We start from the raw sequence: 40,665 nt of genomic DNA, 5'->3' as shown, positions 1-40,665 counted from the left end.
CCTTGTTGGTTACCTTGTTGGTTACCTTGTTGGTTACCTTGTTGGTTACCTTGTTGGTTACCTTGTTGGTTACCTTGTTGGTTACCTTGTTGGTTACCTTGTTGGTTACCTTGTTGGTTACCTTGTTGGTTACCTTGTTGGTTCTTCTTTTTCGCCTCCTCTTCAGCTTGCTTCCTAGCCTGTTCTTCTAGCTGCTTCTGTAGGTTTTCGGCAGCATCCCTAATTCGCTTTCTTCTTTCTAATTCTAAACGTCTCTTTTCTGCATCAGCCTTTGCCTTTGCTTTAGCTTTAGCAGCTTGTTCGTCAGCTTGACGCTTTGCTTCTTCAATCTTTTTCTGCATAGCGTTATCTGCTTGAACTTTTTCTTCTTGAGTAGGAGGAATATTTTGAATAATAATATTCGGCTTACGCTTTACCTTAGGAGCTATACGAATAACAGGAGCAGTGATCTTCTGCAGTTCCTTCTGGCTTTCTTCAGCCTTCTGCTTTTCCTGTGCATTCGCTGTAGTATCTGTAGATGCTGCAGAAAGCTTATCAATCATTGCAGAAGTCACTCCACGAATACGCTGAGCATTGTCAGAATACCATTGAGTTGCAGCTATAGCTTGAGCTCCCTGAGACCCTAACTCTTCTGGAGAATTAGCATTGCATACAACTGTTTCTGGCAAACGCTGCTTCAAAAGCTTAGCAAGTAATTTGCCATTTTCTGAGTTATCTTGAGCAAAAGAGATAAGAAGAGAATTTTTAGTAAGTTTTTTCCATGACTGGCTTGCTTTGCTAACTTGTGCAACCTTAATTTCGCACTGTTTTCTAGCTTCTTTCATACGAGATGAGTGCTGAATGCTCCAGCAAATACCACCAACGCCTAATACTAAAGCTAATACAATGACGCCAGCAATGAGAATTATCATCTTCTTTTTATGGCCATTATTTGTGGCTTCGGAGATGTTTTCTAACATGTATCATCCTCTGTTTTTATCAATCTTCGCCAAGAATTGCTTTTTGCAAAACAACACTTATAGTTTACGCCAAACTAAGTACGTGACCCTTGTAGTTTGTAGCATTTTTGATGGTTTGCAGGACAAGCAATATTACTTGCGATTCATTAGAATACAATATTCAAATAAATTCAAAACAAAAAACCACCAGGTTCGCTGGTGGTTTTCTTGGCTCCTGCGGCTGGGCTTGAACCAGCGACCATTCGATTAACAGTCGAACGCTCTGCCAACTGAGCTACGCAGGAATATCCTCTGTGCTTGGCTGTGTGCCGTGCACAAGACATTTATATTACACGGAATTTTATGATATGCAAATATAGCGTGTTTGGGCGTGTCGAAAACCCATAATCGTTGGAATACCAATGATTTACATGCTTTAACCACATTGATAAAAAAGTGTTCCTAAAAAAAGAATTTTGTGAAAAACTTTCGAATATAAGAAAAAACCTTTAAATAATGCAGATTTTCGCTGTTGAAGCATAAAACAAATTTGATTTATGAAAGGAGAAAAATAAAATATCATGAGAAAAATATTTGATTTAAAAATGATTAAGCCCAGAATCTTAAAAGCCAAAAAATTTATATTAAAACAAAAATCACAGTTTGTTAGAATACTGATTTTTATGATTCTGATTGTAATCATGTTGATTATTCATAGTTGCATAAAGCCTACAATAAACAAAAGTATTGAGTATGAATATTTGCAATCGAATCAAACTGATTATAGTGTGTCTTCATTTGACTCTGGTTGCATAGAAAAATCTTTTGTAGGTAAAAATCAAAAAATAGTCGCGAATACAGTTAGTCAGGCTTCAACAGCTTCAACACTAAAAGAAACTACAAATTGTAAATCAAGGATGGTATGGCCAGTAAAAAATGTAAATATTATTAAAGATTTTGATGCTCCAGCAAAACCATGGCTCGCGGGTCATAGAGGAGTAGACTTGCAAGCAGAGGAAGGAACTGAGCTATACGCTCCATCAGACGGAATAATAAATTTTGCTGGACTAGTTGCTGGAAAATCTGTTGTAACAATCAAACATGGAGTTTTATCTTCTACATTTGAGCCAGCATATACAGATTTACCAGTTGGAACAGTTGTTAGAAAAGGTCAATTTTTTGGTTACGTAACAGTTGGATCAGATCATTGCGACAATTTGTGTATTCAATGGGGGTTAAAACGAAGAAACAGGACTTATGCAAATCCGAGGAAAATGGTAGCGAAAAAACGAATAATTTTAAAACCCAAAGAAGAAACAAAAGAATAAAAAAATAGTCTGTAAAATGTGTGTCGTATAGTGTAATAAGAGTCTTGGGCTTAAGACATTAACCTAAGATTATTACATAAGATTTTCTTAAACATATTTAGGGAGCGAATATGCAAAAGTATTCTCGTAATCTCGATGAGAAAATTGATTACAATGCAAACATTTTTTCGCTTCTTGAAAGTCGCGTAGAACGTAAGCCGAACGATTCATTGGTTGAGTATGTAGGAGGCGACGGAAAATGGAATTCCTACAGTGCGAAAGACTTTAAAGATTTGGTTATATCGGTAGCAAAAGGATTCATAGCACACGGTGTGATGCCAGGAGATACTATATCGATAATAGCGCATACTTCATGGCAGTGGACTGTACTTGATATGGCAATAATGTCTATAGGCGCGTTAACAGTGCCAATTTATGAAACAAGTTCTGCAGTGCAAATAGAAAATATTATTAACGATTCTAAAGTAAGCATGATTTTTGTTGAAGATGAAAATATGCGTGAAACTGTGGAAATATCAAAGAAGTCATGCCCAAGTCTTAACGATGTATATGTATTAAGCAGAGACGCAATAGATGCGTTAATTGAGTATGGGAAAACAGTTACAGACTCAGAATTTTATGAAAGAGAAAAAGCTGTTAAAGGCGATGATCTAGCTACAATCGTTTACACATCTGGATCTACAGGAGACCCGAAAGGTATAGAACTTTCGCACGGAAATTTTGTGTTTATAGCAAAATCTGGAATGCTTTCCATGCCAGATATAGCATTAAAAGGCAAACCAAGACTTCTTTTATTCCTTCCTTTAGCACATGTATTTGCGCGATTTATGCAGTTCTTCTGTTTTGCAGGAAATGTAACACTTGGATTGTCAAGCAACCTTAAAACAATACTAAGTGATTTTAAAAGTTTTAAACCGACTTTCATACTTGGTGTACCTAGAATATTTGAAAAAATCTACAATGCTGCCTCTCAAAAAGCTGGTAGAGGAGTAAAAGGATTTATATTTGCTCAAAGCGTAAAAGTAGCAAAAGAATGGTCAAAAGCTCAACAATCGGGGAGAATGATTTCGCCAATGTTAGCTATAGGCCACTCATTATGTAAAAAGCTCGTTTACAACTCAATTTTGCAAGTTTTTGGAGGAGACGTTGAATATGGTGTTTCAGGAGGAGCACCATTAGACAAATCGATTTCGCATTTCTTCAATGGCATGGGATTGCCAATTCTCGAAGGGTACGGAATGACAGAAACATGTGCTCCGTCAATGGTAAATCCAACAAAAGGTTATAAAATCGGAACAGTTGGTTTGCCAGTGCAGGGAGTGTCTGTAGCAATAGATGATGAGGGAGAGCTTTGTATTAAAAGTCCTGCTGTTTGCAAAGGATATCATAATCATCCAGAGATAACTGAAAAGCAAATAGTAAATGGATGGTTGCATACAGGAGATTTTGGATCTTTAGATTCCGACGGTTTTGTAAAAATTACTGGTCGCAAAAAAGATCTGATAATCACAGCTGGCGGAAAAAACGTTTCACCAAGCATACTCGAAGCATCAGTTATGACTTCTTCAATTATTTCTCAATGCGTTGTTATTGGAGACAGAAAACCTTTTATCTCTGCAATTATTGCGTTAGATCTTGCAGAAGTGAATTCTTGGCTTAAATCTCGAGGAGCAAGCCCAGTGCGCTCGCTGGAAGAGGCAAGAAAAAATTCAATCGTCATAAGTTCCGTAGAACAAAGCATAGTTAAAGCAAATTCTAATGTTTCTAGAGCAGAATCAATTAGAAAATTTGAGATTGTTCCAGATGCTTTTACTCAAGAAAATGGTTTAGTTACACCAAGCCTTAAAGCAAAGCGCAATGCGGTTATAGAACGTTATAACGATCTTATCGAAAATAAGATTTATGCTCCAAGACTGAGAAAATAACGCAATTTACAGTCCTGCATCTGCAAGAGTTACGTATCCAGGGTCAATCAAAAGAGCTTTAAGATTAGTTGCGCTTACAGCGAGAATTGGTTCTGTTATTACAGGTATATCTTTTTCTAATCCACTGTTATTTACAAAAATAGAAATATCTTCGAGTTGAGATAATTTTCCATTAACATTTAGAGAACTGCATTCTTGAGCAACATCAGTAGAAATTTTCTGAATGTTTTCTATAGAAGTCATCCATTGCTTTCCATTTACAAGATTTGGTAAGGCATCTTTGTAAGCGCCGTAGCCAGTAATAACAGGCCATTTTGAGTCGTTCAACAATTCATTAGCTGAATCTTTAAGCTCGGAATCTTCAGCATTTTTATTCTCTTTATTGGATTCAGATGAATTCAAATCATTATTTTTTGCGCTAGATTTTTGTGATTCATTATTTTTAGCAGTAGAAGCAGGCGTTGGAACCTTTTTCTTAGTTAAATTTCGTTTTCCTATAAAGTTTCCAATTATATCTGGAAGAGTAAAGGAAGGGTTAATATCTGCAGAGCTTCCCTTATATCCAAGGTCTTCAAGAGCTTTTTCTACTTGCATAACAACTTGATCATCTAAAGCAATAATGCCGTCTACGTGTTTTGTGGAAGTTGTTTCGTTATCATTCTTTATTACTAATCTCGACTTAAGTTCTGCCTTAACAGAGTCGGAATTATCTGCGTCGAAAGCAGCATTTTCCCAGTCATTCTCCGTTGAATCCTTATTAAGTTTTCCAGAAGGCGAAATCATTAATCCAGATGTGAAATAAGGTTTTAGAATTTTCCAGATTCCAGCGAAAGCAAGTCGTGCAAATTCATCATCAAATTCTTGAAGTTTGGAACTTGAATTATCCGAATCTGAATTACCATGAGTATTTACTCCAACATGCATATGAACATTTTGTTTTTGATTGTGACAAGGCAAAAGTACTTCTACACTTTTTGGATTATCTTTAGAAGCCTGATTTAATGCTAATTTTTGCACAAGAGTATATGCTTGAATTTCTCCAATGCTCTGAGCAGAAGAAAGTTTGAAGAATGCATCTGGCTTAAAATCTCTAGTAAGCCTAGATAACATAACGACATGCATGCCAGATTTTTTAGCCAAATCTAATGACGATGTGAGTCTATTTTCTGCTTCCTCTTGTGATTTTAGATCTTCTTCTTTTAGTTGCTCTTTAGGTGTTGTGGGTTGAGTTACGTAATCACCGTAATTATTATTACCGTTTTTATTACTCCAAGGAGCAACAACAATAGTCGTATTAGAAAGTTGCTTTTTTACGCTGCTATGAACATCTCTGATACTTGTTTTCTTGTTTTTATTTTTAGAAGAATTTTTTGTTTTTAAAGATGTGATCATGCTTACAACGTAATCTTGAATATCTTGACTTTGATCGTATAAGCTGCTGGACGATTTAGTAGTAATAGAATTTTCTGAAAATCCTTGTTTTTTTAGCGATTTAATAATCTCTGGTACAAGAGTATCCCACGTGCTTAAAGGAGTTTTCCTACTTAGATTAAGACCGTCTGACGGCGTAAAAATAATAACACTACCATGATTTACGCGAGTTTTAATAGAATTAGACGCTGTGTTTTGGGTAGTAGTTCCGCATGCACAAACAGCAAAAAGCATCATGCTAAATACTGTTATAGCAGCAATAGCTTTGCTTAAAAAGCGTTTTCGCACGCGAACCATATTTATAACCTTTCGTAAATATTTTAGTTATAGAATTTACTTGTATTATTAATTCTTTATATTCTTTATGTATTATCTATATGTGATTTAACGGTTGAGTAAATCAAAGCACATATCGCGGTATTCGCTAACATAGCCTCCACCAAAGAAGACGCAATGTCCAGCAATAGGGTAGAGTTGCCAAATTGTCATGCGATTTTCAAAACCAGATTTTAATGGATGAACAGATTGATAGACATCTAAAATTTGCTTAAAATAGCTGATCCCAAACAGTTGCAGCATTGCTAAGTCTTCCTCACGATGACCTCCGTGAGCTGCTGGATCAATTAAAACAGCCTCTGTGTGTTCGCCATCTTCGCTTTTAGTCCAAAGCACATTTCCACTCCACAAGTCTCCATGGACTCGCGCTGGTTTATCTTCAGCGGCTTTTCCCAGCAAATCTGGCAGAGCATCAATAACTTTATTTGTAAGATCTAAATCGCTTTTTGTAAGGCTTCCTCTAGAAATACCAAGGTTTACCATTGGTAAAAGTCTTCCTTCAGCCAAATAGTCAATAACGTTACTCCAATTGCCACAATCCATTTTTACTGGGTCACTTAAAGGTCCAAAATAGCATGTGCCATTATAATCTGCAGGTGGCTCCCCAAAATATTTTGCACCGAAATCGTGCATATGTGCCAAAGATGCACCAAATTCAAACGCTGCTAAAGGAGTGGGGCTTGTGGTTTCAATGCGTTCAATATTTAAATAGTCGTTTCCCCAATCAAAAACTTTAGCTACTTTAGGTCCGCCATTGTCGTAAGCTTCTCGAAGCCAGTTAAGTCCACGACCTTCGCATTCAAAGAATCGTTCTGGTGCGTATGATCTACTCTTTTTATACACGTTATTACTCATAGCAACCTCTGCGCTTGTATTTATACCAATCACATTATTTTACTTAAGACTTTGCACAATAATTATCTTTGTGTCTGATTCTTTATTTTTGGCTTTTAACTGGGCAAAATGTTTTAGCAAATTGATACCCAAAAAGCAATCCAGCTAAAGTAAGAGCAGAACCTAATCCAGTATAAAATACGGCTATAAATTGTTCTGGAGCAATATTGCTCGCGCGTAGAAGAATGCCAAAAGTCATCATGAATGCCATTATTATAAAGGATTTAATATCGAAGAAATTAAGGAAAAATTGCTTGTTTTCCTTGTATGCGTTAATCCTAGCAGTATGTTTTTTAACAAGTTTTCCGAAAATAAACACTTGGAATATTGCAAAAACAGCTAAAGATAAAGCGAAATTAATAGGGGATAAAAAGTTTGAGTATGCAATAATACCAATCTTAAGAATGTTGAATCCAGCAAAACACCATACAAGGCATGCAATTAATAAAAGTGTGTTCTTTGATACCTTCATAACTAACCTCGTTAAATCACATTATTCTTAATAAATTCTTATGTTAAACGTTTAAAACAATTGTAGTAATGATTTTTATGAAAAACGCTAAATAAGAGTATTTTGTGAATTGTGCATTAAAACTTTCAAAAAAGATAAGAAAATATGGATAAAAGTTGAAAAAAGTGTTGCAAATTGACGATATGAGTCGCTATAGTGCTTGTTTATGGAAGACAACGATCAACAGTATTCAACAGCTGACAATAAAGCTACTATTGCTGAGCCAGCTTTTCGTTACAATGCGCAGCTCGCACAAGATATTGAGCAGCGCTGGCAAAAGACTTGGGACGAGCAAGGCACGTTCTGGGCTGCTAATGTTAAGGGCGATTTGAAGGATGGCGAAGGCAGATTGGCTTGTGGTCGTCCTTCTTTCTTTGCAATGGACATGTTCCCTTATCCTTCTGGAAAGGGCTTACACGTTGGACATCCTCTTGGATATTTGGCAACGGATGTTGTAAGTCGATATCACCGTATGAAGGGTGAGAATGTTCTTCACGCAATGGGCTACGACGCTTTTGGACTTCCTGCAGAACAATATGCTGTTCAAACTGGTCAGCATCCGCGCATTACTACTGAGGCAAATATTGCAAATATGCGCAGGCAGTTGCATCGCATGGGATTGAGCTTTGATGATCGTAGATCTTTTGCAACTATTGATACAAACTACGTTCGTTGGACTCAATGGATTTTCTCGAAGCTTTATGACGCTTGGTATGACCCTGATTTTGTACGCAAAGATGGCGGTAAAGGTTCTGCTAGACCAATTGCTGAGTTAGTTGACGAATTTAAGAGCGGCAAGCGCGAAATTCCTGGTTTTTCTGGCAAAAAGTGGGAAGAGCTTAATAAAGTAGAGCAAGCAGATGTGTTAAACGATTTCCGTATTGCTTATATTTCTAAATCTCCTGTAAATTGGTGCCCAGGATTGGGAACTGTTCTTGCAAACGAGGAAGTTACTGCAGAAGGCAAGTCTGAGCGCGGAAACTTCCCAGTATTCCAGCGCAATCTTCGTCAGTGGTCCATGCGAATTACAGCTTACGCGCACCGTTTGGTTGAAGATTTGAATACTATTGACTGGCCGGAAAAAGTTAAGCTTATGCAGCGAAACTGGATCGGCGAATCTCACGGCGCTTCAGTGCATTTTGAAGTGCCGTGTGCTGACGGCGAAACTCGCGATTTGGAAGTGTACACGACTCGTCCAGACACGCTTTTTGGCACAACTTTTGCGGTTGTTTCTGTTGATCACCCAATTCTTGAACACGTTCCAGAAGCTTGGGGCGCGGATGTTCCAGAAAGCTGGAAGGGCGGTTACGCAAATCTTAAAGACGGTTTAGCTGAGTATCAAGCTCAAGCTCGCGCTAAAACCGCTAAAGATCGCACGGAAGATGCTGGAGCAAAAACTGGCCTGTTTACGGGTCTTTACGCAATTAATCCTGTAACTGGAGCGAAACTTCCACTGTTTACTGCTGACTACGTGCTTATGGGCTACGGTACGGGCGCAATTATGGCAGTTCCTGGCGGCGATCAGCGCGATTACGATTTTGCTAAAGCCTTCGATTTGCCAGTAATCTACACGGTTGAGCCTTTGCCTGATTCCGAAGAAAAGTTGGAAGATTATGAGGGTAAAGCTCCATTCGTTTCTCACGACGGAATTGTTATTAATTCAGCAGTAGAGCATACTCATAAGCTCGGTGACGCTTTGTCTATTAACGGTTTGCGCGTAGACGAAGCTATCAAAAAGGTGACGACTTGGCTTGAAACAGCTTGTGTTGGTAAAGGTAGAGTTTCTTACCGACTCCGCGACTGGCTGTTCTCTAGGCAGCGCTACTGGGGTGAGCCTTTCCCAATCGTTTACGATGAGGACGGTGTTGCTCACTTAGTTCCAGATTCTGAGCTTCCAATTGCATTGCCAGACGTTCCAGACTATCAGCCGAAAACTTACGCGCCAGACGACGCGAATTCGGAGCCAGAAGCTCCTTTGAGTAGAAACGAGGATTGGGTAAAAGTTCAGCTCGACCTTGGCGATGGTGTAAAAACCTATTATCGTGACACCAACACTATGCCAAACTGGGCTGGTTCCTGCTGGTATTACATGCGTTACTTGGATCCGAACGATGCTGATCACATGGTTGACAACGATGAATACGACTACTGGATGGGAACGAATAGACCAGGCAAAGAGCATGTTTCTGGAGGCGTTGACCTTTATGTTGGTGGCGTAGAGCATGCAGTTTTGCACTTGCTTTACTCCAGATTCTGGCATAAGGCACTTTACGACTTGGGTTACGTTGATTCTGCTGAGCCTTTCCATCGCTTGTTTAACCAGGGCATGATTCAGGCTTATGCGTACACGGATGAGCGTGGACAGTACGTTCCAGCCGACGAGGTTGAAGAAGGTGCTAATAACGGTGCTGGCGAGCCAACATTTACGTGGCACGGCGAAACCGTGAATCGTGAGTTTGGCAAGATGGGCAAGAGTTTAAAGAATATTGTGACTCCAGACTACATGTACGAAAACTATGGCGCAGATACGTTCCGTTTGTATGAAATGAGTATGGGTCCACTTTCTGAGTCTCGCCCGTGGAATACGCGTAACGTTGTTGGCGGTATGAGATTCTTGCAGCGCTTGTGGCGTAACGTTGTTAACGAAGAAACTGGAGCTTGTGTAGTAACTGACGAAGCTTTGGATGAAAAGACGCTTAAGCTTCTTAACAACACGATTGCAGAAGTTACTGTAGAGATGGAAGCAATGCGTCCAAACACTGCGATTGCTAAGCTGATTGTGTTGAATAATCACTTAACTTCTCTACCTCACGTGCCTCGCGCAGCAGTTGAGCCGCTTGTTCTTATGCTTTCTCCAATTGCACCGCATATTTGCGAAGAAATGTGGAGCAAGCTTGGACATACTAAGTCTATTGCTCACGCAGATTGGCCAGTTGCAGATTCTCACTACGTTGGTGCGGATACTGTTACAGCTGTTGTGCAAATCAAGGGCAAGGTTCGCGCAAAGCTTGAAGTTGACCCTAATATTGAGGCTAACGAGCTTGAAAAACTTGCTTTAGATGCAGTAGCTGATCGCTTGGGTGGAAAGAAGCCGCGCAAGGTGATCGTGAAAGCACCAAAGATTGTGTCTATTGTGCCGGACGAAAGCTGAAAAAACAAATGTTTTCTAGGCAAAATAGCCTTTAACCACATTGGTTAATTTTACTTGAAAGATGCGTATCTTCATTTAATAGTGGAGATACGCATCTTTTTTATTTAACAATCAAAAATAAATAAGCTGAAACGAAGGAGGTGGTTAAATGAACAAAAACAATAGTAACGTTCTAGAAAGATTGGCAGCTATTGATGCTTTAAATAATAATTATGAAAATACAAATTATTTGCAAAATACTTTGAATGATGATTCTAAAAACCGCATATTGGCACAAGAGAAAAACAATTCTATAGATTATCATCTTGCTGATTTTTCCATAAGCTCAAAAGATTCTGCTTCAAATATTGATAATCTTAATAAACGAAATAATTTTGAAAAAAGAAATCTCGTCAGATTACGAATAAAACCAGTACATGCTTTGTCTATTATGCTAATTCTCGTAGTATTCTTAGCATCAAGTTTAACCATGCTCATATGTCAATCTAGAACTTATAACAAGATTTATTCTTATCAAGCACAGAGAGAATCTAAAGTTAAATCTTTAAGTAAAAAATTTGAATCAAATAATAAAGATGATGATGAATATAGCAATGATTCTAAAGAGGATTCTAAAAAAGACTTACATACAAATGAGACTAAAGATTTAACTGTTAAAAATAAAAATGAAGATTTTAGTGATAGCACGCACAAAATTAATGAAAATGATATAAGCAAAAATAATAGTGTCAACAAAGATAAAAGCGGTTGCATAAATATAAACACAGCAGGGTTGGAAGAATTACAAACTCTAAAAAGTATAGGGCCAAAAATGGCTCAAAGAATATTAGATATGCGTAAAAAGTTGCGTGTTTTTAAGCGGGTTGAAGATCTTATGCAAGTTAAAGGAATTGGGCAAAAGACTTTTTTAAAACTTAAATCAGCGACCTGCGTTGGGTAAAATTATGTGATTTTTAAGGTTGGAAAATGAAAGAATTATATTGGGATCTTGAAAATGGAAACAAGGATTTTAGGCTTGTTCCTATTGCGTTTAGCGTATGGTTTGGTTGCTTATTCGCTCGATTTATAGTTGATTCACAACAAGATTTTTTCTGTATGATAATCGCAATATTATCATTTGCTCTTTTGTGCTTTTATACTATTTTTTCAATGGGAAATTGCATTTTTACGTGCCGCTTAAAGAATACAACTGATTACAAAAGTCGCATAAAATTAAAGTTTTATGAGTTAATTAAAAAATTAAAAATAATAGGATACAAGCATGCTTTTTTAACAAGTCTTTGTGCGTTTCTAGCAGCTTTTATAATGTGTTCAATTATTCTAAACATAGAACATATGGACCCTGTTTTTAATGCTATTAAAGATCTAAAGCAAAGTGATACAGAATATAAATTTAATAGAAAAAACGATGTTCAATCCATCAGATTGCTTATGGATATAACGTCTCCTCCAAGAGTATCGCAATCCTTTAAGGGGGATTGCGTATTAAACGTGAATGTAAAACAGATTGAAATTATGGATAAAGAAAAAGTTATTAGTAGGAGTAAAAGCTTTGTGTCTGCTAAACTTTACGCTTTTAATCCAGATTGCAAAATAATGAACTACGGATACAAGATAAGTAGTTTTGGAAAAATTTCGATTTCAAAATTTGACTCTCATGCGATAGAAATTCAAGTTCCTAAAGCAAACAAAACAGATAAAACGAAATTATATAAAGTAGAAGTTATTGAAAAAGCTAATCTTTTTAAGACATTACTAAATACATTGTGGAAAGAATTTTACAATGTGACTAGTTCTTTAGATGAACAGGGTCAAATGCTTGTTCCTGGTCTTACTGTAGGACTTTTGGGGCAAGAGCATTTAAGTGATGTAGAAGATTTACGAAAAGATAGTATCGATAGCACTTATGCGAACACTATGAAACAAAGATTCAAAATAGCTGGAATAATGCACCTTATGGCGGTTTCTGGAGGACATTTTTTGCTTTTATCTTGCGTTATTCGTAAGACATGTGCTTTTTTGCTTTTGCCAAGAGTAGTGAGCGCAATATTTGAAGCTTGTGGTCATATTTTTTTATCGTGTATTGTGTATCCGTCGGCATCTGTTCTTAGAGCGCTTATAATGGGTTTAATTTCTGCTGGAGCATTAATGTTTTCTAGACAATACCAGTCTGCTAGTGCCTTAAGTATAACTGTTATAAGTGTTCTTTTTATTTGTCCAAAATATGCGTGGGATTATTCGTTTGCTCTTTCTGTTTGCGCAACTTTTGGAATAATAATTATGGGCATTCCATTGAAGAAAATATTTTTAAGGTATATGTCATCAAGTCTTGCAAGCGCATTAAGCATAACGTTGTGTGCACAGTGTTTTACGCTTCCTGTACAAATATTAATGCAACCACAAGTATCTTTCATATCTGTTATAGCAAATTTAATTGTTGCACCTTTTGTTGATTTTGCAACAATATTTGGTCTGCTTTCTCTTGTATGCGCTCATTGGAGTTATTCTATTTCTCTGATTTTTGCCACAATTTCATCTTTTGGAACAAAAATTATGGCAAATTGCGCATGGTATTTGGGAGATTTACAAATTGGAACAATACCTTGGGTTAATGGTTCTTTAGGTGCGTGGCTAATCGCGTGCGCTGAATTCACCATCTTTTTATTAGCACTTCTCATAAATAAATATTTTAGAAAAAGTGAATCATATAATAGTTTAAGGATATTTTTACAAGTTAAGTCGAATCGTTTTAAGCAGCTTATAAATGATTCAACAAAACTTTTTGAATGATTAAGTGTTTTAAGTTTTATATGGTTTGTACAATTGATAAGCGTGCAAAATTAAGCGGATTAAATAAAAACAAGGATAGTCCCATTAGTTAAATCGTGAGAATATAAATATTCTTAAGGAGTACGTATGCAAGCGTTAAAAAAATTTGCGCCATTTACAGTTGTGGTTGGCGGTGATGCGTATTTAAATGATTTAAACGCTCGCGACTTAAAAACTCGCATATTGAGCTCCTATCCAGATGCTGATGTAGTAAATTTAGACGCTTTAAATACCGATAAATATGCTTTTATAACTGCTGCAGGACCATCTTTGTTTTCTAGTGGAACAATTGTTGTTATTAACAATCTTGAACAAGCTAATGAAGATTTAGTCGAAGCAATAATAGGGTTTTGTGCTAGAGAATCTAAATCTAATAACAATGATTGCTGGGTTATTGCGCGCCACGAAGGAGGTGTTAAAGGAAAGTCAATTGTTACAAAACTTGAAAAAGCTGGAGCAAGTAAAATAACTGTACCAGATCTTAAAAAAGATGATGCAAGATTGAATTTTGTGCTAAGTCTTTTTGAAAGGAAAAATCGTAGTATAGAGCCTGCAGCAGCTGGACGCATAACAGAAGTCTTAGGCGGGAAAACCGACCAGTTGGCGGCTCTTTGTTCTCAATTGTGCTTTGATTTTGACGATAATCCAATTACTTTAAAAATAGTTGATCAATATTTAATATCAGACCCTCAGATTACTGGGTTTTTTGTAGCTGATAAAGCTGCAGAAGGTAACTATGGTCAAGCTGTTCTTGCGGCAAGAACAGCGATTTTGCAAGGTGTTGATGCTATAGCATTGATTGGGGCTTTGGCTGCAAAAATGCGAATAATTACAAAGGCTATAGCTGTTAAAAATGGGGAAATTTCTAATGCTCAAGCAAAAGTTAACCCTTGGGCTTTAAAAATGGCTATGAGATCTTTAGGCGGATGGAATGATAATGGGATTCGTAAGTGTTTTAAATGTTTAGCATGGGCAGATGAGCAGTGCAAAGGTGGAACTAGTGATGCTGATTATGCTTTAGAAAAGTGTATTAGCATAATCGCTTGCCGTGGGCGTTAATGTGAAAATTTTAAAAGCATAAAGTGTTAAAACATAAAGCGTTAAAAGTCTAATATGAAAGTGTGTGATTTTGGAAAATCAAAATATCAAAAAGCTTGTAATTCCAACTGATTCGTGTATGCGAGATCTTGGAAAAACTATTGCAAAAATAGTGCATGAAACAGACGTTATTTTGCTTTCTGGCCCACTTGGCGCTGGGAAAACAACGTTCGCGCAAGGTTTTGGACAGGGCTTGGGAATAAAAGATCCGATAGTTTCCCCAACTTTTACTATTGCTAGAGAGCTAAAAGGCACATTTTCTGATGGAAAAGTTGCGAATCTTATTCATGTAGATGCTTATAGGCTTGGTGGAAAAGATTACGCTCCAGGACAAGATGTTGTTTCTAGGCTTTTAGATGAGCTTGAATCTTTAGGTTTAGACGAAGCCTTGGAAGAACCAGGTGATGGAACTGTTGTTCTTATGGAGTGGGGAGAACAGATGGCTGGTGTTCTTGCTGATGTTCGTCTTGAAGTTCATATTGATAGGCCAATTGATAAAACTGAGTCGAATGAGTTTACAAGTGAAGGAAAGCGCGTTGTAACTCTTATCCCGGTTGGAGGAGATTGGTGCAATCGCTTAAAAATTCTTGATTAAGAGTAAGCTAAATTGGTTGGTCAATTTAAGGAAAGAAAATGAGCAATACGCTAATTATAGACACGTCATATGGTTCTACCGTTGGTATTGTGGGGCATGATCCGATAGTAGAAACAGATTCTCGCACGCATGTTGAAAGATTGCAAGTAAACATTGATTCTGCTGTAAAAAATTCTGGATTAGATCTTAAACAAATAGACGAGATTGTAGTTGGAGTAGGTCCTGCTCCTTTTACAGGTTTAAGAGCTGGGTTGGTTGCAGCTAAAGCGATTGCTTTTGCGAATAACGCAAAGATTCTAGGATGTAACAGTTTGCTTCCACAAAGTTTAATGATTCGTTCTGGCGCTTTTGAAGAATCTCTTAAAAATGGCGTTATCTCTAATAATGCAATAGTCGAAAATAATGAATCTTGCGTAGCTAAACACACGTATGTTCTTTCGTTAAATGATGCTAGAAGACGTCAAGTTTATATGAGTTTATATGACGATAGTGGTTGTGCAGTAATAGAAATGGACATTGATTATCCTGCAAATATTGTTGATAGAGTAAATCAATATTTTGAATCAAATAAGATTTGCGACTACTGTGTTTGCGTTGCAGGTCATGGTGCTAAAAAATACGCTGAAGATTGGAAGAAAATCGAAAATATACGCCTAATTACAGAAGTGAGCGCTCTTGATTTAGGTGTAAAAGGATTAGAAATATTTAAGCTGTGTGCAAGTCAAAAAGACGTTATTGAACCGCTTTATTTAAGAAGACCAGATGTATCCGTTCCAAACCCGTTGAAGCACGTTTTAGGATCTGGTGCTGCTACAAAAGTGTCGGAAAAATAGGATTCAAGCAGAAGTGCGCATATGATTGTAGACATAACTTGTTCAAAATATCCAGCTTGTGTATCAAATAGTCAAAGCTGTGCAATAGAGAAAAATGATTGTGCAAAATATGAAGCAATGGTTTCTCAAATTGCAAAAATCGAAGCAGACTTGTTTGGATCAGGATGCTGGAACAAGAACATGATTTTGCAAGAGTTACAAGCACCAATGCGCGCGTATTATGCTTATATTGACGAAAATGCAAATACTGATACAAATACAGATACGGTAGCTGGGTATGCGGGATTTTGGTTTGATGGCGACGACGCTCAAATAATGACAATAGGCGTTGCAAAAGAATATCAAAAGCAAGGAATTGCAAGCAATCTTCTAAAAACTATGATTGAAAATGCAAAATCAATAGGCGCAAAACGAATGCTTTTAGAAGTTAAAGTAAACAATAATCCAGCATTAAAACTGTATAAAAAATTCGGTTTTACAAAAATGGGATTAAGAAAAAGATACTACATGCCAGAGGGAATAGACGCATATACAATGTGCGCACAAATAGAAGACTTAGACGATTTAGAAGACTTAGACGATTTAGAAAATTTAGAAAGCTCAAAAAGCTTAGAAGAATCTAGCGAAGCTTATAACAGTGCTAAAAGTGAGGAAAACAATGAGTGAAACAAGCGAGCCAATAGTTTTAGGTATTGAATCAACTTGCGACGAAACAGCAGCCGCAATCGTTAAAGGAAGAACATTAGTTTCTAACGTTGTAGCATCCTCAATGCAAGAACACGCACGCTACGGCGGTGTTATACCAGAAATCGCATCGCGTGCGCATGCGGAAGCATTCGTGCCAGTGGTATCAAAAGCATTAGCGGATGCAAATATGGATTTGAGTGATATTGATGCTATAGCAGTAAGCGCGGGTCCAGGATTAGCAGGATGCTTAGCTGTTGGCGTTTCGGGTGCTAAAGCACTAGCTAGTGCCGCAAAAAAGCCGATTTATGGAATAAACCACGTTATTGGACACATTGCAGTAACGCAATTGCAATTCGGTGACGTACCTAAAGACGTTCTAGCGCTTATAGTTTCGGGAGGTCACACTTCTCTTTTGCATGTTAATAACATTGCGCGCAGCATAGATGTTGTTGGAACAACATTAGACGATGCAGCTGGCGAGTGCTTTGATAAAGTAGCTAGATTGCTGGGATTCCCTTATCCAGGAGGTCCGCATATTGATAGGCATGGGCGTCTTGGGAATCCAAATACGTTGAAAGTTCCGCAAGGACTTACGCAAGGTCGTTCTGGCAAAGAACATCCTTACGACTTTAGTTTTTCGGGTGTCAAAACAGCTGTTGCGCGTTGGGTGGAAGCTCGACAAGCACAAGGCTTAGAAATACCAGTAGACGATGTTTGTGCGTCTTTAGCAAACTCTGTTGCGGATGTTCTTTCGCGCAAAGCTATGATGGGCTGCGAGGAATACGGTTCAAAAACTTTGTTGATTGGTGGCGGATTCTCCGCAAACTCACAACTTAGAGAGCATCTTTTAGAGCAAGGCAAAGAGCATGGAATCGAAGTTCGTTTGCCAGAGCTTAAGCTTTGCACGGATAACGGAGCAATGGTGGCAATGCTTGGTGTGAATTTGGTGGAAGCAGGAGTTCGTCCGTCTGCTCCAGATTTTGCAATCGATTCAGCAATGCCACTTACAACCGTTAGCTTATAATAGTAAAAGTAGTTCTAAAATAAGCGAGGTGTTTTGTGTACGAAGGCTATGCACGTAGAGGAGTTTTGCAAGTTGGTGAAAAAATCCAATTCACCGATAGAAAAGGCAAGCGAATCACAGCACAGCTTACTAAAGGCGGAGTTACACAAACCGAGCATGGCATTATTTTGCACGACGATGTTATTGGCAAAACTCAAGGTGTTGTAGTAACAACAGTTAGTACAAAACGTGATTTTGAGCGTAGTAATAAGCAACTTGACGCGTCTAAAGAATCAAACAAGCCATGGATGGCAGCGCGTGCAATAGGCGGATGGGATTATGTGGTTATGCGCCCACGATTGGCGGATTACGTTTTATCTATGCCAAGAGGCGCTCAAATCATGTATCCAAAAGATATTGCACAAGTGATTTCTTTAGGAGATATTCGCTCTGGAATGCGCGTTTTAGAGTCTGGAGCAGGCTCTGGCGCAATGAGCTTAAGTCTTTTAGACGCTGTTGGTCAAAGTGGTGAGCTTACGACAATAGAACTTAGACCTGATTTTGCTAGAATCGCGCAACTAAACGCAACAATTTACTATGGCGAAAAACCAGAATGGTGGAATCTTTTAACTGGAGATTTTGACTCAGTAGCAAAGTCACTTCCAGAAGGCTATTTTGATCGCATTATGCTAGACATGCTTGATCCTTGGAACAGGCTTGAACAAGCCTATAGGGTTATTGCTCCAGGTGGCGTATTAGTTGCGTACGTAACAACCACAACGCAAATGTCTAGAATGGCACAAAGTTTGCGAGCTTCGGGAGTTTGGACAGAACCAGAGATTCAAGAAACGTTAGAAAGAACTTGGAAAGCACAAGATTTAGCAGTTAGACCAGATCATGCAATGATAGGTCATACTGGTTTTTTGGTTATTTCGCGCGCAATGGCGCAAGGATTTAATGCGTTAAGAAAGCGCGAGCGTGCTACAAAAGATACTGTTAGCGATATTGATGACTTAACTCCCGAAGAGCGCGCAGAACAGCTAGAAGATTTGTCTCTTAGAGATATATCAGATAGAAAGCTTAGAAAAGTCCTTAGAGATTTAGATTTGCAAATCGCACAATTACCTAACTCAAATCCAAAGCCTAATAAGGCTTAACTGAAGACTGAGGAGATTAAAATGGCGGCGTCAATCAAAAAAATCGTTAAAAAAGTAAAGCATGCAAAATATGTGCTATTACTGATGCGCCACGCAAAAGCACAGCCGCCAACAATGGGAGATGATTGGGGAAGGGACCTTAGCGATAAAGGTTTGAAACAGGCGAAAATAATGGCAAAAGGTTTACAATCCTTAAAGCTTGTTCCAGACTACATTATTTGTTCAAGTGCAAATCGCACCGAACAAACAATGCACAAAATGCTTAAAAAGTTTGGAGATTCTCCAATAGTAGCGTCAAGAAAAAGCTTATATGATGGCGGAATGCAGTCTGTAATGGATGAGCTTTGCGCGATTAGGAGTGATTCTAGAATAACAATGATTATTGGTCATGAGCCAACAATGTCGATGGCTGCGCAATGGCTTTCTTCTCCAGATTCAGATCCTGATATATTAGGAACAATGCGACTCGGATTAGCTAATGCTTCGATTATTGTTTTAGTGTCTGATGTACCTTTTGCATCCTGCGGTTTGCGAGGAGCTAAAGCGTTGGGAATTATAACCCCAAAGGATTTTGAATAGTAAAAATACGCTTAAATTTAAATAAAATCTACATATAAGTTTAGATTATAACGACACCCCCAAATTGCTAATGACCTCATTAAGCCAAATGTTTGCTAGGCTGAATCAGGTTAAAGAATTGTTTTGGAGGATATATGTCTACTGTTTTAACATCCGTATCAGGATTCCCACGAATCGGCGCGAATCGCGATCTTAAAAAAATAATTGAACGCTATTGGAAAAAAGATGCAACTTTAGAAGAAGTGAGACAAGTTGCAAAAGATTTGCGCAAAAAGCATTGGAAAATTCAGGCAGAAGCTGGAATAGAACTTATACCAAGCAATGATTTTAGCTATTACGATCAAATGCTAGACACAGCAATCTTGCTTGGTGCAGTGCCAGAAAGATACAAGAAGCTAAAGTTTGAAAATGCAGAAGATACGCTTTTTGCAATTGCGCGCGGATATCAAGGGGAACGAGGAGATGTAACAGCGCTTCCAATGAAAAAGTGGTTCACAACCAACTACCACTACATTGTTCCAGAAGTAGAAAATCCGCATGATTTGCATTTAGCTGGCACAAAACCATTCGACGAGTTCAATGAAGCAAAAGCGCTCGGAATTGAAACGAAGCCAGTGTTGATTGGACCATACACCTTCTTAAAACTAGCGCGCACTCCGCAAGCTCAAGAGTTAGAGGCAAATAAAGAAACAATTGAAGCATTAGCAAACGCATATTGCGATATTGTAAAACGATTTGTAAGTCTTGGAGCAAAATGGCTACAATTTGACGAGCCATACTTGTGCTTAGATAAAGAAGATGGTGATTTAAGGATTTTTAGCGATTTATATAAGCCGATTCTTCAAAGCAGACTTGAAAGTGCGGAGAATGCTCAAAACGTTAAAATTTTGCTCAACACGTATTTTGGCAATATTTTAGACTCTTATAAAACGCTAAACGATTTAGCTTTCGATGCAATTGGCTTAGATTTTGTAGAAGGCAAAGAAGAAAACCTTACAGCTTTGCAAGAATATGGAGTAAACGAAAATACAACTATTTTTGCAGGAGTTGTAAATGGCAGAAACATTTGGAAAAATGATTACGCACAAAGTCTTGGCTTGTTAGATGCTTTGCAAAAAAATGTTACTAATCGCGTAGCTGTTTCTACTGCATGCTCGCTTTTGCATGTTCCATTTAGTACGGATGGAGAAGAGCTTGGAGAAGACGTATTAAAGCATTTTGCGTTTGCTGTAGAAAAGTTGCAGGAAGTAAACGAAATTGCTCAACTTTGTGTTATGAATGATGATGAGCTTAAAAATAGCAAGGAATTGGCGCAAAATCAGGCATTGTTTGACGGGTCTAGAGTAAAAGTAGACGAAAACGTTAAAGCGCGAATCGCAAGCCTTAAGCCAGAAGATTTTGAGCGAAAGCCATCTCGCGCGGAGCGTCAAAAATTGCAAAAAGAAGCATTAGGATTGCCTGATTTGCCTACAACAACTATCGGATCCTTCCCTCAAACAAAAGAAATAAGGGCGACTAGAGCGCTTTTTAGAAAAGGCGAAATTAGTAAAGAAGAATACGACGCCTTTATTCGCAATCAAATAGACGAGTGCATAGAACACCAGGAGCGCATTGGCTTAGACGTTCTTGTGCATGGCGAGTTTGAGCGAAACGACATGGTTGAATACTTTGGCCAGCATTTGCACGGATTTAAGTTTACAAAAAACGCTTGGGTTCAGTCTTACGGAACTCGATGCGTAAAGCCTCCAATCGTTTGGAGCGACGTTTCTAGAGCGCAGCCGATCACAGTAGAGTGGAGTGCGTATGCTCAAAGCCGCACAAACCATGTTATGAAAGGCATGCTAACAGGGCCTGTTACGATTCTTAACTGGTCTTGGCCTCGCGAAGATATTACGCACGAAGAGCAAACTCAGCAGCTTGCTCTTGCAATTCGAGACGAAGTCTTGGACTTGGAGCGTGCTGGAATTCGCGTAATTCAAATCGATGAGGCAGCTTTGCGTGAAAAGCTTCCGCTTAGGCGTTCGGATTGGCATAAGAAGTATTTGGATTGGGCGATTGCAGCTTTCCGTCTTGTGCACTCTGCTGTAGATGCCACTACGCAAATCCACACGCATATGTGCTACTCGGAGTTTAACGACATTATTCGAGACATTGATGCAATGGATGCGGACGTAATATCGTTTGAAGCTTCGCGCGGAGATTTAGTTGTTTTGGACGCTATTCATAACGCGAACTTTGAAACAGAAGCGGGTCCTGGTGTTTACGACATTCACTCTCCTCGCGTTCCTAGCGAAGAAGAAATTGTTAATAGGATTCACGAGATTTTGCACAAAATGCCAGCCAACAAACTTTGGATTAACCCAGATTGTGGCTTGAAAACTAGAGGCAATGCAGAAACGTGGGTTAGCTTGCAAAATCTTGTTTCGGCAGCTAAAAAAGTTAGAAGCGAATTGGGTGGCGGTCTAAAATGACGTACAAACCAAAGTTTTCGCTAGAGGTGTTTCCGCCTAAAAGAACATCTCCAATAGGAACGATTTACGACACTTTAGACGGCTTAAGGGGCTTGGATCCAGATTTTATATCCGTAACTTACGGAACTGGAAAATCTTCGGATCGAACTGCTACTGCTAGAATCGCCAACACTATTCGATCGGAGTATGGCATTAAAACTGTTGCTCACTTAACAGCAAGATACTTGGATTATGACGATGTTGACGAAGCTTTAGACATGTTTGATAAGGCAGGCGTTAGTGGCGTTTTAGCTTTGCGCGGAGATGTTATTGAAAATCAGAATGCTGCTGGAGTGTTTAATCACGCAAGCGATTTAGTATCGTATATTCACTCAAAGCGCCCAGATTTGCCTATTTTGGGGGCGTGCTACCCAGAAAAACATCCAGAAGCTGCTACTTTGCAAGAAGACATCGATAATCTAAAGCGAAAAGTTGATGCTGGAGTAACTCACTTGATTTCGCAACTTTTTTACAATAACGATGACTTTTTGCACTTTAGGGATTTAGCTAGAAAATCTGGCATTAACGTTCCAATTGAAGCTGGAGTTATGCCTGTTGTAAACGCGAATCAAGTTAAGCGAATGACAAAAATGTGCTCTTCTAAAATAAGTGAGCCAGTTTTAGCAATGATTGAGCGATGGGGAAGTAACCCAGAAGTCTTGCAAGACGCTGGAAGCATATTTGCGTCTCAACAGATTAACGATTTAGTTGCGGAAGGCGTAGACGGAATACACTTGTACACAATGAATCGTCCTGGCGTTACTAGAAGCATTTGGTCAAACGTTAAGCCACTTTTTACTAAGATAGTGTAAATTTGTATATTTGTGGTGCAGCACAAGGGTCATGTTGTACTGCACCACAATGTACAGTGGCGTTATGAGCAGTCAAAAAAGCAGTAATAGCGATTTAGATCATAATTTAGGCACTGATTTAAAACAACATGCGGATTTTAATTTAAGTTTTGCTAAAGAAACTGACTTATCATACAGAACTCTAGTTAAAGCTGGATTTGCTCGTCCAGAATCTGCTCGTAAAACCATAGAAGATATTTGCAAAAATTGTGAGAATAATTCAATTAATGCGCTCAAAATCTTAGAAAGCATAAATAGAGCAGAAGACCCAGATTACGCAATTTTAGCGTTTAAAGATATATATCAATCTCAGAAAAAAACTGTTGAAAATATTGCGGAGAACTCGAATAATTCATTATTAACAAGCCCACTTGCGTCTTTAATGCAAGTTCTTGGAGCATCTAAATCATTTGCGATGCTAATGAGAACGCACACTGATTTAATAAACGCTGCAGCAAATGACCCAAATCATTTACTACACATGACTTTAGAAGAACGTGTTTCGGATTTACTAGAAGCTATTCAATCTTACAGTGCAACAGTAGTAAACGAAGAAAAAGAAGATTTACAAAATTTAAAAGAAGAAGACAACGTTGTCGCCAAGAATTGTAGCTCGTACACTGTTCCAATAAGCTCTATGGGTTTTGCTCAAGCTGTTTGTGCTCTTAGAGCGAGATATCGCCAGCATATTGCTGCAATTATGGCATATGATTTGGCTAGTGCAGACCCTGTAGAATTACAGCCAGATATAAGTCGTAAACTTTCGGATGCTGCGGATGCGGCTCTTGAAGCTGCGCTTGCGATAGCGCGCGGGCAAGTTTCTGGATCTTGTTGCTGCAGGTTTGCAATAATAGCAATGGGAAAATTGGGAGCGCAAGAAGTAAACTACGTTTCCGACATTGACTTAATATATGTAGTAGAACCAACTAATGGCGTTAAACAAGATGAAGCTTTGCGAGTTGGGTCTTCTATTGCACTTGTTTTGCAAAAAGTGTGTCAATCGATTGTTATGGGTTGTGCGGAGCCACCATTATGGCAAATTGATACAGCGCTAAGACCAGAAGGCAAAGATGGACCTCTTGTTAGGCGCTTGGAATCACATAACGAATACTACGAAAAGTGGGCAAGTAGCTGGGAGTTTCAAGCATTACTAAAGTCGAGACCAGCCGCAGGAGACAGGCAGCTTGGTAAAGATTATAGACAAATGGCAGATTCGCTTATTTGGAAAGCGTCTGGGCGAGAACACTTTGTTGCAGATTGCCAACATATGCGACAGCGAGTAGAGTCTTTGATCCCTGCGTCTCAGCGAGATTTAGACATGAAGCTTGGACGCGGAGGATTGCGAGATGTTGAGTTTACAGTTCAAATGCTGCAACTTGTGCACGGAAGTGAAGATAAGTCTTTGCGAGTTAGAGATACTCTAGGAGCGCTTAATGCACTATCTGCTGGAGGCTACGTTTCTAGGTCGCAAGCTGCAATTTTGGCAGAACACTACCGCTTTGAGCGCGTTCTCGAACATCGACAGCAAATGTGGAATATGCAACGCACTCATTTATTCCCAGATTTAGGTGCACAAGGAAATGGTGGATTAGATCGCGCAAGAAGCATTAGTGCGGAAGAGCTTAATAGTAACGAGCAAATTAGGCGTCTTGCTAGAGCTGTTAGACTTAAGCCAGAAGAGCTTGTAGCTAGATTTGACAAAGCGCGCCGGGAAATTAGGCATTTGCATAAAGATATTTACTACCGTCCAATGCTGCCGATTAATGCGCAAACTGATGCAGATCCTATTGTGTTGTCTGCAGAAGCTGCGCGCGCTCGCTTTGCATCGATAGGTTTTGCTGATGCAAAAGCTGCACAAATGCATGTTGAAGCGCTTACTGATGGACTTTCACGCGCTGCTAAAATTCACAGAATTTTGCTTCCAGCAGTGTTGAAATGGCTTGGAGAAGGTCAAAATCCCGACATGGGTTTGCTTGTTTTCAGGAGACTTTCAGAGCGTTTCGGTGGTAAGAACACGTATCTTGGATTTTTGCGTGATTCTCCTAGCGCGGCTCGCAGGCTTTGTCATGTTTTGTCTGATTCGCGTTATTTAGGCGATGCAATGATGCAGTCAATACAATCTATTACTTGGCTTGGAGACGATTCGGCGCTTACACCTAGGGGCAGAGAAAGTTTAGATATGCAGACAAGCGCAATGTTGGCAAGATATTCAAGCAGCATTGTGGATTTTGCTCAGTCTTTGCGTGCTTTAAGAAGGCAAGAAATTGAGCGAGTAGCTCTTGCTTGGATGTGTGGGATTATTGACGATGATACTTCGATGCAAGCGATGAGTGATGTGTTTGATGCTGTACTTGATGCTGCTCTGCAATGGTCTATGAAAGATGCGTCTTTAAAAATGGACTTAGAAGAGAGTAAAGCTTTGATTGCCATTATTGCCCTCGGACGTTATGGTGGCAGGGAAGTTAATTTCTGTTCTGACGCGGATATGATGGTTGTTTATAAGCCGATGGCGAATGATGATGATTGCAAGATTGAATATGATTCTATATCTGATATTGCTCACCGTTTCGCGCAGACTACTGTAGACATATTGCGCAATATCCTGCAAGGTCCTCTTACTTTAGAGCCAAAAATTATGGTCGATTTAGATTTGCGACCAGAAGGTAAAGATGGTCCGCTTGTGCGTTCGCTAGAATCGTGTGAGCATTATTACCAAAAGTGGGCTAGTACGTGGGAAAATCAAGCACTTTTGCGCGCGCGTTTTGCTGCAGGGTCGAAAGATTTGGCAGATGCTTTGCTAAGCGGAGTAGTAAACAATTTGCGTTATTCACCAGATCCTCTTAACGAATCTCAATTGGCGGAAATTCGTAAGCTTAAAGCGCGTATGGAAGCAGAACGCTTACCAAGAGGCGTTAGTAGAGACAGACATTTGAAGCTTGGGCGCGGTGGTTTAAGCGATGTTGAGTGGACTGTTCAGCTTTTGCAATTGCAATATGCTGGGAAATACAGGTCCTTGCGAGTAGTTGGCACAATGCAAGCGTTGAAAGCGCTTAAAGAATTGAATTTGATCGAAGATGAAGACGCAAATGTGTTAGAAAAATGCTGGCATATGTGTTCTGCAGTGCGAAATGCGAACTTCTTGTGGTCTGGTTCCTTGGAGCGCGCGGATGTTATTCCAACAGACTCTTATTCTTTAGGCGGAATCGCAACTTATCTTGGGTACGATCCAAACCAAGGTCGCGTTTTTGAAAACGATTTAATGGCTGTTATGCGTCAATGCCGCGAAGTCATGTCCCGTCTCTTCTACTGTCGCTAATAGTTGACATTTTATTGTGTCGGTAAGTCTGACAAATCGTGTACAATCTACAAGGTCGCGTGTGGTCGCGGTCGTTTGCCAACTAGCGAAAGGTAAGCGGTTCTATTATGACGAACGCATTTTATGATTCTTCTAATCAGGTTTTTTCTCGTTGTGCAATTGCTCAATCGTTAGCAAACAAAAGCGTTGTTACATTAGACGATATTTCTACAGCTCAAATACGAATGCTATTAGATAAAGCACGATATATTGACGAGCACAGAAAAGAAGTGGCCCACACTTGCGATGGTAGAGTGTTGGCCACTCTTTTTTATGAGCCGAGCACGAGAACTCGACTAAGCTTTGAAACAGCAATGCTTCGCTTAGGTGGAAAGGTGATCGGTTTTGCGGGAGCACAGCTTTCTAGTGCAAGCAAAGGCGAAACGGTTAGCGACACTTTAAAAGTGGTGTCAAATTATGTAGACGTTGTAGCAATGCGTCATCCTAAAGAAGGTGCTGCATTTGTGGCGTCGCATGCAGGAAGTGTTCCTGTTGTTAATGCAGGAGACGGCGGCCATATGCACCCTACTCAAACTCTTGCAGATTTAGCTACAATTCTTGCGCGATTTGGCAGGCTGAATAACTTAACAGTTGGTTTATGCGGAGACTTAACATACGGTCGCACTGTTCACTCGCTTATTGAAACTTTATGCCGCTTTGGGAATGTTCACTTTGTGCTAATTAGCCCAGATGAGCTTAAAACTCCTCAGTACGTAATCGACCGCATTAACGATACGCCTTCGTGCACTTACGAAGAAACTCGCGACTTAATGGAAGTTATTGGCAGCTTGGACGTGCTTTATATGACTCGCGTGCAAGAAGAGCGTTTTACAGATCGCGAGCAATACTTGCGACTTCGTGACACTTATATTTTAACAGAAGAAAAATTGCAAAAAGCAAAATCTTATATGCCAGTGCTTCATCCGCTTCCGCGTATTAACGAAATCGCTGTTGATGTTGATGACGATCCTCGTGCAGCATACTTTGAGCAGGTTAAAAATGGCATGCTTATGCGAATGGCATTAGAAAGCTCTGTATTAGGAGATGAGCTTCCAGGATATGAGCCGACTGATTTTGTGAATATTCCTAAAGATGAGTTGGAAGCTCACGATTCTCATGGAATTTCGTTGGCTAATCCTCGCGTTCACATATCTGACGAGAATGCTCCAGAAAATCTTATATGTCCTAACTCTCGTTGCATAACAAACAGTGAGTTGACTCTTAAGCGTAGATTCTATAAAGCTGAGTCAGATAGACATGAGTATCATTGCTTGTATTGTGATGAAGAATTGCAGTGAATTCAAGTAGAATACACGTAAATAACATAATTCAAAATCAACAATAAAACTGAATAAAAAATAGAAATAAGCAAAACTAGGAGCAATATGAACGACTCACGCATGTTAACCTTGCGAAATATTGCCGTTTGGGATACTGGCGAGCGAATCGATTTGGTTATAGATGGCGTTAGACAAGACGCTTTAATTGAGAAAAACGCTCGAATTTCGGGGGAAATTGATGCAAGTGATTGGATTGTTGCTCCTGGTTTTGCAGACCCGCACGTGCATTTTAGGGATCCTGGTCAGACTGATAAAGAAACAATGATGACTGGGGGCAATGCTGCTGCTGCTGGAGGATATACGAATGTGCTGATTATGCCAAACACAATTCCAGCTGTTGACGGTGAGCCTTGGAATGATGCTCCTTTTGATGTAGAAAACGTTATAGATTTTTTGCAAAGATACGGGTGTATTTATGGCGTAAAACTGCCAGTACACTACGATTTAAGTGTTTGTGCTTCAATAAGTAGGCAAGGTTTAAAACCAAGCAATATTGAGCTCTGGAAAAAATATGTTCATGGTGTTGATGATAATCAAAAAACTTCGCCTATGAAAAAGCATCCAATTACTGCAATAAGTGATGATGGTTCTGCTGTTACAGATTCGATTTTGCTAGACGTTCTTAAAATGGCGAAAGAAACAGGATTGCCACTTGTTGAGCATTGTGAGCATCATGATTATGGTTCGGTAAACGAAGGACCAGTTGCTAAAATTCTAGGCCTTGGCGGAATTCCTGCATCTACAGAGCTTGCGATTGTTAATAGGGATATAGAAGCAGTTCGCAAAATAGGTGTTCACGTGCACTTCCAGCATGTTAGTACGGCTGCCGCTTTCGAAGCTATTCGCAAAGCCAAGAAAGAAGGTTTGCCGATTACTTGCGAAACAGCCCCACATTACGTTGCTCTTTGCGATGAGGATGTGCTTAAGTATGGGTCAATGGCAAAGATGAATCCACCGCTAAGATCTAAAGCGGATAGACAGGCAACTCTTGCTGCTATTGCAGATGGCACTATAGACATGATTGCCACGGATCACGCTCCTCACACAGCAGGTGATAAAGCTGGCGATTTTGCTAATACTCCAAATGGGATTATTGGTTTGGAATGTGCTTATGGCGTATGTCGTAAAGTGCTTGTTGACGCTGGGTATACGGATGATAAGCACTTAATTGAACTTATGTCGATTAATCCTATGCAATTTATGAGTAGAAGACCTACAGATGTTACAGCTTTGCTTAATGTGTCTTCGCGTTGTGCCGTGAGACGAACATTAAAATTAAGTGAAACTGAACATCCAGAAAATATTGATTTAGTGCTTATTAATATGCGTGAAAAATGGAGCGTTGATGCGAATTCCTTCCATTCAAAGGCTCGTAATACTCCATTTGAAGGATGGCAGTTACAGGGAAGACCAGTTGCTACTATTGTTGGCTCAGAAATCGCCTTTTCTCGCATGTAATTTGTGTATTTTATAAATCGTGTTTTATAAGTAAAGACAAAGACTAAAAACTAAAAAATAGTTTGCGGCTAGTAGAGGAACAATATGGACGAACTGATAGAAGAAATCGCAGCGAAGCAAAACCCTACTGTTGTTGGATTAGATCCAAAGCCTGGGATTTTGCCTGCGCAAATTCTAAGTGGATTATCTGATGAAGTTTTGCAAGAAGTCGAAGATGAAGAGGCTTTGCCAACCTTGCTTGCTGCATCGTACTTTGAGTTTAATCGTGCGATTATTGATGCGATTTACGACATTGTTCCAGCTGTTAAGCCACAAATTGCAATGTACGAGGCACTTGGTTCCGCTGGAATCGACACTTATGCTATGACTTGTGATTATGCAAAATCACGTGGGTTATTTGTTATTGGTGACGCAAAACGAGGCGATATTGGTTCCACGGCAGCTCAGTATGCAGCACATTTGCGAGGATTTGCTGATCTTGATTCGTATTTTAAAGATGATTCTTACGATTTTAACGAATCTTTAGTTAATCTTCTTAAAAGCGCTAGCACAAAAGATGTTTGGCACGAGGACTCTCTTACCGTAAACCCATATATGGGTTCAGATGGCGTTAAGCCATTTATAGATGAGGCAGTAGCGCGTAATAAAAATATTTTTGTTCTTCTGCGCACGTCTAATCCTTCTAGCAAAGAGCTTCAAGAACTTGTTGTTGAAGATGGCAAACCAGTTTATGAGCATATGGCAGGTTTGATAGAAAAATGGGGTGAATCAAATATTGGGACTAAAGGGTATTCACGAGTAGGAGCAGTAGTTGGAGCAACTCATCCAGAAGAAGGTAAGCGTTTGCGCGAGATTATGCCACACACTTTCTTCCTTGTTCCAGGTTATGGTGCACAAGGTGGAACGGCACAAGATGTTTCTGGAATGTTTGATGAAAATGGTCGAGGTGCAATAGTGAATTCTTCTCGCGGAATTATTGGTTCTTGGCAAAAATCGCAAGATTATGTTAAAAACAAGTCTTCTCTTTCTCTTAATAATATTCTTGAGATTGTATCTGATTCTGCTCGCAAATCTGCTTTAAACATGAGAGATGACTTAAGACAAGCAGTATATAAATAAATCGTGTGTTAGTGTTAATGCAAAGCGAATCACAATTAGGAATTATTTCAAGATCATTGTGTCAAAATTGTGAATATGCGCGTGTAAAAACAATTATGCATGTATAACTAAATATAACTAAAAACTGAAAATAGCTAAAGATAGCTAAATTACGCAACGATACGACTACATAAGGTAGGGTAAAACTAGATGAGTGATGGCATGTTTATTCAAACTCGAAAATCTTTGAGAAACGCCATATTTACGTTACGTGAAGACGCTTATGATTCTTCGGGTGCAGATTCTTTTAGTGCAAAAAGTTTGCACGCTGATGATTTAAAATACACTCGTCTTTTAGGTCGCCGTGCTATAGAAGTTCTTGATAATCAAAAGCTTGACGAAGGCGTGTATCGCTTAGTTTTGCGCGATGATGCTATTGCTAAAACTGCCGCTCCTGCGCAATTTGTTAACTTATATTCTCCAGATTCTACAACTATGCTTCCTAGACCATTTGGTGTTGCAAGCGTTGATGGAGATACTTTTAGCCTTATTTTTGCTGTGATTGGTAAAGGAACTGCCGAATTTTCGGAGCTCAAAGCAGGAGATACTGTAGACGCTTTAGGCCCATTAGGATTGGGTTTTGATATTTCTAAGCCAGCACACTATGTTCTTGTAAGCGGAGGATTGGGTGTTCCTCCTTTGATTTGTGCTGCACAGGCGATTGCAAAAAACAAGAATTGCAAAGTGACTGCGGTTCTTGGATATCGCGATAACCATTTTGCTGACTCATTTATGAAGGAATACGTTGATAATGTTTATAGCATTAGCAACGCGCAAGGAACTGTTATTACTTTGCTTAATGAACTCGAGCAAGAAAATCATTTTGATTTTAATGGAGATTTGCCTATTGTTGTTCTTTCTTGCGGTCCTATGCCAATGATGAAGGCTGTAGCTCATTGGGCGCATGAGCGTAATGTTAAATGTCAATTAAGCTTAGAGGCGAGAATGGGATGCGGATATGGAACTTGTGTTGCTTGCGTTGTAGATACTTTAGAAGGCAGACTTAAAGTTTGTAACGAGGGACCAGTGTTTGACACCGAAAGATTAGGCTGGGAGTAAAAAGATATGAGTAATGAAATGAATAATGCTTTAGAAAATGCGCAAAATGGCGCACAGAATAGCCCATCAACTCTTGGATTTGACACTAGTCATGTGTGGAAACACAGCACTAAAGTAGCTGGAGTTGAATGGAAGAATATGGTTGGGACCGCTTCTGGCACATTCCAACTTGCAGCTTGCGCGCACTTTTACGATGTGAGTCAGCTTGGAGCAATTTGTACAAAAGGTGTTTCCCCGGTTCCTTGGCAAGGAAATCCTGCTCCGCGCACTGCAGAATCGCCTTCTGGAATGGTGAATGCTGTTGGCTTGCAAAATCCTGGAGTTGACCACTATTTAGTAGATGAGTTGCCAAAGCTTAAAAAGCTGGGGGCTCTTGTAATTACTAACGTTGCAGGCCATAGTGATGACGATTATGCTCAAGTTGTTGAAAAGCTTGCAGATTCTGCTGCAGACATGCTTGAGATTAATGTAAGTTGCCCAAACGTGACTCATGGTGGAATGAGCGTTGGTACGGATCCTATTGCGCTTCATCGCTTAATTAAGCGTCTTCGCGCAATGACGGATAAGCCGATGATTGTAAAAATGACGCCAAACGTTACTGATATCGTCTCGATTTGCAAAGCTGCGGTTGATGCTGGAGCGGATGCTCTAAGCATGATTAACACTCTGGTTGGATTGCGAATTGATATTCGCACAGGCGAGCCTATTATTGCAAACCGTACTGGCGGCGTTTCCGGTCCTGCTATTTTCCCGATTGGACTTGGGTTTGTGTGGCGAGTTCGTCAAGCTATGCCAGATATTCCAATTATCGGCATTGGTGGCATTGATTCTGGCGAAAAAGCTTTGGAATACTTGTATGCTGGCGCTAATGCTGTAGAAGTTGGTGCTGCTGCTTTGGTGGATCCTACTGCTCCTATTCGTATTGCGAGAGAGCTTGATGATTTGCTTGATTCTCGTCCAAAGCTTGCGTCTTTGCTTGCAGAAGGAAAGACTTGGCGCTGAAATTAAGTATTTAAAAGGTATTTAGAAAGTATTTAAAAAAGTATTTAAAATTATTTTAAGAAAGAGAGCTAATTATGGCAGAATTAGACGAGCGTTTTACAAAGTTTTTGCTTGACTCGGGCGCGCTTAAGTTTGGTGACTTTACGTTAAAATCTGGTCGTCAATCACCTTATTTTATTAATGCTGGAGCTTTTGACGACGGCATGAAAATCGCGAGCTTAGGAGCATACTACGCTCAGCGCGTTGTTGCAGCAATTGAAGAAGGCAAACTTCCGCAAGATATTGACACTGTTTTCGGTCCTGCTTATAAGGGTATTCCGCTGGCAGTTTCTACGGCGATGGCTTTGACAAATAATCACAATATGCCTGTTGGTTTTACTTTCGACCGCAAAGAGCGAAAGGATCATGGCGACGGCGGAATTATGGTTGGAAAACCGTTAAAAGACGGCATGAAAGTTTTGCTTGTTGACGACGTGATGACAGCTGGAACTGCAGTTCGCGAAACTTTGCCAAAACTTAAAGCGGAAGCAAATGTGCAAGTTGTAGGCTTGATTTTGGCAGTAGACAGAATGGAACGCACAAAAGACAGTGAGCTTTCTGCAGTAAAAGCAGTAGAGCAGAAGTTTGGTTTCCCAGTTTTGCCAATTGCTAACGTGCGTGAAATTTTCGCTGCAGCACAAAAACTCACTAATAATGACGGAAGCGCTGTTATGGATGAGAATTTGGCTGCTCGAGCTGAAAATTATTTGCGAGAATATGGTGCATGAATTGTCTGTGCAATATAGACTTATACAATTATAGACTTGTATAATTAAGCAATTATATAAGTCATGTATGAGTTGTGTTCTTGCTATTTTATTCATACATATGTTTGTTAAATAGGAATGGCGGATTATGAAAGAGGACAATAACGAATATCAGGATTTGAATGATATAGCTTCATTTAATAATCCGCCTGAGTATGAGCAAGATACCATTTTTGATCGGTCTAGTAATGATTCAAACAGATCATTATTAAGCGATAAGAAAGCTATTGCAGTGATTATATCTGTTTCACTTATTGCAGTAGCAATTGTTATCGGAATATGGTTATCTTTGTTTGCACATAGTTCTAGTAATATAAACGCGGGCGAGCCATCTAAAAAGTGCGTTCAGTTGCGTACACAAGTTCTTTCAGCTAAAGCTGACCTTAAAAAAATCATTTCAAGCCAAAACGTGCATGATGCTTCTGAAATAAAATCTTCCGATTTTGATGCTGATTTTGATTCAGTTAAGGATACTGTTGACGATTTTCAATCTTCCTTAAATTATGCCAATGATGATTTGAAAAATGATATTTCAGATTGTCCAGTTGGAGCCAGTTCTTACGATTCACCATCAGTCGAAAATAAGCTTTCCAACCAGTTGGATACTTTGAATAAAGATGCTGATTCGCTTAAAAAATCTTCTGATAATCTTTTAAAAACAAGTAGAACTTCTTTTGGCGATCAATTGTTAAATCTTGTTAAAAAAGCTAGAGAGCTTGTAGAAAAAGCGAAAGATTTGCCTATTTTAGCTGTTGCTTCTAAAAGTCTAGAAAATGCTATTAATGATGCTGGTAATGCTCTTGCTAAAAGCAGCAATAATTATCAAGAGTTAAAGCAGTCTTATCAAAAAATAAAAGCTGTTATAAGCCAGTACGAAGATAGAATTAAAAAAGTGAGCGATAGATTTTTAAGTAGAGATGGCAATGGGTATCCTTTTGATGCTCCACATCCTCAGGATGATCAAGGTGGCTATATTCCAATGGGTCGTAGTCAAAACTCAGAGTCGTCGGAACAAAACGATCAAGAGTAACGAATAATCGCGTTAAATGCGTGTTGTTATTTTAGTTGTTATTTTAGTTGTTATTTTAATTAGTTGACGCTTTGTGGCATAATAAGCAAGGTTTATTTCTTAGCTGTGTAAATTGCAGCTTTAATTAACGAAAGAAACGGATAACTCGTGGCACAGACTACCAATGATATTAAAAATGGATCGGTTTTGAACCTTGAAGGTCAGCTTTGGACCGTCATCAAGTTCCAGCATGTTAAGCCAGGTAAAGGTCCTGCTTTTGTGCGTACCACCATTAAGAACGTGCTCTCGGGCAAGATTGTCGACAAGACTTTTAACGCCGGCATGAAAATGGAGTTCGAGACCGTTGATAATCGCACTTTGCAGTACTCTTATGAAGATGGCGATAACTTCGTCTTTATGGATATGAACACTTATGATCAGGTTTATATTCCTAAGGACTTAGTTGGTGAACAAAGCAAGTATTTGCTTGAAGGCACTGATTGCATTGTAAGTTTCCATGACGGCACTCCTTTGAGCGTTGAGCTTCCAGCTTCTGTAATTTTGACCATCACTCACACTGAACCTGGTTTGCAAGGTAACCGTTCTAACGCTGGCACAAAGCCTGCAACTGTTGAAACTGGTGCTGAGATTCAGGTTCCACTGTTTGTTGGCGAAGGCGAAAAGGTGAAGGTTGACACTCGTGACGGCTCTTACCTTGGTCGTGAAAACTAATTAAATTTTTTGTATAAAGCGACTCGGCGGCGATTCTTGTTGCTGAGTCGTTTTATTTTGCAATAGCTATTTTGTGCAATATTTGATATATATTGATGTAAGTTTAATTCTTGTAGACTTTAAGGATCTATAAGATTATGTAGTTTGATAGAAAGACGATACTATGGCACGTTCCACCGCTCGCAAAAGGGCTTTGAATACGCTGTATGAGGCAGATGAAAAGAATCAAAATATTCTTTCTTTGCTTGAAGAACGTTTGAAGGAGCCAGGTGCGCAAACTCCTCTTCCAGATTATGCTGTTGATATTATTCGAGGAGTTGGTGAGCGTAGAAATAGGATTGATAAGACGTTGAATCGTTATTCTACTGGCTGGAAAGTCGGAAGAATGGCGGTGATTGATCGTAATATTTTGCGAATAGCTGTATGGGAGATTCTCTTAAACGACGAAGTGCCAGATAAGGTTGCTATCGATGAGGCTATTTCTCTTGCAAAAATGTATAGTGATGATGATGCTATTGCGTTTATTCATGGCTTGTTAAGCGCGATTATGGCAGACAAAGAAGCTTGCTTAGCAAAGTTTAATGGTGAGGCATCTGCGGAAGATACTGCTGGAGAAGTTAATGAAACTGAAGCAGCTGATTCTTCAGATGTTGAACAATCTTCTAATGAATCTAATGCTGATTCTGTTGAGTGAATTTAAAATTGCGTGTAATCCGTTTAGTGCAGTAGCATTAAGCGGATTTTTTTTTATTATGAATTCGTAGTAATGAATTCGCAATAATAATTTGCATTAAGAAATTGTTGATAGCTATTATCGGCGCGTCGCCGTCCGCCAATCTGAGTAGACTTGCCACGAATAACCTAAAGCCATAAGGGGGTTAAGGTGGGCTATAACGACACCTTCGCCGGATTCGGCACTGATGATGCAGTATTAGTATTGGAAGACGGACAAGTTTACGTTGGTAAACCATTTGGCGCAAAAGGTTCTACGCGCGCTGAAATCGTGTTCTCTACAGGAATGACTGGTTACCAAGAAACGCTTACTGATCCAAGTTATGATCAACAAATAGTTGTTCAAACGTTCCCACACATAGGAAATACGGGAATTAACAATGAAGACCCAGAATCTTCAAAAATATGGGTTGCAGGATACGTGGTAAAAGCTCCAAGCCCTATTGTTAGCAATTGGAGATCCACTGGTTCCTTGGAAGATGATTTAGAAAAACAAGGAATAGTAGGAATCAGTGGTATTGATACGAGAATGCTGGTACGACATTTACGCTCAGTTGGCGTTATGCGTGCCGGCATTTTTTCTAATGAAGCACTGATAGACAAAGCTACTGGAGCAATTCGTACAGTTGCATCTTTTGTGAATGAGATTAAACAAACTCCTCAAATGCAAGGCTTGCGACTAACAGACGAAGTTAGTACACAAGAAGATTATACGATTGAGCCTTGTGGGGATTACGAAGGCAAGGAGCCTCTTTACACTGTTGTAGCTGTGGACTTTGGTATAAAAGCCATGACTCCGCATCGTTTGGCACAGCGCGGATGCCGTGTACACGTTGTAAGCTCCTCAATAAGCTTTGAGTCACTTCAAGCGCTTAATGCAGATGGCGTGTTCTTCTCGAATGGACCAGGTGATCCTGCTCAAGCAAATCGAGAAGTGGAATTATTGCGTAACGTGTTAGACGCAGGATACCCATTCTTTGGAATATGCTTTGGAAACCAACTTTTAGGTCGCGCGCTTGGGTTTGGAACATACAAGCTTAAGTTTGGTCATCGTGGCATAAATCAGCCTGTAAAAGACGTGACTACTGGAAAAGTGGAAGTTACGGCTCATAATCACGGCTTTGCTGTAGACGCTCCTATTGGTGAGACTATCCAATCGCCTTACGAAAATGGACATTTTGGTCGCGTAATAGTGTCTCATGTAGATCTTAACGACAATGTTGTAGAAGGCTTACAATGCCTTGATATTCCAGCTTTTTCTGTGCAATATCACCCAGAAGCAGCCGCAGGACCTCATGATGCATCGTACTTGTTTAACCGCTTTGTAGAACTTATGCAAAATCACAAGAATAAGAGCGAAAAATAGTAGGTATAAAGGGATAAAAGGAATTTATAATGCCAAAACGTGCTGATATTAAATCCGTAATGGTTATTGGTTCTGGTCCAATCGTAATTGGTCAGGCTGCAGAATTCGACTACTCTGGAACGCAAGCTTGCCGAGTACTTCACGAAGAAGGAATCCGCGTAATTCTTGTAAACTCTAATCCTGCTACTATTATGACGGACCCAGAGCTTGCAGACGCAACATATATTGAGCCGATAGACACGGCAATTTTGGAGCGCATTATTGCTAAAGAGAAGCCAGATGCGCTTCTTCCAACATTAGGTGGTCAAACTGCTCTTAATGCCGCAATGGACTTGGGTCGTGCAGGAATCTTAGAAAAGTATAATGTAGAGCTTATTGGTGCATCTCTTGAGGCAATCGACCGCGGCGAAGACCGTGAGCTTTTCAAAAAAGTTGTCGAAAAAGCTGGAGCCGAAAGCGCAAAATCCTTCATTGCTCACTCAATTGAAGAAGTAGACAAAATTGTTGAAACACTAGGATACCCAGTTGTTGTGCGTCCAAGCTTCACAATGGGCGGCTTAGGCTCTGGAATTGCTCACAATCAAGAAGAATTACATCGCATTGCAGGAGCAGGTATTCACTATTCTCCAACAGACGAAGTGCTTATTGAAGAAGGCATTGAAGGCTGGAAGGAATTTGAGCTTGAGCTTATGCGAGATTCCAAAGACAACGTTGTTGTTGTGTGCCCAATTGAAAACGTTGATCCCGTGGGCGTTCACACTGGAGATTCGATTACAGTTGCTCCATGCTTTACGCTAACAGATCGCGAGTATCAAAAGATGCGCGATATCGGTATCGCGATTATTCGAGGCGTTGGCGTTGATACCGGCGGATGCAATATTCAGTTCGCAATCAACCCTCAAACTGGTCGCATTATCGTAATCGAAATGAATCCTCGAGTTTCGCGTTCTTCTGCGCTCGCATCTAAAGCAACTGGTTTCCCGATTGCAAAAATCGCTACAAAACTTGCTCTCGGCTACACTTTGGACGAAATTCAAAACGATATTACGCGTTCAACTCCTGCAAGCTTTGAGCCAACGATTGACTATGTTGTAACTAAGATTCCGCGCTTTGCTTTTGAAAAGTTCCCTGGAGCAGACACTACGCTTACTACTTCTATGAAGTCAGTTGGCGAGGCAATGGCTTTGGCTGGAAACTTCCAGGAATCTCTTGGCAAAGCAATGCGCTCAATCGACAAGCGTCACGCTTGCTTTAACTGGGACGGCGAGCGCCCAAGTAAAGAAGAAGTTAGTAAGCTTCTTGAAGAAATGCACACTCCAACCGAGCACCGCTACTTGCAAATTCAGCGCGCGCTATGGGGTGGGGCTACGCCTGAGCAGATTTTTGACGCAACAAAGATAGACCCATGGTTTGTTGAGCAGCTTTCGTTAATTAACAAAACAGCTTTAGAGGTTCGTGAAGCAGAAAATTTGACGCCAAAAGTGTTAAAGAATGCTAAGCTTGCTGGTCTTTCGGATGTTCAAATTGCGCATTTGCGTAATCTTGGCGACGAAGGCGAAAACATGGTTCGTGAGCTGCGTTGGGCGTATGGATTGCATCCTGTTTACAAAACGGTTGACACGTGTGCTGCCGAATTTGATGCTGTAACGCCTTACTACTATTCTTGCTACGCTGACGAAAGCGAGCTTAAGCCACGCGATCGCGAAGCTGTAATCATTCTTGGCTCTGGTCCAAACAGAATCGGCCAGGGTATTGAGTTTGACTACACTTGCGTTCATGCTGTTCAGGAATTGGGTAAGGATTACGACACAATCATGGTCAATTGCAATCCTGAAACAGTTTCTACAGACTACGATATGTCGGATCGCCTTTACTTTGAGCCCCTTACTTTTGAAGACGTGCTCGAAATTTACCAAGCAGAAAAGAAGCTTGGTCCAGTGAAAGGCGTGATTGTGCAACTCGGTGGTCAAACGCCACTTTCGCTTGCTGCGCGTCTTAAAGCTGCAGGAGTGCCAATTTTGGGAACTACGCCTGAGGCTATTGATTTGGCAGAAAATCGTGAGCTTTTCGGCGAGGTTCTTCGCCAAGAAGGCATGAATGCTCCGCGCTACGGCACTGCATTAAGCCTTGAAGAGGCTAAGGATGCTGCTCACGCAATTGGTTACCCTGTTCTTGTGCGACCAAGCTACGTGCTTGGCGGTCGTGGCATGGAAATCGTGTACGATGATGCTCAGCTTGCAAAATATGTGGATCGCGCTTTACAGGAAGCTCAAGCAGACACTGTTGTTTCTGGTCGTTTGCCTTCGCCGCTTTTGATTGATAAGTTCCTTCAGGACGCTATTGAGATTGATGTTGACGCACTTTACGACGGCAACGAGCTTTATATTGGTGGAATTATGGAGCATGTTGAGGAAGCTGGCGTTCACTCTGGCGATGCTGCTTGCACTCTTCCTCCAAGCACGCTTTCGGATGATCAAATTCGTAGACTTCGCGAGGGCACGCTTTCGATTGCTCGCGGATGCTCAGTTCGTGGTCTTATTAATGTGCAATATGCTTTTATGGCAAACACTTTGTACGTAATTGAGGCGAATCCTCGAGCATCTCGTACTGTTCCGTTTGCGTCTAAAGCTACGGGAGTTGCTCTTGCTAAAGCTGCTGCTCGAATTATGGCTGGCGAAACAATCGCACAGCAGAGAAAGCGCGGTCTTCTTCTTCCTAAGGGAGATGGTGGAGATATTCATCCAGGCCAGCAGGTTGCTATTAAAGCTTCCGTTTTGCCTTTCAAGCGTTTCCGCACGCCTGTTGGTCGCACAGTCGATATTTTGCTCGGACCAGAGATGCGCTCTACTGGAGAAGTTATGGGCTTCGACCGCGACTTCCCGCATGCTTTTGCTAAGAGCCAGCTTGCAGCGTACAAGGGCGGTTTGCCTACAAGTGGCAACGTGTTTGTGTCTGTAAGTGATGCAGATAAAAGGCAATTGCCGCTACTTGCAGTGCGCCTAGTAGAACTTGGATTTACTATTTGGGCGACCGAAGGTACGGCTTCTGTTCTTCGACGCTACGGCATTGATTCTGTGATTGTTGATAAGCTTTCCAGCCAAGGCGACACGGCGAAGGATGTGCGAAATGCTGAGCCTTCGCATGAAAGAATCGGCAAAAACGTGGTTGAGCTGATTGAGAATGGTAAGATTGATATGGTGTTGAACACGCCGAATTCAAGAGGGTCGCGTACGGATGGTTATGCTATTCGTGCAGCTGCTGTTGCAGCAGACCTTCCGCAATTCACTACAATTACGGAGTTTGCACCAGTTCTTATGGCTATAGAAGCTGTTAAGAACAACGATTACCAGGTGATGAGCATTCAGGAGCATGCCAAGCAACTGTTTGCAATCGAGAAGGCAGAAAACGAAGAAAGTCGGGCTTAATACATGACCGAAAGCATACGAGAGCAGGAATTGCAGGCGCAAAGATCCGATTTTGGATTGCGTCTAAAAAACGCTATGGCAAAATACGGTCCATTATGCGTTGGTATAGATCCGCACCGCAAGATGCTGCTTAATTGGGGATACAAGATGGATGCTCAAGGAGCAGAATTGTTCTCCATGCGTATGCTTCAGGCCATGAACGGCAGAGCTGCTGCCGTAAAATTCCAGTCGAGCATGTTCGAGCGCTACGGGTCTAAGGGGTTCGCGGCGCTCGAACGAGTGCTGTATGCTGCAAGGCAAATGGACGTAATTACTATTGTGGATTGCGGTCATGGTGGATTGTCTACGACAATCTCTGCGCTTGCCGACGCATACTTTAAGCCAGATGCGCCTCTTCTTACTGATGCTATTACGCTTCTTCCGTATTACGGAGCTAGGTCAATGGGTGGGTTGATTAATGAGGCTCTTAATAATGGCAAGGGAGTGTTCATTGCTTCGCTAACGTCTAATCGCGAAGGCGCTAGCTTGCAAACTGCTATTCGCCAGACTGGTTCCTACCGCGGCACA

The 40,665-nt window shown here is 40.2% G+C and carries 31 protein-coding genes and 1 tRNA gene (1 of these 32 running past the window's edge); 27 read left to right on the top strand and 5 right to left on the bottom strand.

Annotated elements, in window-relative coordinates; genetic code table 11:
* Positions 1 to 959: hypothetical protein (locus ACJV45_RS03665; protein WP_419397672.1), on the bottom strand; the 959-nt coding region annotated here is incomplete at its 3' end.
* A gap of 208 nt (positions 960 to 1,167) precedes the next feature.
* Positions 1,168 to 1,243, bottom strand: a tRNA-Asn gene (locus ACJV45_RS03660).
* A 276-nt stretch (positions 1,244 to 1,519) separates the two neighbouring features.
* Between ACJV45_RS03660 and ACJV45_RS03655 the strand changes: the two genes are divergently transcribed.
* Both ACJV45_RS03655 and ACJV45_RS03650 read left to right on the top strand, forming a co-directional pair.
* Positions 1,520 to 2,266, top strand: a complete 747-nt coding sequence (locus tag ACJV45_RS03655) for a M23 family metallopeptidase (RefSeq protein ID WP_419397671.1) — start codon at positions 1,520 to 1,522, stop codon at positions 2,264 to 2,266.
* A 110-nt stretch (positions 2,267 to 2,376) separates the two neighbouring features.
* The gene (locus ACJV45_RS03650) at positions 2,377 to 4,191 is read left to right on the top strand and encodes an AMP-dependent synthetase/ligase (protein WP_419397670.1); all 1,815 of its coding nucleotides are present in this window, start codon (positions 2,377 to 2,379) and stop codon (positions 4,189 to 4,191) included.
* 6 nt (positions 4,192 to 4,197) lie between these two features.
* On the opposite strand, the gene ACJV45_RS03645 is transcribed toward ACJV45_RS03650, so the two are convergent.
* The 3 genes from ACJV45_RS03645 to ACJV45_RS03635 form a co-directional block, all read right to left on the bottom strand.
* Positions 4,198 to 5,919, bottom strand: coding sequence for a substrate-binding domain-containing protein (locus tag ACJV45_RS03645; protein WP_419397669.1), 1,722 nt, complete (start codon positions 5,917 to 5,919; stop codon positions 4,198 to 4,200).
* Between the two features lie 87 nt (positions 5,920 to 6,006).
* Positions 6,007 to 6,813, bottom strand: a complete 807-nt coding sequence (locus tag ACJV45_RS03640; RefSeq protein ID WP_419397668.1) for a fructosamine kinase family protein — start codon at positions 6,811 to 6,813, stop codon at positions 6,007 to 6,009.
* Between the two features lie 82 nt (positions 6,814 to 6,895).
* Positions 6,896 to 7,324 (bottom strand): hypothetical protein, encoded by a 429-nt coding sequence (locus ACJV45_RS03635; protein WP_004122522.1) that lies wholly within the window; start codon positions 7,322 to 7,324, stop codon positions 6,896 to 6,898.
* 205 nt (positions 7,325 to 7,529) lie between these two features.
* On the opposite strand from ACJV45_RS03635, the gene leuS reads away from it, so the two are divergent.
* The 25 genes from leuS to pyrF (ACJV45_RS03510) all read left to right on the top strand — a co-directional run.
* Complete coding sequence (leuS, locus tag ACJV45_RS03630) at positions 7,530 to 10,514, top strand: leucine--tRNA ligase (protein WP_419397667.1); 2,985 nt, start codon at positions 7,530 to 7,532, stop codon at positions 10,512 to 10,514.
* Between the two features lie 148 nt (positions 10,515 to 10,662).
* Complete coding sequence (locus ACJV45_RS03625; RefSeq protein ID WP_419397666.1) at positions 10,663 to 11,454, top strand: ComEA family DNA-binding protein; 792 nt, start codon at positions 10,663 to 10,665, stop codon at positions 11,452 to 11,454.
* Positions 11,455 to 11,480: 26 nt separating this feature from the next.
* Entirely contained in the window at positions 11,481 to 13,304 is a 1,824-nt protein-coding gene (locus ACJV45_RS03620) for a ComEC/Rec2 family competence protein (protein ID WP_419397665.1), read from the top strand.
* A gap of 126 nt (positions 13,305 to 13,430) precedes the next feature.
* The gene (gene holA / locus ACJV45_RS03615; protein ID WP_419397664.1) at positions 13,431 to 14,402 is read left to right on the top strand and encodes a DNA polymerase III subunit delta; all 972 of its coding nucleotides are present in this window, start codon (positions 13,431 to 13,433) and stop codon (positions 14,400 to 14,402) included.
* Between the two features lie 64 nt (positions 14,403 to 14,466).
* A complete protein-coding gene (gene tsaE, locus ACJV45_RS03610; protein WP_016825108.1) occupies positions 14,467 to 15,036 on the top strand; it encodes a tRNA (adenosine(37)-N6)-threonylcarbamoyltransferase complex ATPase subunit type 1 TsaE in 570 nt (189 codons plus the stop codon).
* A 38-nt stretch (positions 15,037 to 15,074) separates the two neighbouring features.
* Positions 15,075 to 15,869, top strand: coding sequence for a tRNA (adenosine(37)-N6)-threonylcarbamoyltransferase complex dimerization subunit type 1 TsaB (gene tsaB, locus ACJV45_RS03605; RefSeq protein ID WP_004123451.1), 795 nt, complete (start codon positions 15,075 to 15,077; stop codon positions 15,867 to 15,869).
* A gap of 21 nt (positions 15,870 to 15,890) precedes the next feature.
* On the top strand, positions 15,891 to 16,535 hold the full coding sequence (gene rimI, locus ACJV45_RS03600; protein WP_419397663.1) for a ribosomal protein S18-alanine N-acetyltransferase: 645 nt from the start codon (positions 15,891 to 15,893) through the stop codon (positions 16,533 to 16,535).
* The gene (tsaD, locus tag ACJV45_RS03595; protein ID WP_004122502.1) at positions 16,528 to 17,580 is read left to right on the top strand and encodes a tRNA (adenosine(37)-N6)-threonylcarbamoyltransferase complex transferase subunit TsaD; all 1,053 of its coding nucleotides are present in this window, start codon (positions 16,528 to 16,530) and stop codon (positions 17,578 to 17,580) included. The genes rimI and tsaD overlap by 8 nt, the downstream gene beginning before the upstream one ends.
* A gap of 35 nt (positions 17,581 to 17,615) precedes the next feature.
* A complete protein-coding gene (locus ACJV45_RS03590; RefSeq protein ID WP_415702015.1) occupies positions 17,616 to 18,716 on the top strand; it encodes a tRNA (adenine-N1)-methyltransferase in 1,101 nt (366 codons plus the stop codon).
* 21 nt (positions 18,717 to 18,737) lie between these two features.
* Positions 18,738 to 19,295, top strand: coding sequence for a SixA phosphatase family protein (locus ACJV45_RS03585; RefSeq protein WP_004117220.1), 558 nt, complete (start codon positions 18,738 to 18,740; stop codon positions 19,293 to 19,295).
* Positions 19,296 to 19,429: 134 nt separating this feature from the next.
* On the top strand, positions 19,430 to 21,766 hold the full coding sequence (metE, locus tag ACJV45_RS03580; protein ID WP_419397662.1) for a 5-methyltetrahydropteroyltriglutamate--homocysteine S-methyltransferase: 2,337 nt from the start codon (positions 19,430 to 19,432) through the stop codon (positions 21,764 to 21,766).
* Positions 21,763 to 22,617, top strand: a complete 855-nt coding sequence (gene metF / locus ACJV45_RS03575) for a methylenetetrahydrofolate reductase [NAD(P)H] (protein ID WP_016825114.1) — start codon at positions 21,763 to 21,765, stop codon at positions 22,615 to 22,617. Before metE ends, metF begins: the two co-directional genes overlap by 4 nt.
* A gap of 49 nt (positions 22,618 to 22,666) precedes the next feature.
* A complete protein-coding gene (locus ACJV45_RS03570; protein WP_419397692.1) occupies positions 22,667 to 25,972 on the top strand; it encodes a bifunctional [glutamine synthetase] adenylyltransferase/[glutamine synthetase]-adenylyl-L-tyrosine phosphorylase in 3,306 nt (1,101 codons plus the stop codon).
* A 107-nt stretch (positions 25,973 to 26,079) separates the two neighbouring features.
* Entirely contained in the window at positions 26,080 to 27,309 is a 1,230-nt protein-coding gene (gene pyrB / locus ACJV45_RS03565) for an aspartate carbamoyltransferase (RefSeq protein WP_004123465.1), read from the top strand.
* 87 nt (positions 27,310 to 27,396) lie between these two features.
* Complete coding sequence (locus tag ACJV45_RS03560) at positions 27,397 to 28,809, top strand: dihydroorotase (RefSeq protein ID WP_419397661.1); 1,413 nt, start codon at positions 27,397 to 27,399, stop codon at positions 28,807 to 28,809.
* Positions 28,810 to 28,893: 84 nt separating this feature from the next.
* Complete coding sequence (gene pyrF, locus ACJV45_RS03555) at positions 28,894 to 29,928, top strand: orotidine-5'-phosphate decarboxylase (protein WP_004122476.1); 1,035 nt, start codon at positions 28,894 to 28,896, stop codon at positions 29,926 to 29,928.
* Between the two features lie 189 nt (positions 29,929 to 30,117).
* Positions 30,118 to 31,026 (top strand): dihydroorotate dehydrogenase electron transfer subunit, encoded by a 909-nt coding sequence (locus ACJV45_RS03550; protein WP_415703465.1) that lies wholly within the window; start codon positions 30,118 to 30,120, stop codon positions 31,024 to 31,026.
* 6 nt (positions 31,027 to 31,032) lie between these two features.
* Positions 31,033 to 32,028 (top strand): dihydroorotate dehydrogenase, encoded by a 996-nt coding sequence (locus ACJV45_RS03545; protein WP_415684091.1) that lies wholly within the window; start codon positions 31,033 to 31,035, stop codon positions 32,026 to 32,028.
* 74 nt (positions 32,029 to 32,102) lie between these two features.
* Complete coding sequence (pyrE, locus tag ACJV45_RS03540) at positions 32,103 to 32,795, top strand: orotate phosphoribosyltransferase (RefSeq protein ID WP_415703466.1); 693 nt, start codon at positions 32,103 to 32,105, stop codon at positions 32,793 to 32,795.
* Between the two features lie 127 nt (positions 32,796 to 32,922).
* Positions 32,923 to 33,864 carry a hypothetical protein gene (locus tag ACJV45_RS03535; protein ID WP_004122467.1) on the top strand — a complete coding sequence of 314 codons (942 nt, stop codon included), beginning with the start codon at positions 32,923 to 32,925 and terminating at the stop codon, positions 33,862 to 33,864.
* Between the two features lie 147 nt (positions 33,865 to 34,011).
* Positions 34,012 to 34,575 (top strand): elongation factor P, encoded by a 564-nt coding sequence (gene efp / locus ACJV45_RS03530; protein WP_004115197.1) that lies wholly within the window; start codon positions 34,012 to 34,014, stop codon positions 34,573 to 34,575.
* Positions 34,576 to 34,738: 163 nt separating this feature from the next.
* Positions 34,739 to 35,269, top strand: coding sequence for a transcription antitermination factor NusB (gene nusB, locus ACJV45_RS03525; protein WP_004122463.1), 531 nt, complete (start codon positions 34,739 to 34,741; stop codon positions 35,267 to 35,269).
* Positions 35,270 to 35,458: 189 nt separating this feature from the next.
* Complete coding sequence (carA, locus tag ACJV45_RS03520) at positions 35,459 to 36,673, top strand: glutamine-hydrolyzing carbamoyl-phosphate synthase small subunit (protein WP_016825118.1); 1,215 nt, start codon at positions 35,459 to 35,461, stop codon at positions 36,671 to 36,673.
* A 29-nt stretch (positions 36,674 to 36,702) separates the two neighbouring features.
* Positions 36,703 to 40,098 (top strand): carbamoyl-phosphate synthase large subunit, encoded by a 3,396-nt coding sequence (gene carB, locus ACJV45_RS03515; RefSeq protein WP_353582742.1) that lies wholly within the window; start codon positions 36,703 to 36,705, stop codon positions 40,096 to 40,098.
* A gap of 3 nt (positions 40,099 to 40,101) precedes the next feature.
* On the top strand, positions 40,102 to 40,665 hold the 5' portion of the coding sequence (gene pyrF / locus ACJV45_RS03510; protein ID WP_004115188.1) for an orotidine-5'-phosphate decarboxylase. Its footprint extends 336 nt past the window's final position; the window shows 564 of its 900 coding nt (coding positions 1–564); the start codon lies at positions 40,102 to 40,104; its stop codon lies off the right edge, out of view.

This window comes from Gardnerella lacydonensis (assembly GCF_048545055.1).
GTDB classification, from domain to species: Bacteria; Actinomycetota; Actinomycetes; order Actinomycetales; family Bifidobacteriaceae; genus Bifidobacterium; species Bifidobacterium vaginale_C.
Note: the sequence above shows the minus strand (reverse complement) of the source record. Positions and strands in the feature narration are given on the sequence as shown.

What these genes read in the sequence shown, in the direction of transcription:
- carB (WP_353582742.1), top strand. Translation starts at nt 36,703, where the DNA reads ATGCCAAAACGTGCTGATATTAAATCCGTAATGGTTATTGGTTCTGGT.
- ACJV45_RS03650 (WP_419397670.1), top strand. Translation starts at nt 2,377, where the DNA reads ATGCAAAAGTATTCTCGTAATCTCGATGAGAAAATTGATTACAATGCA.
- pyrB (WP_004123465.1), top strand. Translation starts at nt 26,080, where the DNA reads ATGACGAACGCATTTTATGATTCTTCTAATCAGGTTTTTTCTCGTTGT.
- pyrE (WP_415703466.1), top strand. Translation starts at nt 32,103, where the DNA reads ATGGCAGAATTAGACGAGCGTTTTACAAAGTTTTTGCTTGACTCGGGC.
- holA (WP_419397664.1), top strand. Translation starts at nt 13,431, where the DNA reads ATGCAAGCGTTAAAAAAATTTGCGCCATTTACAGTTGTGGTTGGCGGT.
- leuS (WP_419397667.1), top strand. Translation starts at nt 7,530, where the DNA reads ATGGAAGACAACGATCAACAGTATTCAACAGCTGACAATAAAGCTACT.
- ACJV45_RS03550 (WP_415703465.1), top strand. Translation starts at nt 30,118, where the DNA reads ATGAGTGATGGCATGTTTATTCAAACTCGAAAATCTTTGAGAAACGCC.
- ACJV45_RS03570 (WP_419397692.1), top strand. Translation starts at nt 22,667, where the DNA reads ATGTACAGTGGCGTTATGAGCAGTCAAAAAAGCAGTAATAGCGATTTA.
- ACJV45_RS03635 (WP_004122522.1), bottom strand. Translation starts at nt 7,324, where the DNA reads ATGAAGGTATCAAAGAACACACTTTTATTAATTGCATGCCTTGTATGG.
- ACJV45_RS03560 (WP_419397661.1), top strand. Translation starts at nt 27,397, where the DNA reads ATGAACGACTCACGCATGTTAACCTTGCGAAATATTGCCGTTTGGGAT.
- ACJV45_RS03545 (WP_415684091.1), top strand. Translation starts at nt 31,033, where the DNA reads ATGAGTAATGAAATGAATAATGCTTTAGAAAATGCGCAAAATGGCGCA.
- rimI (WP_419397663.1), top strand. Translation starts at nt 15,891, where the DNA reads ATGATTGTAGACATAACTTGTTCAAAATATCCAGCTTGTGTATCAAAT.
- ACJV45_RS03620 (WP_419397665.1), top strand. Translation starts at nt 11,481, where the DNA reads ATGAAAGAATTATATTGGGATCTTGAAAATGGAAACAAGGATTTTAGG.
- ACJV45_RS03585 (WP_004117220.1), top strand. Translation starts at nt 18,738, where the DNA reads ATGGCGGCGTCAATCAAAAAAATCGTTAAAAAAGTAAAGCATGCAAAA.
- tsaB (WP_004123451.1), top strand. Translation starts at nt 15,075, where the DNA reads ATGAGCAATACGCTAATTATAGACACGTCATATGGTTCTACCGTTGGT.
- ACJV45_RS03655 (WP_419397671.1), top strand. Translation starts at nt 1,520, where the DNA reads ATGAGAAAAATATTTGATTTAAAAATGATTAAGCCCAGAATCTTAAAA.
- metE (WP_419397662.1), top strand. Translation starts at nt 19,430, where the DNA reads ATGTCTACTGTTTTAACATCCGTATCAGGATTCCCACGAATCGGCGCG.
- metF (WP_016825114.1), top strand. Translation starts at nt 21,763, where the DNA reads ATGACGTACAAACCAAAGTTTTCGCTAGAGGTGTTTCCGCCTAAAAGA.
- ACJV45_RS03625 (WP_419397666.1), top strand. Translation starts at nt 10,663, where the DNA reads ATGAACAAAAACAATAGTAACGTTCTAGAAAGATTGGCAGCTATTGAT.
- tsaD (WP_004122502.1), top strand. Translation starts at nt 16,528, where the DNA reads ATGAGTGAAACAAGCGAGCCAATAGTTTTAGGTATTGAATCAACTTGC.
- nusB (WP_004122463.1), top strand. Translation starts at nt 34,739, where the DNA reads ATGGCACGTTCCACCGCTCGCAAAAGGGCTTTGAATACGCTGTATGAG.
- ACJV45_RS03640 (WP_419397668.1), bottom strand. Translation starts at nt 6,813, where the DNA reads ATGAGTAATAACGTGTATAAAAAGAGTAGATCATACGCACCAGAACGA.
- ACJV45_RS03535 (WP_004122467.1), top strand. Translation starts at nt 32,923, where the DNA reads ATGAAAGAGGACAATAACGAATATCAGGATTTGAATGATATAGCTTCA.
- ACJV45_RS03645 (WP_419397669.1), bottom strand. Translation starts at nt 5,919, where the DNA reads ATGGTTCGCGTGCGAAAACGCTTTTTAAGCAAAGCTATTGCTGCTATA.
- pyrF (WP_004122476.1), top strand. Translation starts at nt 28,894, where the DNA reads ATGGACGAACTGATAGAAGAAATCGCAGCGAAGCAAAACCCTACTGTT.